This is a genomic window from Mucilaginibacter sp. GW822-FHT03E02 (assembly GCF_058801545.1).
In genome coordinates this window covers 692058-749728 of the sequence record NZ_JBXANJ010000002.1, presented here as the reverse complement: position 1 = coordinate 749728, position 57671 = coordinate 692058, and the positions used below count along the sequence as shown (strand labels likewise).

At 40.7% G+C, this 57671-nt stretch carries 52 protein-coding genes and 2 tRNA genes (1 of these 54 only partly in view); 28 read left to right on the top strand and 26 right to left on the bottom strand.

Annotated elements, in window-relative coordinates; translation table 11 throughout:
• The first annotated feature begins 64 nt into the window (after positions 1 to 64).
• On the top strand, positions 65 to 1093 hold the full coding sequence (fbp, locus tag AC1RM2_RS29910; RefSeq protein ID WP_492988809.1) for a class 1 fructose-bisphosphatase: 1029 nt from the start codon (positions 65 to 67) through the stop codon (positions 1091 to 1093).
• 320 nt (positions 1094 to 1413) lie between these two features.
• Here the strand turns inward: fbp and AC1RM2_RS29905 are convergent, their stop codons facing one another.
• The 6 genes from AC1RM2_RS29905 to AC1RM2_RS29880 form a co-directional block, all read right to left on the bottom strand.
• On the bottom strand, positions 1414 to 2763 hold the full coding sequence (locus AC1RM2_RS29905) for a sugar transferase (RefSeq protein WP_492988808.1): 1350 nt from the start codon (positions 2761 to 2763) through the stop codon (positions 1414 to 1416).
• Positions 2764 to 3168: 405 nt separating this feature from the next.
• Positions 3169 to 4155, bottom strand: a complete 987-nt coding sequence (locus AC1RM2_RS29900; RefSeq protein ID WP_492988807.1) for a WaaS/CpsH family glycosyltransferase — start codon at positions 4153 to 4155, stop codon at positions 3169 to 3171.
• Between the two features lie 319 nt (positions 4156 to 4474).
• A complete protein-coding gene (locus AC1RM2_RS29895) occupies positions 4475 to 4963 on the bottom strand; it encodes an acyltransferase (protein ID WP_492988806.1) in 489 nt (162 codons plus the stop codon).
• 55 nt (positions 4964 to 5018) lie between these two features.
• The gene (locus AC1RM2_RS29890) at positions 5019 to 6140 is read right to left on the bottom strand and encodes a glycosyltransferase family 4 protein (protein WP_492988805.1); all 1122 of its coding nucleotides are present in this window, start codon (positions 6138 to 6140) and stop codon (positions 5019 to 5021) included.
• Between the two features lie 113 nt (positions 6141 to 6253).
• The gene (locus AC1RM2_RS29885; RefSeq protein ID WP_492988804.1) at positions 6254 to 7144 is read right to left on the bottom strand and encodes a glycosyltransferase family 2 protein; all 891 of its coding nucleotides are present in this window, start codon (positions 7142 to 7144) and stop codon (positions 6254 to 6256) included.
• Positions 7145 to 7186: 42 nt separating this feature from the next.
• Positions 7187 to 8044, bottom strand: a complete 858-nt coding sequence (locus tag AC1RM2_RS29880; protein WP_492988803.1) for a hypothetical protein — start codon at positions 8042 to 8044, stop codon at positions 7187 to 7189.
• A 277-nt stretch (positions 8045 to 8321) separates the two neighbouring features.
• Between AC1RM2_RS29880 and AC1RM2_RS29875 the strand changes: the two genes are divergently transcribed.
• The gene (locus AC1RM2_RS29875; RefSeq protein WP_492988802.1) at positions 8322 to 8471 is read left to right on the top strand and encodes a hypothetical protein; all 150 of its coding nucleotides are present in this window, start codon (positions 8322 to 8324) and stop codon (positions 8469 to 8471) included.
• A 143-nt stretch (positions 8472 to 8614) separates the two neighbouring features.
• On the opposite strand, the gene AC1RM2_RS29870 is transcribed toward AC1RM2_RS29875, so the two are convergent.
• The 6 genes from AC1RM2_RS29870 to AC1RM2_RS29845 form a co-directional block, all read right to left on the bottom strand.
• On the bottom strand, positions 8615 to 9247 hold the full coding sequence (locus AC1RM2_RS29870) for an LbetaH domain-containing protein (protein WP_492988801.1): 633 nt from the start codon (positions 9245 to 9247) through the stop codon (positions 8615 to 8617).
• 24 nt (positions 9248 to 9271) lie between these two features.
• Positions 9272 to 9964 carry a CatB-related O-acetyltransferase gene (locus AC1RM2_RS29865; protein WP_492988800.1) on the bottom strand — a complete coding sequence of 231 codons (693 nt, stop codon included), beginning with the start codon at positions 9962 to 9964 and terminating at the stop codon, positions 9272 to 9274.
• A gap of 43 nt (positions 9965 to 10007) precedes the next feature.
• Positions 10008 to 11453 carry an oligosaccharide flippase family protein gene (locus AC1RM2_RS29860; RefSeq protein ID WP_492988799.1) on the bottom strand — a complete coding sequence of 482 codons (1446 nt, stop codon included), beginning with the start codon at positions 11451 to 11453 and terminating at the stop codon, positions 10008 to 10010.
• The gene (locus tag AC1RM2_RS29855; RefSeq protein ID WP_492988798.1) at positions 11453 to 12532 is read right to left on the bottom strand and encodes a lipopolysaccharide biosynthesis protein; all 1080 of its coding nucleotides are present in this window, start codon (positions 12530 to 12532) and stop codon (positions 11453 to 11455) included. Before AC1RM2_RS29855 ends, AC1RM2_RS29860 begins: the two co-directional genes overlap by 1 nt.
• 30 nt (positions 12533 to 12562) lie before the next feature.
• On the bottom strand, positions 12563 to 15043 hold the full coding sequence (locus tag AC1RM2_RS29850) for an SLBB domain-containing protein (RefSeq protein ID WP_492988797.1): 2481 nt from the start codon (positions 15041 to 15043) through the stop codon (positions 12563 to 12565).
• 153 nt (positions 15044 to 15196) lie between these two features.
• Complete coding sequence (locus tag AC1RM2_RS29845) at positions 15197 to 16891, bottom strand: capsule assembly Wzi family protein (protein ID WP_492988796.1); 1695 nt, start codon at positions 16889 to 16891, stop codon at positions 15197 to 15199.
• A gap of 681 nt (positions 16892 to 17572) precedes the next feature.
• Between AC1RM2_RS29845 and AC1RM2_RS29840 the strand changes: the two genes are divergently transcribed.
• On the top strand, positions 17573 to 18058 hold the full coding sequence (locus tag AC1RM2_RS29840) for an acyltransferase family protein (RefSeq protein WP_492988795.1): 486 nt from the start codon (positions 17573 to 17575) through the stop codon (positions 18056 to 18058).
• 343 nt (positions 18059 to 18401) lie between these two features.
• Here AC1RM2_RS29840 and AC1RM2_RS29835 read toward each other — a convergent pair whose 3' ends face one another.
• Complete coding sequence (locus tag AC1RM2_RS29835) at positions 18402 to 18983, bottom strand: RNA polymerase sigma factor (RefSeq protein WP_492988794.1); 582 nt, start codon at positions 18981 to 18983, stop codon at positions 18402 to 18404.
• Between the two features lie 120 nt (positions 18984 to 19103).
• On the opposite strand from AC1RM2_RS29835, the gene AC1RM2_RS29830 reads away from it, so the two are divergent.
• From AC1RM2_RS29830 to AC1RM2_RS29760, 15 genes are all read left to right on the top strand, one after another.
• Positions 19104 to 20300: a FecR family protein gene (locus AC1RM2_RS29830; protein ID WP_492988793.1), complete on the top strand. Its 1197-nt coding sequence runs from the start codon at positions 19104 to 19106 to the stop codon at positions 20298 to 20300.
• 194 nt (positions 20301 to 20494) lie between these two features.
• Positions 20495 to 23848, top strand: a complete 3354-nt coding sequence (locus AC1RM2_RS29825) for a TonB-dependent receptor (protein WP_492988792.1) — start codon at positions 20495 to 20497, stop codon at positions 23846 to 23848.
• A gap of 27 nt (positions 23849 to 23875) precedes the next feature.
• A complete protein-coding gene (locus tag AC1RM2_RS29820; RefSeq protein ID WP_492988791.1) occupies positions 23876 to 25423 on the top strand; it encodes a RagB/SusD family nutrient uptake outer membrane protein in 1548 nt (515 codons plus the stop codon).
• Positions 25424 to 25538: 115 nt separating this feature from the next.
• The gene (locus tag AC1RM2_RS29815) at positions 25539 to 27563 is read left to right on the top strand and encodes a kojibiose hydrolase (RefSeq protein ID WP_492988790.1); all 2025 of its coding nucleotides are present in this window, start codon (positions 25539 to 25541) and stop codon (positions 27561 to 27563) included.
• Positions 27564 to 27834: 271 nt separating this feature from the next.
• Positions 27835 to 29082 (top strand): cytochrome c3 family protein, encoded by a 1248-nt coding sequence (locus AC1RM2_RS29810; RefSeq protein WP_492988789.1) that lies wholly within the window; start codon positions 27835 to 27837, stop codon positions 29080 to 29082.
• A 37-nt stretch (positions 29083 to 29119) separates the two neighbouring features.
• A complete protein-coding gene (locus AC1RM2_RS29805; RefSeq protein ID WP_492988788.1) occupies positions 29120 to 29287 on the top strand; it encodes a hypothetical protein in 168 nt (55 codons plus the stop codon).
• A 262-nt stretch (positions 29288 to 29549) separates the two neighbouring features.
• Positions 29550 to 31424 carry an SGNH/GDSL hydrolase family protein gene (locus AC1RM2_RS29800; protein ID WP_492988787.1) on the top strand — a complete coding sequence of 625 codons (1875 nt, stop codon included), beginning with the start codon at positions 29550 to 29552 and terminating at the stop codon, positions 31422 to 31424.
• 4 nt (positions 31425 to 31428) lie between these two features.
• Positions 31429 to 31815 carry an SxtJ family membrane protein gene (locus tag AC1RM2_RS29795; protein ID WP_492988786.1) on the top strand — a complete coding sequence of 129 codons (387 nt, stop codon included), beginning with the start codon at positions 31429 to 31431 and terminating at the stop codon, positions 31813 to 31815.
• A 6-nt stretch (positions 31816 to 31821) separates the two neighbouring features.
• Complete coding sequence (locus AC1RM2_RS29790; protein WP_492988785.1) at positions 31822 to 31971, top strand: DUF5989 family protein; 150 nt, start codon at positions 31822 to 31824, stop codon at positions 31969 to 31971.
• Between the two features lie 9 nt (positions 31972 to 31980).
• Positions 31981 to 33771, top strand: coding sequence for a carbamoyltransferase family protein (locus AC1RM2_RS29785; RefSeq protein WP_492988784.1), 1791 nt, complete (start codon positions 31981 to 31983; stop codon positions 33769 to 33771).
• Between the two features lie 254 nt (positions 33772 to 34025).
• Entirely contained in the window at positions 34026 to 34772 is a 747-nt protein-coding gene (locus AC1RM2_RS29780; protein ID WP_492988783.1) for a hypothetical protein, read from the top strand.
• 267 nt (positions 34773 to 35039) lie between these two features.
• Positions 35040 to 35306 (top strand): helix-turn-helix domain-containing protein, encoded by a 267-nt coding sequence (locus AC1RM2_RS29775; protein WP_492988782.1) that lies wholly within the window; start codon positions 35040 to 35042, stop codon positions 35304 to 35306.
• Positions 35303 to 35620, top strand: a complete 318-nt coding sequence (locus AC1RM2_RS29770; RefSeq protein ID WP_492988781.1) for a hypothetical protein — start codon at positions 35303 to 35305, stop codon at positions 35618 to 35620. The genes AC1RM2_RS29775 and AC1RM2_RS29770 overlap by 4 nt, the downstream gene beginning before the upstream one ends.
• A 389-nt stretch (positions 35621 to 36009) precedes the next feature.
• Entirely contained in the window at positions 36010 to 36561 is a 552-nt protein-coding gene (locus AC1RM2_RS29765; RefSeq protein ID WP_492988780.1) for a BfmA/BtgA family mobilization protein, read from the top strand.
• A 40-nt stretch (positions 36562 to 36601) separates the two neighbouring features.
• The gene (locus AC1RM2_RS29760; RefSeq protein ID WP_492988779.1) at positions 36602 to 37576 is read left to right on the top strand and encodes a DUF5712 family protein; all 975 of its coding nucleotides are present in this window, start codon (positions 36602 to 36604) and stop codon (positions 37574 to 37576) included.
• Between the two features lie 377 nt (positions 37577 to 37953).
• Here the strand turns inward: AC1RM2_RS29760 and AC1RM2_RS29755 are convergent, their stop codons facing one another.
• The 11 genes from AC1RM2_RS29755 to AC1RM2_RS29705 form a co-directional block, all read right to left on the bottom strand.
• Positions 37954 to 38649 (bottom strand): zeta toxin family protein, encoded by a 696-nt coding sequence (locus AC1RM2_RS29755; protein WP_492988778.1) that lies wholly within the window; start codon positions 38647 to 38649, stop codon positions 37954 to 37956.
• The gene (locus AC1RM2_RS29750) at positions 38649 to 39032 is read right to left on the bottom strand and encodes a hypothetical protein (RefSeq protein WP_492988777.1); all 384 of its coding nucleotides are present in this window, start codon (positions 39030 to 39032) and stop codon (positions 38649 to 38651) included. The genes AC1RM2_RS29755 and AC1RM2_RS29750 overlap by 1 nt, the downstream gene beginning before the upstream one ends.
• An 11-nt stretch (positions 39033 to 39043) precedes the next feature.
• On the bottom strand, positions 39044 to 39556 hold the full coding sequence (locus tag AC1RM2_RS29745; protein WP_492988776.1) for a hypothetical protein: 513 nt from the start codon (positions 39554 to 39556) through the stop codon (positions 39044 to 39046).
• A 140-nt stretch (positions 39557 to 39696) separates the two neighbouring features.
• Complete coding sequence (locus AC1RM2_RS29740; RefSeq protein WP_492988775.1) at positions 39697 to 40905, bottom strand: site-specific integrase; 1209 nt, start codon at positions 40903 to 40905, stop codon at positions 39697 to 39699.
• Positions 40906 to 41154: 249 nt separating this feature from the next.
• Positions 41155 to 41241, bottom strand: a tRNA-Ser gene (locus AC1RM2_RS29735).
• Positions 41242 to 41290: 49 nt separating this feature from the next.
• Positions 41291 to 41377: transfer RNA gene (locus AC1RM2_RS29730), tRNA-Ser, on the bottom strand.
• 99 nt (positions 41378 to 41476) lie between these two features.
• A complete protein-coding gene (locus AC1RM2_RS29725; RefSeq protein ID WP_492988774.1) occupies positions 41477 to 42457 on the bottom strand; it encodes a YihY/virulence factor BrkB family protein in 981 nt (326 codons plus the stop codon).
• A gap of 10 nt (positions 42458 to 42467) precedes the next feature.
• Positions 42468 to 42875, bottom strand: coding sequence for an acyl-CoA thioesterase (locus AC1RM2_RS29720; protein ID WP_439697830.1), 408 nt, complete (start codon positions 42873 to 42875; stop codon positions 42468 to 42470).
• Positions 42875 to 43927: an endolytic transglycosylase MltG gene (gene mltG, locus AC1RM2_RS29715; protein ID WP_492988773.1), complete on the bottom strand. Its 1053-nt coding sequence runs from the start codon at positions 43925 to 43927 to the stop codon at positions 42875 to 42877. The genes AC1RM2_RS29720 and mltG overlap by 1 nt, the downstream gene beginning before the upstream one ends.
• 186 nt (positions 43928 to 44113) lie before the next feature.
• On the bottom strand, positions 44114 to 44422 hold the full coding sequence (locus AC1RM2_RS29710) for a rhodanese-like domain-containing protein (RefSeq protein WP_492988772.1): 309 nt from the start codon (positions 44420 to 44422) through the stop codon (positions 44114 to 44116).
• Positions 44403 to 45194: a PASTA domain-containing protein gene (locus tag AC1RM2_RS29705; protein ID WP_492988771.1), complete on the bottom strand. Its 792-nt coding sequence runs from the start codon at positions 45192 to 45194 to the stop codon at positions 44403 to 44405. The genes AC1RM2_RS29710 and AC1RM2_RS29705 overlap by 20 nt, the downstream gene beginning before the upstream one ends.
• 230 nt (positions 45195 to 45424) lie before the next feature.
• Here AC1RM2_RS29705 and AC1RM2_RS29700 point away from each other — a divergent pair, with 230 nt between their 5' ends.
• The 4 genes from AC1RM2_RS29700 (at position 45425) to AC1RM2_RS29685 (ending at position 48720) form a co-directional block, all read left to right on the top strand.
• Positions 45425 to 46402: a D-alanine--D-alanine ligase gene (locus tag AC1RM2_RS29700; protein WP_492988770.1), complete on the top strand. Its 978-nt coding sequence runs from the start codon at positions 45425 to 45427 to the stop codon at positions 46400 to 46402.
• Positions 46403 to 46459: 57 nt separating this feature from the next.
• Positions 46460 to 46864 (top strand): hypothetical protein, encoded by a 405-nt coding sequence (locus AC1RM2_RS29695; RefSeq protein ID WP_492988769.1) that lies wholly within the window; start codon positions 46460 to 46462, stop codon positions 46862 to 46864.
• A 108-nt stretch (positions 46865 to 46972) separates the two neighbouring features.
• Positions 46973 to 47608, top strand: coding sequence for an ABC transporter ATP-binding protein (locus tag AC1RM2_RS29690; protein WP_492988768.1), 636 nt, complete (start codon positions 46973 to 46975; stop codon positions 47606 to 47608).
• Positions 47608 to 48720, top strand: a complete 1113-nt coding sequence (locus AC1RM2_RS29685; protein ID WP_492988767.1) for a hypothetical protein — start codon at positions 47608 to 47610, stop codon at positions 48718 to 48720. Before AC1RM2_RS29690 ends, AC1RM2_RS29685 begins: the two co-directional genes overlap by 1 nt.
• On the opposite strand, the gene prmC is transcribed toward AC1RM2_RS29685, so the two are convergent.
• Complete coding sequence (gene prmC, locus AC1RM2_RS29680; protein WP_492988766.1) at positions 48707 to 49687, bottom strand: peptide chain release factor N(5)-glutamine methyltransferase; 981 nt, start codon at positions 49685 to 49687, stop codon at positions 48707 to 48709. The two genes, AC1RM2_RS29685 and prmC, sit on opposite strands and share 14 nt — an antisense overlap.
• Before the next feature lie 33 nt (positions 49688 to 49720).
• Here prmC and ribD point away from each other — a divergent pair, with 33 nt between their 5' ends.
• The 5 genes from ribD to bioB all read left to right on the top strand — a co-directional run bounded on the left by ribD (position 49721) and on the right by bioB (position 55024).
• Positions 49721 to 50767, top strand: coding sequence for a bifunctional diaminohydroxyphosphoribosylaminopyrimidine deaminase/5-amino-6-(5-phosphoribosylamino)uracil reductase RibD (gene ribD, locus AC1RM2_RS29675; RefSeq protein WP_492988765.1), 1047 nt, complete (start codon positions 49721 to 49723; stop codon positions 50765 to 50767).
• A gap of 157 nt (positions 50768 to 50924) precedes the next feature.
• Complete coding sequence (locus tag AC1RM2_RS29670) at positions 50925 to 51815, top strand: EamA/RhaT family transporter (RefSeq protein WP_492988764.1); 891 nt, start codon at positions 50925 to 50927, stop codon at positions 51813 to 51815.
• Positions 51816 to 51887: 72 nt separating this feature from the next.
• Complete coding sequence (locus AC1RM2_RS29665; RefSeq protein ID WP_492988763.1) at positions 51888 to 52502, top strand: IMPACT family protein; 615 nt, start codon at positions 51888 to 51890, stop codon at positions 52500 to 52502.
• A gap of 107 nt (positions 52503 to 52609) precedes the next feature.
• A complete protein-coding gene (gene mgtE / locus AC1RM2_RS29660; protein ID WP_492988762.1) occupies positions 52610 to 53965 on the top strand; it encodes a magnesium transporter in 1356 nt (451 codons plus the stop codon).
• Between the two features lie 57 nt (positions 53966 to 54022).
• The gene (gene bioB / locus AC1RM2_RS29655; RefSeq protein WP_090652680.1) at positions 54023 to 55024 is read left to right on the top strand and encodes a biotin synthase BioB; all 1002 of its coding nucleotides are present in this window, start codon (positions 54023 to 54025) and stop codon (positions 55022 to 55024) included.
• Between the two features lie 214 nt (positions 55025 to 55238).
• On the opposite strand, the gene AC1RM2_RS29650 is transcribed toward bioB, so the two are convergent.
• Positions 55239 to 55730, bottom strand: a complete 492-nt coding sequence (locus AC1RM2_RS29650; protein WP_492988761.1) for a YajQ family cyclic di-GMP-binding protein — start codon at positions 55728 to 55730, stop codon at positions 55239 to 55241.
• Between the two features lie 187 nt (positions 55731 to 55917).
• Between AC1RM2_RS29650 and ppk1 the strand changes: the two genes are divergently transcribed.
• On the top strand, positions 55918 to 57671 hold the 5' portion of the coding sequence (ppk1, locus tag AC1RM2_RS29645; protein ID WP_492988760.1) for a polyphosphate kinase 1. 292 nt of this gene lie beyond the right edge of the window; only the first 1754 of its 2046 coding nucleotides appear in the window; its start codon is at positions 55918 to 55920; its stop codon lies off the right edge, out of view.

The window sequence follows — 57671 nt, the reverse complement described above, 5'->3', positions numbered from 1 at the left end:
TTTTTACCTGCGACACAACTTTATACCGGGGCGTGTCTTTATTTTCAAACTAACAAAAAACCATATGAAGACAGTAAAAACATTAGGGCAATTTATTATAGAGAAGCAAGCCGATTTCCCGTACGCCAAAGGCGAACTTTCGAGGCTTTTGCGCGATTTAGGTATAGCGGCAAAAATTGTGAACCGCGAAATTAATAAAGCCGGGCTAATTGACATTATTGGCGAAACAGGTGAAACCAATTCGCACGGCGAGCAGCAGAAAAAAATGGATATCTATGCAAACGAACAATTTATTTCGGCATTGCAAAGCGGTGGCGAATGTTGTATTGTTGTTTCTGAGGAGAATGAGGAACATATTTATATCGACTCTGAGATATCAAAAAATGCCAAATATATTGTAGCTATTGATCCTTTGGATGGCTCATCTAATATTGATGTAAATGTGAGTGTCGGCACCATATTTTCTATATACCGCAGAAAATCAAGCGAAGGTAAGGCAACGCTTCAGGATGTTTTGCAGAATGGTACCGAACAGGTAGCGGCGGGATATGTAATATACGGCTCGTCTACCATGTTGGTATACACCACTGGTAAAGGCGTAAATGGCTTTACGCTTGATCCTTCAATCGGAGAGTTTTGCTTGTCGCACCCCGAAATGAGCATCCCTGCCGAAGGTAATACTTATTCGATAAATGAAGGATATTACACCCATTTGCCCGAAGGTGTCAAAAAATATATTAAATATTGCCAGGTAGAAGACAATATAACCAACCGGCCGTATACATCAAGATACACCGGATCAATGATTGCCGACATTCACCGGAATTTGATAAAAGGGGGCATTTTTATTTACCCAACCACGGCCCAATATAAAAACGGAAAACTTCGCCTGGTTTACGAATGTAACCCAATGGCGTTTATTGTGGAGCAGGCAGGAGGGTTAGCTACTAATGGATATGACCGGATTTTGGATATTGAAGTTGAGCAGCTCCATCAGCGTTCGGCTATATTTATAGGGTCGAAGTTAATGGTAAAAAAGGCGCAGGAGTTTATGAGTTCTTTTTCGCCCAAAAGCGCTGTTGCCTTGGTATAGCCTAAATTGCTTGTTTAGGCGCTGTATTAATGAGCTGTATCATTATAAAAATCATGTGGTCAAGCACTCGTCAGAATAAACTATTTTACCATAGTCAAAAAAGAGGCTGTATCATAAATCAAAATGACCGCCTGAGAATCGCCTGTACGAAAATTGCCTCCATCAGGTACCCGAATAAATCACACAAAAAAGAGGCTGATCATGATTTATGATACAGCCTCTTTTTTGCTTTCGGTTGCTTTAGTAGTCAAAGTTTATGGTGGGGGAGATCTTTCGATACCTGTTACAATGAATTCATCGGCGAAAAAAATCTTTCGAAACTACTTTCCCTTCAGTTGCACCATCACCTGTACTGTTTTTAAAATTATGTTTAAGTCGTTATTTAAGGAAACGTTTTTCAAATAAACTAAATCGTATCTAACTCGGTGACGCATTTGTTCCAGATTTTCTGCGTATCCGTAATTTACCTGCCCCATGGATGTAAGACCAGGTTTTAAGCTGAAAAGCTTCTTATAATTAGGGGATTTTTCTATAAGTTGCTCTATAAAAAATTGCCTTTCCGGCCTTGGGCCAACTATCGACATGTCCCCTTTTATTACATTCCAAAATTGCGGCAATTCGTCAAGCCTTGATTTTCTGATAATGCTTCCCCATCTGGTAATTCGCGGATCGCCATCACTTGACAATTGCGGCCCTAAAGCCTCGGAGTTTACAAACATACTCCTGAATTTATAAATGTAAAACGGTTTAAGATCCTTTCCCATCCTTTCCTGGCGATAAAAAACCGGGCCTTTTGAAGTCAATTTAGTTATAATCATCAACAGTATAAATACCGGGAACCCAATTATCATAACCAAGGCGGAAAATATGATATCAAAACTGCGTTTGAAAACTACAATTTTTAAAGCAAGCTCCGGTTTCGACGTAAGCTGAATAACGGGAAGGTTGTCGTAGTTTATAACGTTTGCAAAATTATTAGTAAGGAACAGGTCGGAAACAAACTTTACTTTAACTTTCTTTTCGTCACCTTTATCTACCAGTTTTTGTAACAAAGACGGCTGGATGCTCTTATAACAGACAAATATCTCGTCGGCCTGTTTTTCAAAAAAAATATCTAGCAATTTTTCTTCAGGAAGATCCTGAGTGGTTTCTTCCTGGATGAAATCTATAAAATGGTAACCATACTCAGGGTGGTTATAGAATGTTCTTTTTAATCTATCAGCTATGTTTTTGTCACCAATTAAAAGAATATGCCTTCTATTGTATCCTTTTTTTCTTATGTAATCAAGAATAAAAAAGATAGCGGCTCTTTGTAACAGTATCAACGAAAGAAACAAGCTATAGGTAAAAAGCATTTCCCAGCGGCTTACCTCAAAAAACTTAAAAAAGTACACAACGCCAAGCACTGCTAACGAATGGTAAATAAGAGAAGATAAAATTCGGTTAACACTATTGCTAAATATTAACGGCCGGTGGATAACGTAATTTTTAGTCAGTGAGGCAATGGAAATCCATGCCATATTAACCAGAAGTAAAAAAACAGAGGAGCTTATCTCGTTAGAAAAATAGTTAAATACCAATAAGTGAGCACATTGTATGCAAATATTTAATAATATTAGATCACTGATAAAGGTGATTATGGGTACGAGTTTTGAGTATCTTATATTCATAAGGTTAAGGATGCACAAATGTAATATTTTTTCATTTAAAACGCATTAATTATGCCAAAATGATAACAATTACTACTATTACGAATGCTAAACCTTAAACGCTACAATAAAGTTTTAATTATTTTTTATTAAAAGAAACGTTAAATTTATGATTTTATGTTGGTTATAAAGTTCGAACCTGTTTTTTGAACTTGTTAATTGAAAATCCATCAGCATATGTAACAGTTTCGTTGTAATTAAAATGAATTTGGAGGGGCAAATCATACCACAGATTTGATTGACGCAACTTATCGTTCGCCAAAAAATATGTCGATTTTATTTTCAAATACCTTTTTAACCTTTTTTTGAAGGCTATCACAGGTGTAACTCAAGCCTGGGGGCTGCCACAGGTGAAATACCGAACGCTTAAAAAAAGAACTCTTTTACCCAGTTATTTATATAACAATCATCCGTTTCATTAAAGACAGGATTACTTAGTGGAGGTAGCTGTTCAATTTTATCTTTAAAACCCAGCACTTCAACCTGGTTAAAATCGTCACAAACAATTATGTAAGATGGATTATAAAAATTTGCCTGTTTTATGTAGGCGTTAGTAGTTACAAGTATCGCTCCGGAGGCAAGCACTTCGAATGTCCTCATAGTTAAACCAGTTTGACCGGTGCGTTGTATATCTAAAACGCATTTAGAAGACTTAAAAATATTTGCGACGTCTTTCCTGGGAATCTTCTTAAAGCTGACCTCGGAAGAATTGATGTTTTTGTGATCTTTTTTTAATATTTTCTCCAAAATAAAAAACCATTTGGCCGGTGAATAAAAAAACACAAAGGTGTCTTCTATTTTGGCAAATAGCGTTTTTACTATCCTATACCTGGCAGAATGCAATGTTCCAACAAATGCGATTGAGTACTTTCGGGGATTGTTTGAGCGATTTAAAAACTCATCGGTAAAAAACAAGTGTTTTAATTTAAATATTGGGTTAAGTTTTACATCTTCAAAGTCAAAGCTGTAACATCGGTCAAAATGCTCAAGGATAAAAAGCGAATTTTGGTTGTTGTTATTAAACGAATCATAAGTGTAATAAATAAGCTTCGCGGCAGGGTTAAACTCCTTAAATGCCTTAATAAACCAAACAGGCACTACTTCACCCTTTATCAAAAAAAAATGGGTGTAACGCTTATACTTAATCTCTTTTAATATTTCTCGGTAGTATCTATTAATTGCGTACAACAGTAAATCTTTCTTGACTCTGAACACACCTTTCATGAATGAATTGTTTGAAGTTCGTTCGTCAAAAAAGTCAACATTGTAGCCATTTTTCTCTATCGCAATGCAGATAGAAATCTCGTACCCAAAAAAAGCCGGTGAAATAAATAAAACAGATCCTTTTTGCATTACTATTAATTAAATATTCTTTTTTCTTTTTATTCAGTTAATGATAAACTTGCTTTTTAATTTACCAAATGAGGGAACTTCGAAAATCTCTCTCAAAGCCTAAAACAAAGACGATGTTATACAGATATCCATAAAGTTGTGTCTTATACTTCTCGGGCGATAATTTCCTGGAATTCTGAACAAAATTTCAGCAGTTTTTTTGACCTCAGTTCGCGATATGCCCCATTCAATTAACTCCAAAACTAAGTCGGATTCTGTAAATGCAGCCCACTTGTTCATGAACATTGTTGCTTCATTAATTCTTACCAAAATATTTGCTTCAATCTACTCTCTCCCATTTCTGAGTTACTTCGTTATACCTTTTAACAATCCGCGCCGGAGCTCCAACAATGACGGAATAATCTGGAAAGACGCCGCGCACTACAGCATTTGCACCCACTATACATTGCTTACCTAATATTGTTCCGGCCTGAATTACGACACCATAACCAATAAAGCAATTTTCGCCAATGTTAGTAGTATTAACAATATACTCCTGCCTCAGAATGTGGACGCCTATGTCTTCGTAATTATGATCTGTATTGGTAATAAAAACATTACCTGATATGGTAGTACGTTTGCCAATTGTTAAACATTCGTTTGAGCTTATCAAGTGAAAGTTTTGCCCAACTGATACATCATCATTAATGAAGATGCTGCCATTGTTGTGTGTTTCCAATCGGGCGTTAGGAAATATCCTTACCTTGTTACCAATACTAATGTTTCGCCCACCATATATAAAAAGCGGGCCACCTACGTATGATAACAACCCGATTTTTTTGACCTGAAGTCTAACAAGAATTGTGGTAAAAAACCACTTTATTTTATAAATCATTATGCTGGTGAAATTTTTGATTGTAGATAATCTTGTAAAATTCAACGGTTTCGCGAAAACATCTATCCCAGCTAAATTTTTCACTTTGTATTATTCCTTTTTTTATCAGCGAGGAACGAAATTCGTGCTGTTTCAATGAATTGAGGCTTTCAAGGATTGCATCGCCCGAAATTTCCGAGATCTTCAGAACAGCATCGCCTCCAACTTCGGGTATTGAAGAAAAATCAGTTGCAATAACCGGACAGCCGGCCCTCATAGCCTCAACCACAGGAAAGCCGAACCCTTCATATATAGACGGATAGATCAATGCGAATGCATAATTATACAGGACATTAAGATCGGCATTACTTAAGCCATCAAACTTTATAAACCTGTTTTGCAAGTTTAAATTTAAATAGCTGATTTCGGCTGCCGTAAGTGGTCCTCCTCCCACAATAACAAGTGTCAAATTTTTATCTTTTGCAATAGCATCGGCTACAATATCAAACTTCTTATAACCATCCCGTTTACCAACAAAAATAACAAAAGGTGTATCCAATGTTAGGCTATCCTCAAACCTGGAGTCGGGCGTTTTAACAATCGGAAAAAATGCCTCATTGACGCCGTGATATATTACCTTTATTTTGTTTGGAGGGATGTTTGGGAAATAATGAACGAGATCTTTCCTTGTATTTTCTGAGATGCAAATAATACCATCAGCATTCCTGAGTCCAAGTGCTGTTAAAGAAATGTGCACCATTTTCCTTGGGAATTTTGATGCAAGCCCCTTTTTATGGGTAAAATCATGGATTGTAAATATGTTTACAACATCTTTCTGCAAACAAGTACGATAATAACTTGCGTGATACAGTGATTTAGCCGCTATGCGTTTTGTTAAAGGCAAATACCGGGTTATCGATGGGGGAAAAAGCGCCTCTATTATATATTTAACACCTTTATTGAAATCACCATTCTGTTTTTTTTGAACCTCTTCCTGCTCCTCACTTTGGACAATTATATTAACATTATCATGCTTTATAAAGCGTATTTGAAGTTCGTTCCAGTAGCTTGAAGCTCCTCCAAATTTTTGAATATTGAAAACTATGTTATCTAAAAATATCTGAAAATCCATTCTACAACTTAATTATCTGCCCGGCTTGGCAACGCCTGTCTTGTTTAAGATAACAGGGCATAAAGTTAACCAAATACGAACGCTGTTCTTTATCAATATTTTTTCAATTAATATTAATTGCGCGCTACAAGTGCAAAACCGTCTTTAACCCCTTTTAACATTGATGCCTTTTGTTCTTTTTTATACAGCAGATATCTGATAACTCTTGTTATTATTGTGTGGCTTAAAGCAATTTGCCTTACTACAAAGGGATAATTTTTCCTGATAAAGTAAATTCTATTCCGGTTAAGGTAATAAATGGAAAACAGTGATTCACCTCCTCCAGTACTAAATGACACCTTATGGAAAACCTCAAGTGAGGGTAGATAGCCAATTTTGAACCCCCCGTGAACAGCGCGGGCAATGTAGTCGGTGTCGTCATAGTACACAAAATATTTTTCATCCATCAGTCCAATTTTGCCTAAAACATCTTTGCTCATAAGCATAAAACACGTGGGGGCGTATTCAAAATGCCTTATGGTATTAAATTTTTCATTGTCATCTTCATTGTAACCCACATGGCTGGCGAAGCCCATATATTTATGGATTTTTCCCCCAGCAAGCCATATTTTTCTTGTTCCGTGGTAAAATATTTTAGGGATCAATAAGTGCTCGTTATTATTAACGGCATAATTGATCATTTCTTCAAACAGGTAAGTTTGAGTGAATTCAATATCATTGTTCAACAATAAAACAAAGTCGCAATCGTCCTTAATACTTAACTCCATACCTTGGTTATTGCCTTTTGCAACACCATTATTGGATTCGTTTTTAAGATGCGTATAATCTGTTAACGGGTACTTTTTTACCAGTGTCTCAATAATTTCATCAGTTTTTGCTGAGGATGAGTTATCCACCAGGTATAAATGGTAGTTTTTAAAAGATTGCTGCGATATACTTTTGAAAAAATCCTCTAAAACATCGTCACTTTTATATAAAACCGTTACTAATCCTACTTTTTTCATAAATACGTCTGCGGTAGCAATATATTGTCTATTTAATATTAGCTATTTGGTTTCGATGATCGCTCTATTTGATAGGGTATTAAAATAGGTAATGCCCAAGTATAAAGAATAAAGCAAAATTATATATAATTCTATGCCGTTAAAAAATAAAAAAACGATCAAAAAAGCGTAATACTTGTTTTCAAATGGCGAGATAACCGATGGGGCGAATTTCCTGGTAAAGTAAAATAGCCAGATTAAAAATATGATCAACCCAAATTCGCAGGTAAAATAAAACCACCGCAAATCTATATTATAAGTTAGGGAGCCTACTTGCTTAAAGTCGTCGTCGTTAAAAATATAGTATTTTGGCGATACGAAGCCTCCATTTTTAAGCCCATAACCTGTTAAATATAGTAAAGGGCGAGTGGCAAAAAAGAGAGCCATCGGCAAATCGGAGTCTTTTTGCAGTGGAATGCCTAAAAAATCTAATGAAACGTTTTCATCCTCATTAGCGCTATATCTATCAACGGCTCTTGATAATAACGTATTCACTATGTAATTATCGCTGTGAGCGGCGTAAAAATCAATGAAAACAGTTTTAAGTAACGAAATTGAATAAAATGATAAGGTGATCAGCAATATTCCCAATACTACATTTAGCCTCAGGTGCTTTATTTTTTTGAGCAGGAAAAAAATAACCCCTGTTATCAAAATACCAACTGTAAATGTTTGCGATGCCGTGAGTATTCCTACTATCAATACCAGGAGGAGCGGAAGAATCTTTTTTTCTTTTAAAAACAAGGGTATTGAAATTACTAAAAAAGCTGCCAGAAATTTAGGTTCAATAAAAAATGCCGAAACCCTGGCGTTGGCCGCATCTTGTCCACCAGCAACGTACGACAGATACACAGGTCGCATCCCGAGCACCCTTAAGATCGTTTCGTCCTTAATCACAAATGATATTACGAGTTGGAATAGGCCTATGTAACAGGAGTAGATGGCTACTTTTCTTATTGTCGAAAAAAAGTAATCGACACCAAATAACCGGCCCTCTTTGTAAATTCTTGTACCTAAAAAAACTAAGGGCAAAAAGTATTTGCCGTAAAAAAACAACCCGTTGTATAAAACCCGGCCAACCGGTGGGTTATTTCCATCGAAAATATCATAGCCCAGTATAATTAAAATTGATATAATTATGGACGATAAAGCTGGTAAAAACAAAACTATCAGGAGCGATAATTTTAGCTTTAGCTTATTTTTAAAAAGTGCAGCACATTCTGAAATAAAAAAGTATGTTGAAATAAAAAATAATGGAGTAGCAGTAATGCTGATAAAAGGAATGTAAAAAGTAGAGCAAGCTGTACCAAACACGATGAATTCGATGGCATTTATTTTTTTTGAATAGTATAGCCAAAATAGTAAAACCGTTAGGCTTACACACTCAACGGAAATCAAAATATCTGATATTATGGAGCTTGTGCCCATGTTTTAACTGTTAGGAGGTACCTGTTTAAATTTGCCAATCCCATCTACTTTTTCCCACCGGCCTGTTATTGCATTGTACTGTTTTAATATACGGGCAGGTGCACCGGCAATAACACAGTAATCGGGGAAAACACCGGAAACTACGGCATTGGCGCCAACAATATTATGGTTACCTAAAATGGTGCCCGGTAAAATAACAGCGTTGTTGTATATTTTGCATGCCGCACCAATCAATACTTTACTAACTTGCAAAGGCTGCTTTTCAGGTGAAAGGTTTATATCTGCGTATGGATGATTAATATCTGTTATCGTGACGTTTGCCGCAATAGCTGTATCACGGCCTATAGTTATACTATTTGCACAAGTTAAATGCAGGTTTTGCTCAATGGTCACGCATTCATCAATAATAATTCGGGGATTGTAAATAGCGCCCATGTGTTCTGAAACTGCCTCGATACGGCAATTATCCCGAATGAGAATATTGCTTTTAAGAAAAATGAATTTAGGCGTTAATAAGATGGGTTTAATAATGGAATTATTTTTTCCGCATTCGCTTAAAAAAATGCCATACCAATACTTGGTTTTTATCTTATAAAATGCCCGGTAACATTTTTGGATTAAGTTATATATCAACATAGCATTTAAATTAGCACCGTTAGGTTAATTGTCGATTAACTTAACGTAATCTTCAATATCCCACAAATAAGGAGCATTGGTCTCCAACCAAAGCAAATCTTTTTCCCACCACTTGCTTTTCATTAAAAAGTCAATTTCATCTTTTTCAAATCTGAATCTCACATGGCTGGCCGGCACCCCGCTTACTATTGAGTACGGCTGAACATCTTTGGTAACAACAGAATTAGCAGCAATAATGGCACCGTCACCAACTGTTACGCCATCTGCAACAACAACATTAGCACATATCCAAACATCATTCCCGATTTTTACTTTACGGTTTGGATTGTGACGGTCAATAATAGAAAAGTTTTTAAGGCAATAAGATGGGTTTGAATAAATTGCCGGATGCGTACTCACAATCTTATGTGTAGGGTGCTTACCTGGCGCTATCCTGACGTTTGGACCTATTGAGCAAAACTTTCCAATCTCGGCTTCCAGAATTACAGAATTATTTGAAACGTACGTAAAATCTCCTAAAGTAGAGTTTTGTATAATTACATCATGTGTCAGCCAGTTATATTTACCGAAGCGGGTATTCGAAGCAATACTTTTATACCCAATGCGCAGATGTTTGCCCCAATATTTGATCTGATAAATAGCTTTTTTAACAAACCATTTAAAATATGCAGTCAAGGGGTTAGCAAAAAAACTTGTATCAATGTAGGCTCTGAACATTTGCTTTAAATTATTGCTTTATAGTGGTTTTTTGGGGTGATAGTTAATTTCTTATTTCGTTTATCTTAAATTTAAAAAAATAAAATGTTCCTATCGATAAAATAACCAACAAAACTATCGGATCGACTATTTTAAAATTCACATTTGAAACAAAGGCATCAAATAAAACAATGAAAACAAGTGCTATAAAATAATAACAATCTGCTCGCTTGCTTACGGCTTTTAAAGATATAGAATGGTCTTTGTGAAAATAAACGATCAAATATAGAGAAGAGACTATAACTGCAAAAAACCAACCGTAAACTACTCCAAAGCCTTTCCATAAATATCCAAACAAGGCCCCCGATAATATATTTGTAAAGCTTAATAATAAATGAGTTTTTATCAGAACATTTAAATTTGCTTTAGCAACATAATAAAAGTAAGAAGCCGAAGTAAGTAAATTTATAAATGTACTAAAAGCCAATAACATCAATGTGTAGTAAAAGACAGTTTGATAATGACCTATCCAATAAACTGAAATTAACCTGCCCGATGGGATGATAAGACAGGTTGCTGTTAAGGAAAAGAAAAACAAGTTGGAAAATATCTTCTTGTAAAACAAACTCATTTCATCTTTAGATACGTTAACCAGCACTGGAACAAGGCTTTGGGTGGCATTTACAATAACCCCCCTGGCTTGCGAAATTAAACGGCTGGCCATTTCATAATATCCGGCAAAAGCCATTCCACCGAATTTACCTAAGAGTATTTTTATTACAGGCTCGTTAAGCATGGTTGCTAAAGAAATAAATTGGAATTTTATCCCGTAACTAAATATCTGTTTAAAAATACTTTTATCCCAGCCCCATTTTAGTGGGTTATATTTTAAACGGATAATGATAACGATTAAGCATGTAATTAATGTAAATATCGACTGGGCTACCTGGGCGAAAGCAACTCCTTTTAAATTATATACAGGTACTAAAACATAAGTGCCTAAAAGCAACAAGATGGACGAAATACTAAAAATTATATTCCGTAAATAGTTTCTTTGCATTCCGTCAAGTACAGATGCGTATATGCCGTTAACTGCATTTATTATCAAACAAGCTAAGGAGAATGGCAAAATAACCAGTGCGTCTTTTATATATTTAGCCGGTAATATCTGAGTTAATATAAAGTTGGCAAAAGGATATATTATTGCTGCTATCAAAATAAACAGCACACTTAGAAATACTGTGGCGGTAAAAATCAACCGCCTTATTTTTTGGTCATTTTTTTCGGCTACAAACAGTGCCACAAACCTTATCACCGAATCCGTAATGCCAAAGTTTGCCAAGTTTGCAAGCGACGATGTAGATAACACTACGGACCAAACTCCCAAAAGTTCAATTCCCAGTTTTGACAGCAGGTATCGGTAAAGTAAAAAATAAGCCAATCCCACAAAAACCACCTGCGCACCCGACGTAATAACATTTAATACAACGAGTTTTTTACTTACCGTCATCAACCTTTCTTGAATAATCTGAAGAGCAATAAACTAAAAACACCAACTATACTGCCGAGTACTAACCCAATTAAAGTCCCCTTAACTTTACCAACTTTGGTGACAAGCAAGGGTAAAACCGGGCTATCGATAATTTGAATAAGCGGTTTTTCCTGTCGTAAAGTAATTTTTGATATTTCAAGGTTCTTTACAATTTCGCTGTAAACGGCTGTGCTTGCCTGAACATCAATCTGTTTTTTTTGAGATGGAACCCGCAAACTGAGCAATTGGGGGTTGGCGTTAGGCGATGCGTCAATCGCTGACGCAACTCCACTGATTGATGTGTTCAATACCTGCCTAACGCTGTCAGCTTGCCGCTGCAATACACGAACATTTTGCTCACTTTTTTTTGTTTTGGTTATTGTGTAAAAATCATTAACATTTTCTACAAGTTTATTGTTAAACTCTTTCGCAAACAGCTCATCCTCAGTAGTAAATATCACTTGTATAATAGCTAACTTTTTGTCAGGCTTTAAAACACTTAAGTACTTTTGATTGAAAATTAGCGCAAGATCAGTTATTATACTATCCTGATGCCTGTTAAATGCTGCCGGATTTCCGTTAAAATTGATACTGTCAATATCATCATCCTTTTTCCATTTTTTCCGTAGCTTTTTAAAATCAATATACCTGTCTATCAATAAAACTTCATGATTATTAAACTTAGCCTTACTTAACAGTGTTTTTTCAATCATTAAGCGCGATTTATACAGCTCTATGATATTATCGCCCTGAAATATTCCCCCGCCTGCTCCACTACCAATATCAATGCCTGCCAATGAAGCCAGACCGGCATATTGGCCTAACCCGCCACTTTTACCGGAATCTTCTAAAACAAAAGTTGATATAGCCGAATAGTTTGCTCTTTTTAATATTGAATAAGCTAAGCCAGCCAATCCTGCTAAAAAAGAAATTAAAACAACAGTTAGCCATTTGGTTTTTACGTAGGAAAGTGCTCTTTTTACCGAAATATAAATGTCACCTATTGATAATTCATCTGCATTATCCACATTACCCTTTCCTGAATTAGCTATATTCATAAACTCAACTTAATGCCCCCTGTTCAGTATTTATTTTTTTAAACTCAAAATCCCCAAAATTATAGCCCCTAAAGAAGCCAATCCTGTGGTATATCCCAAGATCAACTGACCAGTATTGCCTTTACCTTCTGCCTTTTTCGGTACATAAATTTCACTTCCTGGTTTAACAGAAGGATGATTGTTAAAAAACAAAAACTTCCGGGTGCCCTTTACCGTGCCGTTTGGATATACCACATATGCCCCTCGCCTGAGCGCCTCCGGGCCGTAGCCTCCGGCGTTAGATACAAAGTCGTTAAACGATTTTGAACTATCATAAACTACCGCACTTGGATAAAGCACCTGGCCATTAACACGGACGATTTGCTGCTGTTTAGGTACCCGTAAAATGTCGCCATCTTCCAGCAATAAGTCACTTTTTGAGCCTGGAGTTTTTAAAATTGCACCAAGATCAATCCCTACGTAGTTATTGCGTTGCTGCGTATCGGCATTTGTTGTCGAATCTTTATAAGTTCTTTTAAGCCTGTTTGCCATTGCTGCCCGTTCCAGTGTAAGGGCAGCGGTGTCTGCTTTGTTTTTATCAATACCTAATATGGCAATGTTTTCTCTTTTCAATGACCCCCCTTCAACATCTGCCGATGCGGTAAGCCCCCCCGCACGTGCTATCAAATCTGAAATTTTTTCGTTTTTGCTTTTAATGGTGTATGATCCCGGATACAATATCTCACCCTCAATTTTAACTGTTTTCTGTTTTTCGTAACCAGGCAAGCTATATATCGATACAATATCAAACGGTGTTAAAACAAAATTTGCATCATTCGGCTTTAACGGGCCATCAATGTTAACGCTAAAAACCTGGGCTACAGCGCTGCTTTTAGATGATGGATCGGCATTAGATATTCTCCTTGCCACTTCAATTCGCCTGGTGCTGGCGCCCTCGGCAAAGCCCCCCGCTTTTAAAATAAGGTCCTCTACTTTCATGTTTTCAGAGAAGGCAAACTTTCCCGGCTTTCGTACGCTACCGTTAACAGTAACTACATATTTATCATGCAAATCAAAAATTGATGATATGTTAATAATGTCTTCGCGCTGTAACGGAATATTCACTATTTTATTGATTACATCTTTTACACTAAAACCTATCATCTCGGTACTGTTATCAGCCTTTAGCCGTGTAATTGTACCCCTGTCTGTAAATGCATCCTCTTTTAATCCTGCTGCTTTCTCAATTAACTGATATAAAGTTAACCCGTTTTGCAACTCATATTCGCCAGGCTTAAAAACGGCTCCGTAAATAGCAACCCTGTTTTCGAAACGGTTGATAACCGATTCGATAGTGTATTTGTCGCCTCTCAGTGGCACATAGTTTTTATAATCGGCCTCTATAACATCCGTTATTTTCCTCTGCTGGTCACTTATCTGCGAAACCTTTATGCGTGCAGTATAAGCACTGTCGGTAAAACCGCCGGCATAGTTTATAATGTCATCCAGACTTTCGCCCGGTAAAACCTCAAACAATGCCGGAATTTTTACCTGCCCGGTCAGTTCAACCCTGGTTCTGTATGTAGGCACACGCACAATATCCTGATCCTGCAACGCGATGTTGTTTTTTTGATCTCCTTTCACCAGGAAATCATAAACATCAAGATGCCTTATGATGCGGTTGTTTCTGATTATTTCAATTTGCCTTAAAGTACCATTATCAGTTGGGCCACCGGCCATGTAAAGCGCATTGAAAACCGTTGCGAGCGACGACAGCGTGTAAGTACCTGGCTTAACCACCTGCCCAATAATTATTACCTTTATGCTCCTGATGTTTCCCAGGGTAACCTGAACGTTCGTACCACGGCCAACTGCATAATTATTAGCCGCAAGCCTGCTTTTTATGGCTGTTGTAGCTTGCTCAATAGTTTTGCCGCCAATGTTTAAAACACCTACACCGGGTATATTGATATTGCCTTCAGGAGATACCTCAAGTTTCCAGTTTACTAATGAGCTGCCGTAAACATTTATGTTAAGCTGGTCATTAGGGCCAACAATGTAATTTACCGGCGTAGCCAACCTGAGGTTGGGCTCAAATGAATTGTTTTTGTTTTTAAAAATATCTGCCCCAAAAATCTTCGGTTTAAGGTTTTCAAATATATCCCTTTGCGTTGATGATGTATCAACGCTATCGGGTTTGTAGTTTAGTTGCCTTCCTCCCTGTGTAGCGATACTATCTGTAGCACTTGCTTGTGATGCACTTGATTTACTGCGAATATTTTTTATCCTCAACTGTAATTTTTGTGCCTGGCTGGCCGACATGCCTCTGTTTTGCGCCTGCTGTATTAAATCAGCATCGCTTAACCCGGCATTTTGGGCTTGTTGCAGCACCTGGGTCAACTGTTGATCTGAAACATCGTCAATGTTAATTGATGATATATTTTGCAGATTAGTTTGAGCAGAAACATATTTGGCTGAACAACAAAAAATGGTGAAAATAATTAAAAACAGATGAAGACGAAATTTATTCATAAGTAACCATTAAAGGCAATTAATATAATATTGGAATAGGTGATATTATTTTGCAAAAGTAAACTAAATTGAGATTATTAAGAGCGATGATGTTTTTTTTAGTTAAAAGTTAATTCTGTCTCCGAAAACGACAAATAACAACAACTATATCAATCAGTTGAAGTAGTAAGTAGCATTAAGTCTTGCATGTAAATTGAAACTATCGCCATTTTTATATTCGTAGTTCAAGGAGTAAACCGGTGAAATTTCCGCTGAAAACAGGTATCTTTTTAATTTAACATTGCTATAAAAGGTGCTTGACAGATCAACCCAATGCAAGTTATAAATACCGGTTCCGGCGAACGCGCTGTAATACAAATCATCATTATGTAATTGTCTTTCGAGCATAACGCCAAAAGAATTTAGTTTTTTTAAATAACTAATATCCAGTACAAAACTATTTCCTCCGGGGCCAATGCCGGCGCCAACGTATCGTCCGTTGTTTGTATATCCATCCCTCGGACTTAGGGAATGCTCATACCAGATTGGTTCGTCTCTTACCAAAAAGCTTGGTGACCTTTGAAGTGAAGTTATTTCGGTTTTCAATTGCAAATAAGCCTCATTTCCTAACTCAAATAGCTTTCTGCCGCCAAGTGTATATGCAGATGAATGACCCGGGTCCTGAATGAAATCATTGGCATTGGCCGATCTGTCATTTCGTGCCCATTCAAAATAAATCTCGGCCTGGTACAGTGGTAAAAGTTGCCTGATGTTAAAAGCATAAGCAAAGTCTTGTCCATCTCCCTTTGTAGCGTTGTTAATATCATTTGCTGCCATAGACGAGCCTGTAATTACCGGGAATAATTTTCTAACTATGCTTTTTTTATTATACATAGAATCCTTATCCATATAGGTATAGCTGCTTACTCCTAAATACAGTCCCTTTAACCATTTGGGTTGCCAGTTAATGTTATAGGCAGAAACGTATCTGGTAGCTTTAGGTTTTGGAATATATAGGTTGCCGCCATAAATTAACTTGCTTACGTCATCAGGCGCAAAGCCCGATTGTTTTAAGTTTCCACCTATCACTTGCCATTCAAATGACCCTATTATTGTTTTAAGGGGTTTTGCCGAACTGAATGTCCAGTGCAAAAAGCCCGGCGCCGAGTTACTCATCATGATGGAGTTTTTTATACCAGGCCCCCACCATAAATTTTCTGTTGAAACTCCTGCTTCAACGCCTTTATAATTTAGTGTTATTTTAGATTGCCCGGGGTACAAATGTTTTATAGCATTATTCCCAAATCTTTCAGGAGCATCAATGCTGTTTATCGTACCAAAATAAGCACTCATGAGTGCGGGGGAATTATTGGTAGCCTGTTCATCTGCAAATGTGTCAAACCTTTTGTTTTGGGCGTACACTAACTCTGGTTTAACCTGTATGTTTAGGATGCCAGCCTTAAGTAAAAAACCTCCGCTGAGCATACTTTGATACCCGGTGTTGGGATACAACGAGCCATTGTTATATCCATATGGTCTTTTAACATTATATTCATTGAGCCAATTAAAAGGGAGCACCTGTATTCCTGACGGAACACCCATAAAATTGAATTTTGCATATTGAGTACTTCCTGCCAGTTTCTGCACTACGGAGTCTGACCCATCGCTGTTCCATTGACTGTTTACAGGGCGAATAGTGAAAGAAAACGGATTGTCGCTCTTTCCCAAAATTTGCTCCCTGCGTGCAACATCCTCGGTATAAGTACCAACGGAAACGGTTTGCGAGTAACTTCGCAGTGCAGTAATGCAGTATAGGGAAATTATTAATAGTGTTTTTTTTAAAGATAAGGTGTAGGTAGTAAGCGGCATAATATTTATAAATTATTATTTTTTTTCGACGGATCGCAAAGTTCCTTCAATTAACATTATAACATTTTTTTTGATTTAATATTTCATTATCTATTAAAAAAAGATTCTATTGCTAACAGTTTAATATTTAATTGGGCTAAAGTAAACGATATTTTAAATATAACGAACGAATATTGATGTTTAACACGTAATAATTAATACAGGCCCGATACCTGTACGTTTACAGGCAGTATTTTGAAACAAGTGGTTGGTTAAATAAATCCCGAAAATAAAAGGTAAGGCATACACAAAGTCCGTTTTGAAGCGGTTTACCTTGAGGAAGCCATAATCTTTAGGTAGATTTTCAATAACTCACTTAAGCAATATCGTTGCTTGCAGGTGTTTATCATTAGGGCGGTACAAATGATAGCATTAGGAAGGATCAACCTGATCGCAAGGGATCAGCCCTGGAGTTTGGCAGCGAAAAATCTACGCAAAGATATTAGTGAGCCTGTAGCATGCTTAAACCTCTTGATGTGGCGCGCGGGTCTTAATATTGCCGGTGACCGCTTAGGCTGAAACATTGGTGCACCAATGCATTCTTTTTTATAATTTACGCTTGTTATAGTTTATAGCCTGTATATCCTGTTTTGCTAATGAATAATAATGAACTGGCCACCAAGCCGCACTATCCCATATTAGATGGCCTTCGGGGTGTTGCAGCTATTCATGTATCCTTTCTTTGCCGGGCTGTTACTTTCACGTGTAGTGAAACCGACACAGATTAAAAATGCCTTTTTGTGGTGCAGCCTTTTAGTAGCTATCGTACTTTATATGCCAGGCATTGGCGGCGCCGGGCACCTTTGGATGAACGGGATATATGAATCTGTTTGTATTATTATCGTTTTTCCGCTTATCGTATACCTTGGCGCCAGCGGCGTGATACAAACTAAAACTGAGAACAAAATATGCAAATTCTTAAGTGATATATCCTATCCGCTTTACATGGTGCATTATCCGCTTGTCTATTTTTACGTCGCCTGGATCAGTAACCATAAAGGCGTTACAATTGTACAGGCGTGGCCTTATGCCCTGCTTATTTTAACAAGTGCAATAGTTTTGGCCTATGCCGCATTAAAATGGTATGATGAGCCGGTTAGGAAATGGCTACGGAAAAAGCTTGGGTAAGGGCGGAATATTGTACTTATAATGGCCAAAAGTAACTGTTGGCAAATTCGGGAGCTTTGCATGAAAAACTTTTAACCAATCCAGAAGGAGCTAACCTTTGTGGAAATAAAAAAGCCCGCAAAGCTAATATTTACAGGCGTTTTGATGTGTTTGGTTTGCGGAGAGGGAGGGATTTGTACGCATCTCAAACCGAATTGATATTCAATGTGTTATGTGGGTTTTATTTCTTACTCACCGAAATACTCACCACTTTTTTAATACAGATTAATTGCAAATCTTGTAATGTAAAAATAGCAAAAGGAATCTTATTTCAAATACAAAAACATCCTTTATAAGTTTAATTCTACTTCAAAATGTTAATCACGCACAGAATCGCTATTTCTTTAAAGTGTGAGCGTAAAAATTTCAGCGCAGCGGTTATTTGATTCTCAACTGTGCGCCTTGATATATTAAAATGAGCGGCGATTTCATCGTTTGTCATATGCTGCATCCTGCTCAGAATAAAAATCTCGCGACACCGTTTCGGAAGCTGGAGTAAATAATCCTGAATTGAGTTTTCCAGATAAATAGCGTTTAATTTTCCTTCACCCTCATTTTCTTGCTGTACACAAATCTCATCATTGTAGTTTTCAACATATACAATGGATGATGCTTTGCGCTCCTTTAAACATTTATAAACATGGTATCTTGTAGAACTTGTAAGATAATTCTTTAAGGAAATGATTTGAAAGTCTTTTCTTTTTTGCCAGATGTTTAAAAAAACATCGTGTACGATTTCGGCACTTAATTCTGAATCCCGTAAATAATTATATGCACTGGTGTACATGGCAGACCAATACCTTTCAAAAAGCATATCAAAAGCTTTTTTGTCATCCAGCTTTATTGCCTGCCAGAGTTCATTATCTGAAAGTACCGGTTTAATCATTTATAATTGGTTAGTACATAGATACATTTTTAAATGCATTTTTTACTGTAAAAGTGCGACAAAGTGAGCATATAGAAACTGATTTTTTTTATCCTCAAAAAAATAATTTTTTATTTATGTGTGTTACCACTAAAAAATTGCTCTATCACAATAACAACCAATTATAATTTCATGACTACTCAAGAATACATTTCGTTGTACGAGAAATGCAAGTCCGGTGATTGTACCCCTGTCGAAGAGCAATTACTGGAGGAGTATAAGGACAGCTTTGAGCTTACTGAAGGCCCATGGAATGCTGATATGGGTGATAAGGAACAGGTAAGATTAGTTATTTATAACAGATTACAGAAAAACATCAGCGTTGCGCCGGTTAAAAAACTTATCGCAATCAGATATTTGGCGGCAGCAGCCGTGTTGATTCTGGCCATTTCTGTAAGCCTCCTATTATTGACTAACAAAAAGACCGGTGAAAACCTGGTAAAAAACAATCGGGAACATAACCAAAACCCTATCCTGCCGGGCAGTAACAAGGCTATTTTGACACTTTCTAACGGGAGTAAAATCAACCTGGATAATTCTGCTAAGGGCAAATTAACGCAGCAAGGATCGGCAACAATTAATAAATTGAAAAATGGACAACTGGTTTATAGTGTAAATAATAGTTCATCCCCAAGCCCATTATTATATAATACCGCAACCACGCCAAAGGGAGGTCAATATGAAGTTGTGCTATCTGATGGTACAAGGGTATGGCTAAACGCGGCTTCTTCACTTAAATATCCTGTTATGTTTTCGGGTAAAGAGCGGCATGTTGAATTAACGGGAGAAGCTTATTTCGAAGTCGCAAAAAATAAGAACATGCCTTTTTCGGTAGCGGTAAAAGGAACCAGCATAGAGGTTTTGGGAACCCATTTTAATGTAACGGCCTATGATGATGAAAATAGCCTCGTGACTACCTTGCTTGAAGGGTCAGTGAAATTAAAAAATAATGGCGCGGAAGCCTTGTTAATGCCTGGACAAAAAGCTGTGTTGGGCACTGGATGGACGAACTATAAAGTATCAGAAGCCAATACAGATGAAGCAGTAGCCTGGAAAAACGGGCATTTTATGTTTGATAATGAAAATATCCAGAGCATTATGAAAAAAGTTGCGCGCTGGTATGATGTTGACGTAAGCTATACCGGTACAACAAGGGAAATGAATTTTGGTGGAACTGTTTCTCGTTTTTCAGATATCACCGAATTATTGAAAACATTGGAAATAACCGGAACAATTCACTTTAAGATTGAAGGGAGGAAGATTACAGTAATGCCTTAAACCATCAACCCAAGCCCAAAAAAGCCAGGAGCGTTGTCGCGCCCCTGACTTAATACTGCCAGGCAGTATAGGGTAAATACACTAATTGCTATCAACAACCAATTGTAATTTAATCCTTTTAACAAATGTATAAACTTTACACTGCATTCATATGCGGTAATGCACCGCGTGTGAAAAATAAATTATTGCTCATTATGAAGCTCGTTGTAGTTTTATTGATATCGGGCATTCTACAAGTGAGTGCCACTACCAAAGCTCAAAATGTTACCTTATCTGTAAAAGAAACCTCGTTGAAAAAGGTTTTTAAAGTATTAAGGCAGCAAACCGGGTATAATTTTTTGTACAATTCAGGAATGATGGACAAAACCATGCCGGTTAGTTTGTCAGTTAATAACATGCCATTTAATGAGGTGCTTGAAAAGTGTTTTAGAAACCAGCCGGTAACGTACGCAATTGACCACAATACCGTAGTTATTAAAGCAAAACCAATGGTTGTGTCTGTATCGGCCGTGCCGCCTATCCAGATAAAGGGGACTATAACCGACGACAAGGGTGCGCCATTGCCCGGTGCATCAGTTACTATAAAAGGTACATCGAAAGGCGTCATTACCAATAACGACGGAGGATTTTCGATTAATACCCAATCCGGAGACGTATTGGTCGTGTCTTTCATAGGCTTTCAAACCCAGGAGATTAAAATTGGCTCTCAAACAAATATTGTAATCAGGATGACCGCGCTCAACAGCGGATTAAATGAGGTCGTTGTTATAGGATACGGCACGCAAAAGAAAGCTACTCTAACCGGCGCCATTTCGAGTGTTAGCTCAGATGATCTAAAAGGCCAACAGGTCACCCGCGTTGACGATGCGCTGGGAGGCCGTGCAGCGGGCGTTGTGGTTACGCAAAGTTCAGGTGCCCCTGGTTCTGCTCCAAGCATTGTCATAAGAGGTGTTAACTCATTAACCAATAGCAATCCTTTATACGTAGTTGACGGACAGATATGGGATAATGGCGGTTATGACTCTATTAATCCCAATGATATTGAATCGATCCAGGTATTAAAAGATGCTTCGGCGGGTATTTACGGTTCGCGCTCAGCAAATGGCGTTATATTGATCACCACAAAAAAAGGTAAAGCAGGTGAACCAAAGCTTAACTATAATTTTTATTACGGTTCGCAAACAGTTGCTAATAAGCTCAAATTAGCTAATGCTACCCAGTATGCCCAACTAAGAAACCAAGCTGTTACTAATGATGGCGGTACTGCACCATTTGCAAACCCCTCGCAATATGGTACAGGTACAAACTGGGAGAATGAAATATTCGGCACAGCACCTATCATGAGTCAAAACTTGTCAGTAAGCGGCGGTACCGATAAATCAAGTTATTTTACCTCAGTAGCTTATCTTGACCAGAAAGGTATAGTTATGCCAGACTATTCTGATTACAAAAGGGTGAACTTCAGGGTAAACACCAGTTTCCAACCTAAAAAGTATATTAAGTTTGGTGAAAACTTTAACTACAACTATACAAGGACCACAACATTCTTTAATACAAACTACTGGGGCGGCGGCCCGCTGATCGAGGCGATCAACCTCGACCCGATCACCCCTGCAGTTGTTACTGATATAAATTCACAGCCTAACGCTGCACTATATAACAACAACGCAGCCTACCTTGAAAGAAATGCGCAAGGCCTGCCTTACGGTATATCAAACTATGTGGCCCAGCTTAACCCATTGGCAGATGTTCAAACAGTGAAAGGTGATTACGGCTGGTCGCATAACTTATTCGGCGATGCATATTTCGAAATTGACCCGATAAAAGGTTTGTCAATTAAAACAGAAATTGCTGCCAAGCAAGCGTTTTATGGCGTAGAGGCGTTCACACCGCTTTATTATTTAAACTCGACCAACAGCAACCTGGCACAAACCATCCAGTCGCGCACATCGAACCAGAACCTCGAATGGAACTGGGACAATACAGCAACCTATACCCGTTTAGTAGGTAAACATAACTTTACCGTTTTGGTTGGTACAAGCGCTGAACAGGAAAGCGGTACCCAGGTGGGCGCTACCAACTATGGCGAGCCTATTTCTACTTATCAACAGGCTTCATTCAATTTTAACTTGCCCCAGTCACAACGATTTGGTTCTGGCGGCGATAGCCAACCAATTACGCATTCTTCATATTTCGGTCGTGTTACCTATGATTATGATCAGAAATACCTGATCCAGGGTAGTATTCGCCGTGATGGTTCTTCAAAATTCGGCCCCGATAACGTCTATGGTACTTTCCCTTCTGTGTCGGCAGGGTGGGTTGTCACAAAAGAAGACTGGTTCCCTAAAAATACCTTTATTGATTATTTGAAAGTTCGTGCTTCTTATGGTGTGTTAGGTAATGAGCTGGCGTTAGCCCCTTTCCAATACTCCCCAGTAGTAAGCGGTATCGGTAGCTATATTTTTGGCCCCGCAGGCAGCCAGACATTAGTTACCGGTTACGGCCCGCAAACATTGGCTAATCCGAATTTGCAGTGGGAGCGGGACAAATCAACTGATTTAGCAATTGACATTACTATGTTTCATGATCTTACAGCAACGCTTGATTTTTATAAAAAAGTTAGCGATCATTTGTTGATGCAGGTACCACTTCCGGCATACGTAGGTGTTAACAGCGCCCCATATTCAAATGCCGGCGGTATAACTAACAAAGGCGTTGAATTGCAGTTAGGCTACAACCATAATTTTGGTGACCTTACTGTAAAATTAAACGGAAACATCTCCTACAATAAAAACACAGTTACAAACCTGAACGTGCTTCCATTTATCAATACGGGCTACTGGCAAGCAGCTAACCCATCCAACATCCAGCGTATTTCAGTTGGCGAGCCGATCAACTATTTCTACGGTTACAAAGTAACGGGCATATTCCAGTCACAGGCTCAGGTAAACGCGTATAAAGATGCCAGCGGCAACCTGTTCCAGCCTAATGCTAAACCAGGGGACCTGATATATGCTAACACCACAGGCGTAGGCCCGATTGGCCCAAGCGATCGTCAAAACCTGGGCAGCCCGATTCCAACCTGGTATTATGGCTTTAATTTTGCGGTAAATTACAAACAGTTTGACCTTAACGTATTTGGCCAGGGTGTTTGGGGCAACAAAATATTTCAACAATATCGTCGTCTGGATGTAACACCTGCTAACTACCCGGTAGCTGCGCTAAATGCCTGGACACCAAGTAATACCAATACAAGCTATCCAAGGCTGACAGACGCCGATCCGAACGGCAACTTCCATACACCGTCAAGCTTCGACCTGCAAAGCGGTGCTTATCTGCGCATAAAAACATTACAGCTTGGTTATACATTACCAAAATCTCTTACCAGCAAATGGGATGTTAGCCGTATACATGTTTACGTGGGCGGTGATAACCTGTTCACTATAACAAAATATAACGGTTACGATCCTGAAATATCTGGTGGTGTTGACCAGGGCGTGTACCCTAAAGCTAAAATTATTCGCGTTGGTTTAGATGTATCATTATAATTATTGAACCATTAAAAATATTATATCATGAAAAAAATTGATCTTAAATATATGGCTATTTTTTTGCTGGGGTTATTTACATTAGTATCCTGCAAAAAATCTTTCCTGGAAACAACCCCCAAGGGGGAGTTTCTTCAGGCGAACTATTACTCTACGCCCGACGAGGCGTTTGCTGGCCTGACAGCGGCTTATGACCCGCTGGTTACTGAAACAGGTGGTTTGGATGGCACTTATACCGATCCGCGCGGACCATTAAACTCGGCTTCGGATGATTGCTACGCTGGCGGTGGTGGTTCAGGCGACGTTCCAGACTGGCAGTTGTTCAATAATTACCAGTTTACCTCGGGTTCAGGGCCACAGCAGGGTTTCTGGCCAATCAATTTCTTAGGTGTGAGCAGGGCCAACACTATTCTTAACGTACTGCAAACTACTTCTATTGCAGGGTTGAGCGACGCTACTAAAAACAGGTACATTGCCGAAGCTACATTTCTGCGTGCGCACTACAATTTCGATCTGCTAAGGTTATTCAAAAATATTCCGTTGATAACGAAACCGGTGGCTGCTACTGATATTTACACACTAACTCAAGCGGCGCCTGACGCTGTTTTCGCTTCAATTGAGGCTGATTTGCAGGCTGCTATCCCTAACCTGCCGGCAACTGTTAGTGGCAGTGAACTGGGCCGTGTTACACAAGGTGCTGCAATTGCATTGCTTGGTAAAGTTTATTTGTACGATAAAAAATACGCCCAGGCAGCAACTGAACTGGCAAAAGTAAATGGTGCACCAGGTAGTACAACCGCTATTTATGGCTATCATTTACAGGCAAATTTTGGCCAGATATTCAACCCGGATAATAAGTTCAACAGTGAATCGATCTTTGAATGGAATTTTTCACCAAACCAGGCTTATACCTGGAATAACTGGAATACATTCAAAGGCGACATTTACACACAAATGATCGGCCCGAGGGATTATGCCGACGCAGTGTATGCAGGTGGCTGGGGTTTTAATCCCGTTACCAAACTATTGGTAAGCGCATTCACTGCTCCCTATGACGGCAGTGGTGTTAAAGATCCAAGGTATGGTTACACCATACTGAATATGGATAGCCTTGCTGCAGCACGAAGCACAACCTACACACCAAGCTACCAGAACACAGGTTATTTCACTTTAAAATATGCTCCGTTAACCAAATACATTCCAACACAAGGTACTTCTACGCTAAACTTTCCAAACAACTATATTGAAATACGTTTGGCCGATACTTACCTGATGGAAGCTGAGGCTTTATTACAAGGCGGCGGTGATGCTGCAAGGGCCGCTGCTTTATTAAACGCAGTGCGTGCTCGTGTTGGCTTAGCACCAGTAGCAGCAACAATGGCTAACATTAAAGCCGAGCGCCGTTTGGAACTTGCGACCGAAGGCCACCGTTGGTTTGACCTTGTAAGGTGGGGCGATGCAGCGTCGACACTTGCATTTAAAGGTTTTACAGCAAATAAAAATGAACTTTTGCCTATCCCGCTCACTGATCTTGCCAATACCAAGCTTGTTCAGAACCCTGGATATGCTAAGTAGTGATTAATAGACGATTTGTAAATAAAACTACCGGGTAATACCGGTAGTTTTTATGAAGAACTATCGATCACGCAGCTTAATGAGGCTTTAAAAATACGCGCTTTAAAATTTTGTTATGATTTATAGAATTATTACGTCCGGATTTTTTATATTTTTTTTCATAATCATTTCTCTAACGGCACAGGCACAAGACCCCTGGATACTTAAGGCTGATAACGTTAATGGTCGTTATTATGGGGAAACCGTTGCCAATGGCGCAGTAGGCATAGTGACTTCAAATACGCCCTTTAAAATTCAGGATGTGGTACTGGCCGGCGCATACGACTTGTACGGCAGAGGCCGGGTCAGTAATTTCCTGAAAGACTTTAACCTGTTAAATATGCGTTTTCAAATTGACGGGGCATTAAATGTTTCAGGAATGACGCAACAGCTCAACATGCGTAACGGTTCCTTCATTACCACGTTCAATGATACCGATAAGGCAACGGTTACTTATACGTATTATGCCCTAAGACAATTACCCTATACGGTCATGATGGACGTTTCCGTTACCGCAAAAAAAGATATTACCATTGATGTGGCAAATATATTGTCATCACCGGATGCTATGAAGGATGTTCAGAATTATTTCCATCAAATCGACGACCGTCCGCACGCTATGATCAGCTTACTTACCTCTACTGGTAAGAGTCCTACCGGTAAACTGACTATGGTTGCCTCCAACACTTTTTTATTACCTGAACCTGATGGTGAAGGGCCCAGGCTGGTTAATGAAGAATTTGACAGTAACGAGAACATACTGAAGTTTTCAAAAAGAATAAAAGCCGGGGAAACTTATACATTCGCACTGGTAGGCTCCACACTTACATCAGCGCAGCACGACGACCCCTTGAACGAAGCCGAGCGTCTGACCATCTTTGCAAAACTGGAAGGAAGAGAGCGCTTGTTGAAACTCCATAACCAGGCATGGGATGAATTATGGAAAAGCGATATCCAGATTGAAGGGGATCCGCAATCTCAGCAGGATGTTCACGCTATGTTATATCATTTGTATGCTTTTACACGTGAAGGTTCCTCCTCTTCTCCATCTCCTATGGGGCTAAGTGGTCTCGGGTATAATGGCCATGTGTTCTGGGACACCGAATTATGGATGTACCCCGGATTACTGTTGCTGCATCCTGAATTGGGTAAATCACTTTTGGAATACAGGTATCAAAGACTGGAAGCCGCTAAGCGAAACGCGTTTGACAAAGGCTATAAAGGTGCTATGTATCCCTGGGAAAGTGCAGCAAGCGGTGTTGAAGAAACACCGGTATGGGCGCTCACCGGCCCGTTCGAACACCATATAACCGCAGATGTTGCCATAGCTGCCTGGAATTATTATTGTGTAACAAAGGACAAAAACTGGCTGAAAGAAAAAGGTTGGCCCATACTATCGGCAACAGCGGATTTTTGGGCAAGCCGTGTTGAAAGAAACAGGCCGGGAAATTATGAAATCAAGAATGTGGTCGCTGCCGACGAGTGGGCGGAAAATGTAAACAACAACGCGTTTACCAATGCCGCCGCCAAGACAAATTTAAAATACGCCACCGAAGCTGCAAAAATAATTGGTGTTACCCCCGATCCGGACTGGATGGCCGTCGCCAACAATATTCCTATCCCGAAATTCGAAAATGGAGTAACCAGAGAGTATGATAGCTATAATGGCCAAAATATCAAACAGGTTGATGTCAACCTGCTGGCTTATCCACTCCACGAAGTGACCGACCCTGAAGCTATCAAAAAAGACCTTGAGTATTATGAAACCAGGGTGGGTAATGGACCTGCGATGACGCATGCCATCTTTTCAATTTTATATTCGAGGCTTGGCGATGGAGAAAAAGCATTCCAGGTATTTAAAAACGGATACAAACCTAATGAGCTGCCGCCATTTGGCGTGCTTGCTGAATCAGCTGGAGGAACCAATCCATATTTTGCCACTGGAGCCGGTGGACTGATACAGGCGATGCTCAATGGATTTGGAGGGCTTGAGATTACTTCCAACGGTATTATCCAAGTAAAATCGAAATTGCCTGCTCAATGGAAGTCATTAAAACTGATTGGAATAGGTGTTGATAAGAAAATATATTTAGTAAAGTAAACAGCAAATAATATAATGGAACGTTGCTGCATTCTTGGAAGAACATTAATTGTTAGCGAATGGGCTATAGTGCTTGCCGCGATTGTGGGTGGGGAGAGATTCGGGAACATGCCAACAGCGAGTTTGGTAGATTTAAGACTTCCATTTTTGAGAGGTATGGCTGCCAATACAATCAGTTTGCTACATTCTGTTACACGCTTATTGTTCAATAATAGCCTATATACCAATGAGGCTATATAACCGATCATAAATTGATATTTGTAAAACTTGGATGAAGAATAGTAGAAAATTATTTTTAACACTGGTATTTATCATCCCGTTGGTGGCCATTTTTTCGCAATGCCTTACCATCAACAGAGATAAGCCTGACCCCCGCGGAGATATTTTTGCCGGTTCATCAACTTGTATAAAATGCCATAGGGATGTTTATGACAATTACCTGCAAACCGCCCATTTTTCGACCACGCGACTTGCCGATATTCATAGCATAGGCGGCAGTTTTGATCATGGTAAAAACGAATACTATTTTAGTAAAGACGAAAAAGTTGTGATGGAAAAACGCAAGGATGGGTTATACCAGGTTGCGTATGTTAAAGGAAAAGAGATCGCTGCCCAACGCTTTGATATTACCTTCGGTAGTGTAAAAGCCGAAAGCTATTTATCATGGAAAGGGAACCAAACATTTCAGTTGCCATTATCATACTTCAAAGCTTTAGGATGGACAAACAGCCCCGGTTTTGATTCAACCTATGTTGATTATGGCAGGGTGATAGGCAGGCGCTGTTTTGAATGTCATGCTTCGTACATTAAAGATCTGCCAATGCAGAATCAAAGCCTTAGACAAACCGAAAGCTATGATAAAAGCTCGGTCATATTAGGTATTGATTGCGAACGCTGCCACGGCCCATTAGCTAACCATGTTAACTACCAAACAGACTACCCTAATGAAAAGAATCCGAAGTACGTGGCAACTTATCTCTCATTATCGAGGGCGCAACGGGTAGATATGTGTGCAGTCTGTCACTCAGGCAATAAAAGCCGCATTTTAAGGTCTGTTTTTGCTTTTAAGCCGGGCGATACGCTTGCTCACTTTAAGGAAATGCCACTGTTTCCCGAAGCCATTGATTCAACAAAACTGGATGTGCATGGTAACCAGGCTCAGTTGCTCGCCAGTAGCAAATGCTTTATATACAGCAAAATGGATTGCGCCAGCTGCCATAATGTGCATAAGAACGATAGGGGCAACCTGGCTTTATACTCACAAAAATGTATGACCTGCCACAATACCGTCAACCATAACTTTTGCCCAATGGCATCGTCATTAGGTGCGGCAATAAAAAGTAATTGTATTGATTGCCACATGCCTGCACGGTCATCAAACGTAATTACTGTTGAAACTGCCGGAAAAGGAAGGGAAGTGCCCTACCTGGTACGTACCCATCACATAGCTATATATGCCGATGCTTCGCAAAAAGTAATTAACTATTTAAAAGCACATAATAAGTTAACATCAAAATAGAATAAGTACAATTTTTAATATTTAACCTGTTTACACCATGAATATCAACATCAAAAAATACCCGTATGCATTAATGGCTGTAGGGTTCATCATTACACCGTTTGCAGTTAAGACCCAACTGGGCTTCACAGCGGCATGCGGTATAGAAGTTGTGGGGTCCGATGTCAAACCATTTTTAATGCGTGGCACTAATTTAGGAAACTGACTTATACCCGAGGGTTATATGTTTTTGCATAAGGGCGATACCAACTCAATTGCAGTGGAAGCTCTAAAATATTTAATATAAAACCCAACTCAAAAAAAGTATATTAACTAACTGATTTGTTGCTGCTTACGCCTAATAATGTCAAATATCATTTAACTACTATAGAAATTGAACAAATGAAAAAAGCGACCTCAATTCTATCTACTAGCAAATATTTTATTATGGGTAGAGCACAAAAGCAACCATACCAATACCCGAAGCAATGGTGAGCAAGCAAATTCAAACATCTGCCAACAAGGGATTTTGGCAGGATACAAGTAAATCGCCAAAAGGTAAAAAACTACTGCTATTTAAGGCGCTGGCTATTTTGTTCCCGTTTGCGCTTTTGGTAATATTAGAGTTTGCGCTACGCCTTGGGAACTACGGCCACAATACCAACCTGTTTGTTAAATACGCGAAAGACGACCGCTTTATGCAGTTGAATTATTATGCATCGGACAAGTTTTTTTCGGATACTTTAAATGCTACTAAAGGCAATAACGAGCTTTTTACTGTTGATAAAGCACCAAATACCGTCAGGATATTTGTTTTGGGCGAATCGACTACTATCGGGTATCCTTATTTCCATAACGGCTCGTTCCATCGCTGGCTGCAATACCGGCTGATGCAGATGTACCCTGATAAGAATTTTGAGATCATCAACCTGAGTTTAACGGCTGTAAACTCGTACACAGTGCTTGATTTTGGCAGTCAGCTTGCCAAATACCAGCCCGATGCCATAATGATATATACCGGGCATAACGAATATTACGGTGCTTTGGGCATAGGCTCGACCAGTTATGTGGGGAGCAACCGCTTTTTGGTTGAAACCCTGCTTAAGCTGCGCGGGTTAAAACTGGTGCAGTTGCTGAATAATACCATGAAAAAGGTGGCGGGCGTGTTTTCGGGCAAAAAGGTAGACGACCGCGAAACCCTGATGAAACGCATGGCAGCCCGGCAGGAGATAGCCTATGGATCGAAAGATTACCAGGCTGGTATTGACCAGTTTGATAAAAATATGACCGGACTGTGCAGTCTGTTTAATGATGAAAAGATACCTGTATTTTTAAGCACGGTAGTAAGCAATGAAAGAGATCTGCCGCCTTTTATAAGCAATGGTAGCGGGCCGGGTTCGGCAAGTTATATTTATAAAGCGGGGCAGCAGGCTTACGCACAGGGCAACTTTGTCCTTGCCAAGCAGGATTTTGATAAGGCGAAAGAACTGGATGAGCTACGTTTCCGTGCACCGGAGGCTATAAACACCATTATTAAAAAAATAGCCACTGAATATCCTGAAGTCTATTTGGTTGATACAAAAAAGCTGTTCGAGCAATATTCGCCGCATGGCATTATCGGCAGCGAAACTATTTTGGAGCATGTACACCCCAACCTGTATGGGTATGCGATTATGTCGGAGGCATTTTACCAGGCCTTTCAGCAACAACACCTGATAACAGCTACGCCGCAAAAGGTAATGACCTTTGATGAACTGCGGAAGGATATGCCTATAACCCGCCTCGACTCGTTGAACGGGCAGTACCAGATAGCGTCATTAAAAACCGGCTGGCCGTTCAATCAGCCTATGTCCGCTGTATCAGGCACCCCGGATCTGGAAAATACACTGGCCGAAAAGGTAGCAATGGGCCAAATGCAATGGCGCGACGCGATGAACATGATATTTGAGCACGACAAGCAAACTGACAACAAGCAAGGTGCATTAAGGGTTCTTGAGGCTTCATCGTTGGAATACCCCCAGAACGAGCAGTTCTGCGGCTACGCGGCTAATTTGAACGCGATATTAAATAATTACGATAAGGCAATTTTTTACTATAAAAAGCTATATAACCTAAGTCCCGGCGACCAGATACCCCAAAGTATTATTAAACTGTATATTAAAGCCGGTGAACCCCAAAAGGCGCTGGCTTTTGTACCGAATCTGCCGCAGGCACAACAGGCTCCGGTTGAAAATATACTGGGGCAAATTTTGATGGATGAGCGAGCCCTTAAAGCCCAGCCGGATAACAAGCAAGCCGCCGACCGGATGGCAACTAATTATAGATTATTGGGTATTAGTGAAAACCCCGTTAAAGCGCAATAAGTAAATGACAACAAACGAAACCATAAAGCAAAACCGGAAATTTGGATACACAGTAGGCATAGCTTTGTTGGTATTGGCCGTATTACGCGTATTGGTAAAGCATAAATACGGTTGGGTGCTGCCGGGAATTGGGATACTACTGATATTGTTTGCAATCATAATTCCACTATGGCTCAACCCGCTGCGTTTAGTATGGGATAAAATAGGGCATGTGCTGGGCATTATCAACACCTATGTTTTGCTGACAATTTTTTACTTCGTGATACTAACCCCGTTAAGCCTTATCATGCGTTTATTTGGTAAGGATATATTAAAACTGAAACGCAATAGGCACGATACCTATTGGGAAACCACGGTTGAAAAAGCTGGCGGAATGGAAAACCAATTTTAAAATGATATGGAAGTACTGGTAGAATTTTTCAGGTTTTTGAAGCAGCGCAAGCGGTACTGGCTTTGGCCCTTGTGTATTGTACTGCTGCTGCTGGCTACCTTTTTGGCTATAGCCCAGAGCTCGGCGTTGGCACCGTTAATTTACTCATTATTTTAACCCTTGTCGATGTGTATTTTGGGGATATCGGCTTACTACCACGACAGTGCCGCCTGCCTTATTAAAGACGGCGTTATACTGGCGGCGGTGCAGGAAGAGCGTTTCACTCGTGTGAAGAATGACGCGGCTTTCCCTCAAAATAGTATAAAATATTGTTTGGAATATGCCAATATGACCCTAAAAGATGTTCAGTATATTGTTTATTACGAAAAGCCTTTTTTGAAATTCGAGCGTTTGCTGGAAACACATTTGGCATTTGCACCAATGGGCATCAGGTCGTTTTTAAAGGCGATGCCTTTGTGGCTGAAGGAGAAGCTATACTTTAAGCGCATGCTGATAAAGGGCCTACAGCTTATCGACCCAAGTTGGAAATACCAGGATAACAACCTGCTTTTTACCGAGCACCACCAGTCGCACGCGGCATCGGCGTTTTATGCCTCACCGTTTGATAAGGCCGTTATTTTAACGGTTGATGGGGTCGGCGAATGGGCCACGACGTCGGTTGGCAAGGGCGATGGGAATAGCATTGAGGCCATCAGTCATATCAATTTCCCACATTCTATTGGCTTGTTGTATTCTGCATTTACGTATTATTTGGGGTTTAAGGTGAATTGCGACGAGTACAAGGTGATGGGCCTGGCGCCCTATGGTAAGCCTATTTATACCGACCTGATATTACAGGAACTGATAGATGTAAAACCCGATGGCTCCTTCCGCCTGAATTTGAAATACTTTAACTATGCTACGGGATTGACCATGACGGGCAGCAAGTTCAACCGCCTGTTCAAAAATCCGGTTCGTGCGGCCGGGAGCGAGCTTACCTCCTTCCACATGGATATAGCGGCATCGATACAAAAGGCTACGGAATATGTAATGCTGAAACTGGCTACCGGTCTGCATCAAAAATATGGAGAAGATAACCTGTGCCTTGCCGGTGGCGTGGCGCTTAATTGCGTGGTTAATGGCAAGATACTGAAGCAATCGGGCTTTAAAAATATATGGATACAGCCCGCTGCTGGCGATGCAGGCGGCGCTTTGGGTGCGGCATTGGCGGTGTATTATGAGCATTTAAAGCAAAAGCGGATAATTATTCCCAACAATGATGCTATGCAAAATGCCCTGCTTGGCCCGGCATTTGGTGAAGCGGAGATAAAGCAAGCCTTAACCGCCCATAACCTGCAATACGAGCAACTGGCTGATGATGTACTTTACCCAACCATTGCTGCCGATATCGCCGCCGGGAAAGTAATAGGCTACATTAAAGGCAGGATGGAGTTTGGGCCGCGGGCGTTGGGTGCCCGCAGCATTATTGCCGACCCACGCAATAGTGATATGCAGTCCGTGTTGAATAGGAAGATAAAGTTTAGGGAATCGTTCAGGCCATTTGCGCCTGCGGTGATGGAGGAACATGCCGATGAGTATTTCGATTTGGGAACCGCCAGTCCGTACATGCTGTTGGTGGGGCAGGTGCGGAACGAGAAGCGCATCAATACTGAACTAAATACCGAAGAAACCAACGCCTTTGCCCGCATAAACCACGAGCGTTCGGTGATACCTGCTGTAACCCACCTCGACTACTCGGCCCGGTTGCAAACCGTTAACCGCGGGCAGCATCCCGACTTCTACAATCTTATCAACGCGTTTTACCAACTCACAAGCTGCCCCATGGTTATCAATACCTCTTTTAATCGTATGGATGAGCCGATAGTTTGCTCGCCTATGGATGCGGTATTGTGTTTTTTGAATACGGGAATTGACCTGTTAGTTGTGGAGGGATTTGTGGTTAGAAAGAACGTTTAGTGCCAACATCTGCAGAGGAGATTAAAAAATCAGCCAATAGCAAGTTTGGCAGATTTAAGGCCTTCCATCCTTGAGAAAGATGGTAAACAAAAGATCAATAAAACTTAGGTTGATCTGGATTTAGTTGATGGCGTTCCGGGGTGAGATACGGAACGCCTTTTTTGTGCCGTGCTCGAACCACTTATTTATGAAGGGAACGTCTGAATCTTTAAACTAAAGCTATGATAAGTCGTTTATCAAGAAATTTCATTGTTATGACTTCAGACACTTATTTCAAATTTCGCGGCCGCTTTGAGTTAAATCCTCACCAATATGATATCGGCTGGCTGATATTTACAGACAGAATTTTCGGTTTAAATTTCTTTGTCAATAAGATTTATAAGATCAAAAAAGATGAGTACGCTACGTTTTACAATTACCAGTTAAGTCATTACCTTGAGGGAAACGCCGGACAGGAAGAGGCTTTTTTCGATCATGTTTATGATATTGTAAATACCAGGATTAAATTCTACAAAGGGCTTAAGCCGTCTGCCCGGGGATTGAAATTTACCGCCAAACTGGAAGCGTTTCTGGCATACCTGGAAAGTATTGATCAGTGGCACAAAACACAGCCTTTGGAATTAGTTATCGTTGATAAAAATAAACAGATTGACCAGTTAGAAGCAGAAATCAAAGAACTGGAGAGCCAGGTTAAAGAAGCCGCTAAATATGAAGCTGGCGAAAAGATTGTCATTAGCAAGGATGGCCTGTCGGTGTTCATTGACCTGATTGACCAAATAAGGGATTTGAAGTTGCCGAATGGCAATAAGCTGGTGAACAGCCAAACAGCAAGCCCCTGGTATAAATTGATCGCCAAGAATTTTTTGAACGGCGATAAACCCATAGCCATCGGCACCGCCCAGAATTATTTCCCTGCCGACAAGGATAACCCACCGCCGAAATACACGATCATCGCCGAAAAAGACAAACTCTTCAAAATTATTCAAAAGCCTAAGAAATAGGCTTTTGTCTTTTTATTCGTGACCAAACGCCTCCAATGGTCATTCGTTTTGTTGTTTTAGCCCTCACTTTTGAACCATGGTATTCAGTGGCTGGTATTTTATTTTTCCGCTGAACGGGTTTAATAAAGAAAGGAGGGTATCACCGTGCGAAACTAAACAAGATGTAATAAACAAACATTTGGGGTCACCCTATTAAAGTCCCCAATTAATATAATAGGGCTTGCCCAAATTTGGGCAAGAATTATTCACGATAAAAATATATTGACTATGACAGCAATTGAATTGATCACTAAGGAGGATTTAAGGGAGTTTAAAGGGGAGTTATTGAAGGAGATCAAACAACTGATGCAGCCGGGACAGGGGCAATCTAAGAAATGGCTGAAGAGCGTTGAAGTACGGAAGCTATTGTGCATCTCGCCCGGCACACTTCAAAACCTTCGAATTAATGGAACACTGCGTTTTACCAAAGTAGGCAGTATCATGTACTACAAACTGGAAGACATCAACAAGATCCTGGATGGTGAGGGCAAATGAAGTTGCAGAAGGAAATTGTTAAAGAACTGGCTGGCTATGCCAGCCTGCTTAGGCGCATGGAAAAAGATAACCGGCTGCTGCCAACCCATCTTAGTCTGTTCACAGGCCTGTTTGTTTGCTGGCAGCGGAATGGTTTTGTAAGCCCGTTCTGTGTGACCCGGAAAACGCTCATGGCGTTTTCCAAGGTCGCATCTATTGCAACGTATCACAAGTGTATCAAGGAACTCGATGAATATGGTTACATCCGCTATCAGCCGTCATACCATCCCAAACTTGGCAGCCAGGTTTACTGGCCTGCCGGTTGGCAAGTGTAGCCCGATACTTTATATCGGTATAGCTGTATATCGGGCTATACAGATAACCGCATATCGGAATAACTTATTATTCCGATATATGGATAGACAGATATCCAGCTATATAAATCCGGTGCAGCCAATGGCTGCACCGGTAATGATTTGCTTCGCAAATCAGGAAGAAGAGCGGCGGTCGCTTCGCGAAAGCGGAGGGAGCAAGCGGAAGTTGGGCAGAGCCCTACTTTGCTTGCCCTACGCTTCGCTACGGGGGTTTTACGTATCCTCCGGGGATACTTTAGAGCGTTTTCGCCTATGAAATAAAAGAATACAGGATACTCGGCGGTATCCTGCATATAGGAATAAAGGCATAACTGTATAAACAGCTATGCCGTCAATACTAAAAGGTTAACATGGAAGATATCAATGTGAGATCAGTGAGATACCCGGTTACGGTAGATCAGAAGTTTGAAAAGATCGCCCTTAAGCTGGGCCGGACGAAGCGGCAGGTGTTTATCCAGATGGTCGATTACTTTTATAAAAGCAAGAAAGACCCCCTGGACCTGAATGATGAGTTGTTAAAAAATGCGCTGATGAAGAATCACCAGCAGTACATCGGTTTTATCAAAAGCCAGGAGAATATGCTGCTCATTCCGATAAAAACAGAAATGGACAGGGTATCTGTATCACAAGCCAAGATCATCGAACGCTTTAATACGCAAATTCTCAAGGCGAATACGGATTTGTTAAATAACCAGTATGCCCTGGCGCAAAAGTTAACTGGAATAGATGCGCTGATGGAAACGATTTCGAAAAACCAAAAAAGTAAGGAACATCTCAAAAAACAGTTCCTGTTCATCCTTGACGGCTATATCAAATCAAGGGAAGCTTTTGGTATGATGACATCTGGCCGGGAAAAAGATGAGCTGATCGCTGTTACCAGATCACAGGTCAGTTTACTTTAATCAAATATTTAATTTCCCCTTTAGGGGGTTAGGGGGCAATATGTTTATTAATATAACAGACAACAAAGAAGCGGCGAACAAAGGCAGCAGCGCGGGGCTTGTAAATTACCTGGAAAAAGAAAACCGGATTGATCATAAGCAGGAACCTGAATACTGGTTCAATGGGCAGCAGATCAGGATCGAGCCTTATGAGGTCATGCGTAGTATAGATGGTAATGTCGCCAAGTTGGGTAAAGACGATGCTAAGTTTTTCCTGGTCAATATCAGCCCGAGCCAGAAAGAGGTCAGGTTTTTAAAAGAGCAATATGGGGAAGAGAGTGCTAAAGAACAGATGAAAGGCTTTGCGGTCAGGGTGATGGATGCCTACGCAAAAAACTTTAACCGGGATGGTGTGAACGGTGGTGCAGATCTGTTATGGTTCGCTAAGCTGGAAAACTACCGTTATTACAGCTATAATGACCCGGAAGTAAAACAAGGCATGAAACAGCGGGGCGAACGTAAAGAGGGTGAGCAGATGCATGTGCAGATTATTGTGAGCCGTAAGGATATAACCAATAAGATCAAGCTAAGCCCGATGAATACCTCAAGAGGTAAAAATGCAGCGCATTCTAAAAAGATGGGCCAGTTTGACCGGGTAGTATTCAAACAAAGTGGGGAATCTCTTTTTGACAGCTTGTTTGGATTTGACAGGCAGCTTAAAGATACAATGGCATATGCCAATGTGCAGAAGAACGGCGAGCTATCACAGCGGGAGCAGCTGGGCATGTTAGCTGAAGGCGCTTCACAGAATTATGAAAGCAGGTCGGTGGCTAATGAACTTGCCCGGGGAGTTGCGGATGCCCTGTTTACGACAACGGCCGGGATGCTGTCCGCAGCAGGTAAGACGGCGTCAAGCTTTTTGGAAGTGATGCTGGAACCGATGTATACAGGAGGTGCTAATATTGTCCCAGAAAGCGAAGCCGAGGCAAAGAAAAGACGAAAGAAAAAATACCAGGGCCAACAGGTGTCGCGTTGAACAACGATGCTGATGCTATAAATATTTTTTGATAGAGGAAAGCGGCCTTGCGGTTGCGGCAGGCGGTTTCATTTCACCACGCGCTTCGCTCCGGGTTTCATTCCGCCGCCAGCCTCGCCGCCGCACGTGCAGGAGTGTATTCGTGCCTCATACACACCTGCCTTACCCACCCGCGGGTTATCGGTTAGTCACAGCACCGCAGTCACAAAATTAGCTCACGCAGGAAAACCGTCAAGGGTATATAAACCGGCTATCGCCGGCCCTTGACAGTTTTCCTGCTAACAGCTCCGGTTGTTTAAGCGGTGATATGACTGGGTGTGCGCAGATGAATATGGGGTACATAGTGCATATTCCGGTTTCCCAATTAGCCTCGCAAATTACCGCTTCATGCCACCGCTACCCAATGAACGCCCAAAATTCTGATCCTGTTCGGGTTTTATTATACGTTGTTGCTCTTGCGTTTTCTCCATGGATGTTCCCATTTCTTGAGCGATGCGGTCAACCCATTGCGGTAAATTAAGAGCCTGTTCGACAAGTTTGTCGTCCGCATATTTCAGATATACTGAAATATTTTGTCCCTTTTCCTTAAATGCGGCTTTCATCAAGATAACCTGGTCAAAAGCACGGTAATATTTTTGCATGTTAACTAAAGACTGCTCATAATTGGCTTTGATATTATCTGCCGATACATCATGCCCTCCTTTCGCTACTCTTAAACGTACACGCTCAAAAGACATAGCAATTTCATCCAGGCCAAAGAAAAATAATCTGGTACTGTAGCCCTTAAGCTTAAATTCATTGACTGATTTCATGACATCTTCTGTTCGAAAGTTAGTTTCGAAAGCACAGGTTGCATTTTTGGCTTGCATGGTTTCTTTCCAGTCGGAAAATACATGACCGTTAACTGCGTCATATAGATTGCCACTTTCTAAACCTGGAAATTGCCTTTTAAGCAGCACAAATTCTTTATCGCCATCAAATATAGGGGTACCAGGTGGCACCATATAGGATGACAGCGTGCTTTTACCCGCTCCGTTCGGCCCGGCGAAAACAAAAAGTTCCGGCTGTTCCATTAAAATCTACTGCTGACTATCTGGCTGTCACCTGTGGTGGTATTTACTTTAACCAACTCGCGATGATCGGCATATTCACGTATAACGTGATTGTTATGCTCTTGACTACCAGTAGATTCGTAAAGGTTATAAAGACCCAAATGAGTGTTTTCGGCTTCTACGTTTTGGATTTCAGGACGCAACCGTTCTTCCAGTTCTTTTAAAGAACATTCAAAAACTGGTATGTACGTTAGTTGCTCCATTAGAATTTGTAGTTCTGCTGCCTTTGCTGGGTGCCATTGGCTCACAGGAATAAGAACAGCGGTTGCTTTTTGTTGTTCGTCGTAAACAATATTAAATGTATCCTGACTGACGAAGTCCTTCAAATTTAGTGTTTTATACATGATTTTACAAATTATTGTTTAACAATAGCGTGATGCTGACGCGCTTTTTTGTGCTGAATTGCCCCATGGGGAAACCTCATATTATTGGATTGAGATTGGACAGGCGTTGGTTTACTTATGTTGCCTGGTTGTTCTTTTAGTAACCCTGCCAACGCATTGATCTGTATTTTTAAAGCCAATGCAAATCCGAAAGAAATTGCCGCTGTGATAACCAAGCTGAAATAAACAAGTAGCATTTTCAGTGTTATTTGTCTCGGAGCGGATTTAAGCGCTTTATCAAGTTTGTTCTCCAAACGGTCTATGGCAAGCTCTAATTTGTTATCCGGTTGACTGTTAACCAGCTTATCCAGTTTCACGTCGATCTGTTCAAGTTGTGAAGCATGATCCGGCAAATAAACTTTTGGATAGTTCTTAATGTTCTTCTCCGTGTTGGCTATTCGGTCATTATACGTTTTGCTGTGTTCGGTTGACCTGTCGGTAACTTCCTCCAGTGTATCATTTATATCCTTGTTTTGATGGCTCATTTTCGTTAAGTGCTTAATTCTGTGAGATGCTATCGGCCTAGCGAACAAGATTGAACTTGTTTTTTCCTTTTGTGTTAGTTAGAATGTAGTGAATAACCATGAGGCCGCTTGAGACTTCACGGTTACTGAGTAGGTGGCTTTTAATAAAGCTGCCTTAGTTTTGACATATCCTGGCCGACTTTAAGGTATAGAATCTTTGCATAATGCTGGGTCGTTTTGATATTAGTATGCCCCAGCATTTTACTTACGCTTTCGATAGGTACGCCATTGGAAAGTGTCACTGTTGTTGCAAAGGTGTGCCGTGCAATATGGAAGGTTAACTTTTTAGTAATGGCACAGATGTCGGCGATTTCTTTTAAGTAAGCGTTCATCTTTTGGTTGGTGGATACAGGAAGTGCTTTCCCTGAATTTTCGCAAATCGGAGAATCCCTATATTTATTCAGGATAGCAATTGCCGATGGTAAAAGGGGAATACGCGTGGGTGTAGCTGTTTTCTGCCGTTTCGTATTGATCCATTTCTCACCGTCAGGACCTGGGACGACCTCAAACGCTTTAAGCTTATATACGTCAGCGTAAGATAGTCCAGTATAGCAGCTGAAAAGAAAAATGTCCCTGATCTGTCCTAAACGTTCGGTTACGAATTGTTTAACGGCCATCCGCTGCAACTCTTCATCATTCAAAAACACTCTGTCTACTACTTTTACTTTCGCTTTGTAATTCACAAAAGGATCGCTGTTTAACCAACCGCTTGCAATACAGATACGAACGATTTTTTTAAAGTTTTTAAGGTATTTAACAGCTGAATTATTCCCGCATCTTCTTACGGAGCGAAGGTAGAAATCATAGCTTACTATAAAATCATGATCAATGTCCCGGATGTCGATATCGGCGGCGTTATACTTCCATTTGATAAATTCGGAAGTATGCTTTAAAGAGGTTTGATAACGCTCTAATGTCCCTTTTGCAAAATCGGCACCGATCAAAGCTGCCACCTGCCTATTGTGATCCTTAAATATATCAAGGATCATCCTAACGGATTCCGCTTTACCGGTGAGTTTACTTTTCAGGCGCGCAGCTGTAATGGCTGCTTTTTGCTCCGTAAGGCTTTGATGCGCGTCATACACCATAGCTTGTAACTGGTCAAGGTAAGCGTTAAAGGTTCTGGAAGCTTCCTTGGTTCCTTTTAACCGTCCCGCCTTGCTATTCCATTGCAAAGGATCGCAACTTCGTGCTGTGGTAGTTTCGGACCGTTTACCGGCAACGGTAATACGAAGATAGATCGGCACGGGGCCGTCTGTGTAGTTTTTTGGTTTCTTCAAATAGAAGAGTAAGCTGAAATTAGTTTTCATGTTAAATAACATTAAAAAGTGAAACAAAACTAAGCTTGCAGCTGATCATAATCAAGATGTTTGAATATTGAACATCTTGATAGTTAAAAAGATATGACTAATTCGGTGAGTTTAAATATCTCAAAATTTACTCACCTCATTACGCACTGTTTTTATGCGATTCGGTGGATATTTTGAATATTGATATAAAAACAAAAGCCCGCAATCATATGATTTGCAGGCTTTTAGATAATTTGATATCAAATTCAGCGGAGAGGGAGGGATTCAAACCCCCGGTACCTGTAACAGTACACCTGATTTCGAATCAGGCACATTCGATCACTCTGACACCTCTCCGGAGTTATAAAAGCAAAAATCCCGCTTGGGCGGGACTGCTTTTATTAAGCGGAGAGCTAGGGATTCGAACCCCAGGAACCTTTCACAGTTCAACAGTTTTCAAGACTGCCGCAATCGACCACTCTGCCAGCTCTCCGGGGACAAAAGTACAAATCCGGGGCGAATTGGCAAGCCGGGATAACGATTTTTTTTTAATTTCTTAATATATGGAATTAAGCATTTGATTGTCAATAGCTTAATTTTGAAAATCGTCTATTTTTTTCTGCCGGAAGCTGTTGTAACGGGGTTTTACTACCCGTAAACTTCGTTTTGAAAGCTCTACGGACGCGTTTAATTCGAATCCGATGAGCAAAATTAACGAGTTTATGTACATCCAAAGCATCGCGACTATCACAGTTCCTAATGATCCGTACACCTTATTGTATGATGCAAAATTGTTAATATAGTAAGAAAAACCCAACGAGGTTAATACAGCCAGACCAGTGGCTAAAACGGAACCCGGGTTTATAAACTTCCAGCGTTTCTTATGGGCAGGGGCGTAGCGATAAAGGCATGCTATGGTAACAAAAAATATAACGATGATCATTATCCAGCGGAATAACATGATTGGATAGATCCAGAAATGACTCTCACTGTCTACACGTGATCGTATCCAACTTATAACTGCCTGCCCGGCTATCATGATAGCTATGGAAATTAAAAAAGCCATGGAGATAGCCATGGTGATGCCAAGGGCTACAATGCGTCTTTTTAGCCAGCGTCGTCTATCTGTAATTAGCGATGCCTTGTTAAATGCCTTCATTAAATTGATAACGCCATTTGTGGCAAAATAAATAGTCAGCAAAAAACCAAAAGAAAGCAATTTGCCATTCTGGTTCTTGATGATATCTATAATAGTCTCCCTAAAGGCCAGATACGCCTCAGTGGGCATTATCGATGCCAATACACTTAGCAAATTGCCCTGGAAATGATTTATTGGGATATAAGGTATTAATGTGCATAAAAAGATGGTTGCCGGAAAAATAGCCATCATAAAACTATAGGCAAGCGAATATGCCCTGTTTATGAGCGAACTTTTAGAGATTTCTTTAATAAAAAAATCAATAACAGTATACAACGGCAGCGGACGAAAACCTGGCAAAATGATATATTTTGTCCACTCTATAGTATACTGATAAAATTTAAAGCGCAGCAAAAAGTGGTGAAGCCATCTCATCTAACCAAATTTACTCAAAAAAAGGCAATAATTTATCTATAAAATCCTGCGGCGGCAGGCAGGGACGGTTTGTTTTCATGTTGATGAAAACCAGTAAAGTTTCGCCGGTATTAATCAACTCTCCTTTTTCATTACTTAGGTCGTACCGGAAATGGATACGGATGCCGGGCATTTTATCCATAATCACTTTTACGCTTATTTCCTCATCGTACAAAGCCGGCTTCAAGTACTTGCATTTAAGCTCCAGCACAGGCATCATAATGCCCGATTGCTCCATGCCGCTATAAGTTAATCCAAGGCTGCGCAGCATTTCTACGCGTCCAACCTCATAAAATTCGGCATAATTGCCGTAGTACATATAACCCATTTGGTCGGTTTCGCCGTACCGCACCCGTATTTTGGTGGTATGCTCAAACATTACCTTTTGATGTTGCGTTCGTTAAGCGCTTTCTGAAAAGCATGGGCATTCACCAAATGATCGGCCATGTTGTTGGCGAAGGCATGATAGCCCGAAAAATCGGCTTTGGCACACATGTATATATAATCGTTATTTTGATGGTCAAGCACGGCGTTGACAGCATTAACCGATGGCATCATGATAGGGCCAGGGGGCAAACCTGTATGCAGGTAGGTGTTATAAGGCGAATTGTACGACAGGTACCTGTTTAATACCCTTTTAATGGTAAAATCATTTAAAGCGAATATCACGGTTGGATCTGCCTCCAGTTTCATGCCCTTTTTAAGGCGATTAAGGTATAAACCTGCAATAACCGGCATCTCATCGTCATGTAAAGCCTCGGCATCAACTATTGATGCTAACACAGATACCTCCTGTTGCGACAGGTTAAGGGCGGTAGCTTTCTGCTTACGCTCCGGTGTCCAGAACTTTTCGTAGTTGGCATACATCTTTTTAAAGAATTTATCGGGCGATGTATTCCAGTACATTTGGTAGGAGTTGGGCATAAACATGGTATACACATTATCGGTAGTAAAACCATATTTGGCCACGTAGCTTGATGAATCCAGCAGGTTGATGATGGATGCAGAATCTGGTTCGATTTTTTTAGACACAAAACCTGCAAATTGTTCCTTTTGCCTTAAACCATGAAACTCCAGTTGTACAGGCTCCTGTGTGCCGGATGCCAGCATGTTGATGAACTTACGGTTGCTCATGCCTTCGTGCAGGTGGTACCTTCCTGGTTTAACCCGGTGTGTATAGTTCATGTTAACAGCCGCCCAGTTAAAGGTAACAGTATCTTTAACCATACCTTCATTCTGTACGGTTTTAATTACGTCGGCATAGGTTGCGCCGGTATGTATATATAAGTACTCCTGTTTGGCGGTTACATTGGGGCCAAAATATTTATAGTAATAGTTTACACCAACGCCTGCCAGTATGATAATAATCACAATTACAAATGCGATAATAAATTTTTTTAATGGTCCTGATTTTGACTTTTTCTCAGTCATGATAAATTAGCTATAAATGGTAATTATTTAGTTTTTATCACACTAATTTCACTAATGTTGTCAAATTAAATGAATTAGAAAATTAAGGTGATAATTTATTTGATTTTTAAGGGGCAGATTATAACCCATCAGATCTGTATTTTTTTCATTAATTCAATTCGTGCAATTCGCTTTAATTAGTGTCAATTAGTGTTTGATTTTTTGAATGGCAATCAATCCGCCCGTTAAGTTTTTAACGTTGTGATAACCGTTTTGCAGTAATAGTGTTTGAGCGGTTTCGCTGCGTAAGCCAACTTTGCAGATAACGATTAATTCATCGGTTTTGTTGTAACCCAGGTTATTTAGCTTACCTGCAAGAGCGCCCAGCGGAATATTAATCCCACCGATGTTATAGGTGAGATATTCAATAGGTTCGCGTACATCTATTAAATGGAGCTGTTCGCCCTGGTTTATCCGGGCAAGTAATTCGGCTGCATTAATTTGTTGGGGCTGCATTTGTTTTTGCACCTTGTGAAACAGTAATGTTCATGCGTGTACCTATGCTGGTTTTACTCAACGAGTCGGTTCTCATGGGGTATTGCGCGGTTACAACCACATTGGTCGAGTCGGTGATGGACCCCTGGTAAGTTATTGTGCCCATTGTTAATCCTGCGCCTTTAATGGCAAAACGTGCCGCATCCAAATCAAGGTTAATCAGTTCGGGTATGGCTACCTCGCTTGCTCCTGCGCCATCGCCCAAAACCAGGTCTACTTTCGATCCTTTAGGCAGCTTATAGCCCGTTTTAATAATTACGCCACCAAAGCGCACTTCCAGTATACGGTCGCGGGCAATATCCGACCGGTATGTGGTATCGCCAATTTTTAAGCCATAGTTGGATAGGGTAGCCGTTGCTTCGCGGTAACTGGCCTGTTCCAGGTCGGGCAGGGCCACCGGCGGTGCCTGTAATGTAACCATGGTTAAATAAATAACGCGGCCTTCTTTCACATTGGTTCCGGCGTCGGGGTCCTGTTCTACAATGGTTCCCGGCTCAACATCCTCAACATAAACCGAATCTATTTTATAGCCAAAGCCCTGCTCTTTTAATAATGACATAGCGCGATCAATTTTCTCGCCTTTAAGCTTTGGTACAGGTATCCCGGAGCCATGGTTAGTGTAATATCCCAGGCTGTAAAAGGCAATTAAAACAACTACAACTACTGTAACAATTGCACCTAAAAGGTTATAACGGAATGATTTTGTTTTTAAATAAAGACCAAATTTGCTCATTGGTATGCGTAGGGATAATTACCGTCAAATAAGTATCAAACATAGTGATAATTTTGGATTTGAGAGTCGGAAAGTCAGAAAAGTCCGAAAGTCGGGAAGCCGGAGTTTGTTGCAACGATGCGCATTTTAGTCGTTGACAAAGACTAATTAAATTACAGACGCATCATATAATTATTAAATTTGAGCCTTACTTCCGGACTTTACCGACTTCCGGACTTTCTGACTCAAATATGAAAAACATAGCCCTTTTGGCCGGTGGTTTTACCGGTGAGTATGAAGTATCTGTAAACAGCGCCAAAAATATTGCCGCCAGCCTTGATGCCTCAAAATATAAAGTTTATACCATTTATGTAAACCGCGACCGATGGATTCATGAAGCCGGCCACGGTGTGGTTGATGTTGATAAAAACGATTTCAGCATTACCCTGGATGGCGGGAAAATTAAATTTGATTTTGCTTTTATTACAATACACGGCACTCCCGGCGAAGACGGCAAAATACAAGGATACCTGGATATGCTGGGCATACCATATAACACGTGTGATGCCACCACATCGGCTATTACCATGAACAAGGCTTACACTAAAACCATTGTAAATGGCATACATGGCCTGCATACCGCACATTCTATGCGCCTGTTTGAAAAGGATATGCATGACGTGGCTATTATAGCGGCTACGCTTAAGTTTCCGTTGTTTATTAAACCTAACAACGGTGGCAGCAGCGTAGGCATGAGCAAGGTTTATAATGTCGCCGGCTTGCCCGATGCGCTTAAAAAGGCTTTCCACGAAGATGAGCAGATCCTGGTAGAGGAATTTATTAAAGGCCGTGAGTTTAGCATAGGTATAGCCCGGCTAAACGGGAAAATTACCGTACTGCCCGCAACAGAAATATTAACCACTAAAGATTTTTTTGATTACGAAGCCAAATACACATCTGGCGTAACCAAAGAGGTAACCCCGGCTGATTTGCCGCCCGCGCAGGTTGAACTGATAGCCGATATTGTAACCGAAGTTTATATCCGCCTTAATTGCAAAGGCATGGTAAGGGTTGATTTTATTTTGCTGGAAGGAACCAACGACTTCTATTTTATCGAAATAAATACCACGCCAGGCCAGTCGGCAGCCAGCCTTATCCCGCAACAGGTAAGAGCAGCAGGTATGGATCTGGGTAAGTTTTATGGAATGCTGATAAATGAAGTTCTTTAACTATTAAATAACTAAGCGTTCTTTTATTTCAATTATTTTATAGCACCGGACACAATTATGAATAGACTTTTCCTATTAGCAGTTACTATGATTTTTTTTGCCAGTTGCAGTAGTTTTCCGGTTTCCAATGAACAGAAAGCTCATGAGCTTGTTGAAGAATACATGAAACATAACTTAAATGATCCTGATTCGTATGAATCAGTAGATTATACTCAATTGGATTCTCTATTTATAAATCCTGGCGTTAAAAAGATGGCCGATGAGTTACTTGAAATCTCTAACGATCATGACCAATACAATAAAATAATTAGAGCTGAAAAACATAAGTTTTCAGGTTTTAGCCTTATTCACACTTTTAGGGTAAAAAACGGAACTGGCGGTATCGAAACTTACACGTGGCAATTCAATTTCAATAGTACATTGGAAAATATTTATAATATTGAAAAATCGGGTTACCATTAATTTGTAGTTTAAGTGATTAGGGGATCATGATCACAAAAAAAGATGCATCACATGCGTCTTTTTTATTGAGCATGTAACAAAGCCGACCTTTTTTCCATCAAACCAACAATGCTGCAATTCATAAAATTCAAGAAACTCTACGGTGGTTTCCCGGCGCTTAAAATAGATGGGCTTACCATCAACTCCGGCGTTTACTGGATAAAAGGAGTTAACGGATCCGGTAAAAGCACACTGCTAAAGTCCATCGCTGGTATTTTATCTTTTGATGGTGATATTTTGTTGGATAACGCCATCAGCATAAAAAAACAACCGGTAGCTTACCGCAAACTGGTAAACTTTGCCGAAGCTGAGCCCGTTTTCCCCGAATTTTTAACCGGCACAGAAATGATTGCCCTTTTTGCGCAGGCAAAAGATGCCCCGGCAGGGCAGGAGCAGCATTATATAGATACCATGCAGATGCAAAGCTACATTGGCCAACCCGTGGGGACTTACTCCAGCGGTATGCTCAAAAAATTGTCGCTGGTGTTGGCGTTCCTGGGCAATCCTAAACTGATCTTGTTAGACGAGCCGCTTATTACCATTGATACCGCATCCTTGAAAATCTTAAACAACTGGATTGCCAAACGGCATCTTCAGCAAGGTACCAGCTTCCTGCTTTCATCACACCAAACGCTTGAACTTGATGAGTTGCCCAAAGCGGGAGAGTTACTGGTTGAAGAGCAAACCTTAAAGTTCATAGCGTAATGAAGCAGCCGCTAACCAATGTGCTGGTAAAGGTATTTGCTTTTGGTTTCTACCAGGTGCACGCGCCCATATTGTTTTTTACATTTTTTATATTAGTTGGCTGTGTGCCCGGCAATATGCTCATCAGCTATCATGAATCGTTAATGTTAGCTATGTGCAGCAGCCCTGTTATGCTCCTGGTGGTTATTGGCGGCTGGCTGTTATACGTTTTCAAAAGCTGGCATTACGTTTCTGTACAATTGCTTGCACCCGAAAAGCAGTTTTTGTTTTACAGCAGCAACGCGCTAAGTCGCAACCATCAATTAAAAAGCTGGGCCTGTACACAAGCAATCATTTTAAGCCCTATTATCATTTACGCTGTAATGGCTGTTTGCGTAGGTGTGGCGCATCACTACTATCTGTTGCCTGCGGTGATGGTTTTGTTTTTAGCGGCCATAGTTTGGTGTAGCACGCTGATATATACACGGATATTAAACCGGCTGGTTGACGGCAGCAGCCAATCCTTTTTGTTAAAGCTGAGCAGCAAGTGGCGTAAGCCCTACTTCAGCCTTTATATCTATCATGTTTTTGATAAGCTGAAAGTGCAGTGCTTTGTTACCAAAGCATTGTCGTGGTTAATTATAACCGGTGTTTTTTATTTATTTGCCGATGTGAAGAATGATTCACGGCTGGCGGGTATAGCCATCCTGGCCGTGATAACTGCCCACGTGGTATTGATATTTGAGACGCACAGATTTGAAGAAACGAGGCTAAGTTTTTCGCGTAACCTGCCCTATAGCAGGTTCAGGCTGTTCCTGAATTTTGCGGGTGTTTATTTCTTTATGCTGATACCCGAAAGCGTTTGGCTTTTTAGCCGGTTTAGCCCTTTGATGGCTGTGGAATTATTACTGGCAGGGCTAAGTACAGCCATGCTTTTCCATTGCCTGCTTTACTGGTTTGGCTTAAACATGGATAAATATATTCAATGGATACTGGCCTTATTTATTGTGTTGTTTTGGGTAATTATGTTTCACCTGCTTTGGATATTGATACCGCTTAACCTGGTTGTGGCCTACCTGTTTTTTTACTTTAATTACTACAATTACCAGGGCATGGTAGTTAAGGATAAGTAACATGCCATCTGCAACCAATCATCCTGTCGCGGCCGCTCATGTCTTGTCGCAACTCAATATCGGTAAAATGTTTGTCGCTTAATAATTCAACGGTTTCATTACCTAAACTCTCATTAATCTCAAAAAATAAATATCCCCCGGCGGTTAAGTTACCCGAAGCAAAATCTGCAATAGCCCTGTAAAACAACAGCGGATCATCCTGGGGTACAAACAACGCAGTATGGGGCTCAAAATCGGTTACGTTGGTGTGCATTTGTTTTTTGTCATCCAGCGTTACGTAGGGTGGGTTACTAACGATAATTTGGTGGGTGGTGAGCGGTGGCGAGTGGTGAGTAGTGAGTGGTGAGTGGTGAGTGGTTGCCGCGTCTAAAATATCGGTCTGGATAAATTGCACATGAACATCATTTAAGTCAGCATTTTCTTTGGCGGTCTGCAACGCACCTTCAGATATATCAATTGCCGACACCTGTGCCTGTGGTAAATTCTTTTTCAGGCTGATAGCAATACAGCCGCTCCCCGTACCAATATCCAATATACTACCTGCAAACTGCCCATTGCCAATTGCCGACTGGGAACTGCCATCTGCAAACTGCCCACTGCCCACTGCCCACTGAGAACTGCCCACTGAGAACTGCCCACTGCAAACTGCCAATATCCACTCTACCAGTTCTTCTGTTTCCGGGCGGGGGATAAGCACATTGGGATTTACTTTAAACGGTAGTCCATAAAACTCGGTAACTCCTAAAATATATTGAATGGGTTTGCCCGTTTTCAATTCGGTCACAATGCTCTTTAGTTTTTGGGCTTGTTCATCGTTTAGCTCCCGTTCCGGGAACGCTTTAATAGATGCTTTTGATAGGCCGGTTACCTGGCTGATAGTTAATAAAGTAAGGGCCTCCACCTCGTTAGCATCATATACTTTGTTCAGCTGTTTGTAATCTTCAAAAACATCCTTAATGGTAATCATGCAACAAAGTAACATAAAAGCTACTTTTGCAGCATGGTTCAACATGAAAAATTTATGCAGCGTTGCCTTGAGCTTGCCGGGCTTGGCGCGGGGCAAGTGAGCCCGAACCCAATGGTAGGCGCGGTAGTTGTTCATGAAGGCAAAATAATAGGCGAGGGCTATCATCAAAAGTATGGCGAAGCCCATGCGGAAGTAAACGCGATTACGCAGGTATTAACTAAGTTTGATAATGCCGCCGAACTGCTTAAACAAGCAATCATATACGTTTCATTAGAACCATGCGCGCATTATGGTAAAACACCACCCTGTGCCGATTTGATCATCAAGCATCAAATTCCGCTGGTTGTAGTTGGCACCCGCGATCCCTTTGCCCAGGTTGATGGCAAAGGCATCGAAAAATTGAAAGCTGCCGGTATTGAAGTGATAACCGGCGTGTTGGAAAAAGAATGCCAATGGCTTAACCGCAGGTTTTTTACCAAAGTACAAAAGCACCGGCCATACATTATTTTAAAATGGGCGCAAACCAATGACGGATTTTTTGCGCCGGATGATGGTAGCCAGCTTTGGATAACCGGCACCCAATCGCGTAAACTGGTACACAAATGGCGTAGCGAGGAGGATGCTATTTTGGTTGGAAAAAACACCGTTGCTATTGATAACCCACAATTAAACGTACGGTATTGGGAGGGGAGACCGCCCAAACGGGTGGTGATAGACAGGAGGCTGGAACTCAGTAAGGGGGCCAACGTATTTGATCAATCTGTTGAAACACTGATTTTTAATGAAATAGAATTTAATTCCGAAGGAAAAAACAAGTATATTGCATTAGAGGATTTTGACCGCTATGTGCCTCAATACATTTTGTACCAATTATATTTACAAGACATTCAATCAGTGATCATTGAAGGAGGTACGTATACCCTGCAGGTGTTTATTGATGCCGGGCTTTGGGATGAGGCCCGCATTTTTACCGGGAAAACTGTTTTATCAAAAGGGATAAAATCACCACAAATAACAGGTATACTTGCCGGGGAATCATTTATAGAAGAAGACCGTTTACAAACGTTATACAACCAATAAGAATTAAAAATAAGAGTCAAGAATCAAAAGTCAAGAATCAAGACAGAAGAAAATATGGGTGGTTAATAATCAGATTATTGCATCATATTAACATAACATCCGACAAAAAGTCTTAATTCTTGATTCTTAACTCTTGATTCTTCCACCACCACCAATTATGCTATTTGTTTTTTTAAGTATCTGTTGTAGTGTTATTGTGTCGGTTATGCTTAAGCTGGCCAAAAGGTACCACATTGATGTTTACCAGGCGGTAACCTGGAATTATTCGACGGCTATTCTGCTTACCTGGTTTTTTTACAGGCCTTCACTTGCAGGCCTGCAAAATACACCTGTATTTAATTACCTGGCACTTGGAATTTTATTTCCCTCTGTGTTTTTGGCTATGGCTGCATCGGTGCGCAGGGCTGGTATTGTACGTACAGATGTTGCGCAGCGTTTATCTCTGTTTATTCCTATTATAGCTGCATTTTTGATATTTGGCGAGGCTTCAAATACAATAAAGATCATTGGTATCGCACTGGCTTTTATTGCCATATTTTGTTCAATTCCATGGCAAAAAACAACAGGCAGGCCTAATCATAAAAATACTGAAAAAGGTTCGTGGATCTATCTGCTTATTGTTTTCCTGGGGTTTGGAATTATAGATGTATTGCTGAAGCAGATCACCAAGGTTAACAACGTGCCTTTTACTACAGCCATTTTTATTGTCTTTATTCTTGCGTTTACGTTGTCGTTTATCGGCTTGTTATACCAGGTATTCACAAAAAAAATGCGCTTCTCATGGCCGCATATCCTCATTGGCTGGGTATTGGGTTTGTTTAATTTTGGTAATATTCTTTTTTATCTGAAGGCGCACAAAGCATTGGCAAATAATCCCTCATCGGTGTTTTCGTCTATGAACATTGGGGTTATTGTAGTAGGGGCCCTGGTGGGTATGCTGATATTTAAGGAAAAATTAAGCACCCTTAATAAAATAGGATTATTGGTAGCGATATTGGCTATTGTGATTATTTATTTCCCCCAAACATTAGGCTTTTTGCATTTGTAATTTAATATTGTACTCATGAATGGCTTTTCAAGGCTTTCCGCTTTTAAGCCTTCAGTTTTTAGCTCCTAAATAATGCTTTTTGACGATACCTATCAAACCATCGAAAAACCAACCGAAAGTATATTCCGTGATAGGGGCAGCAAGTTTCTGGGTTTTGCTTATCCTATCAGCTCCGATAATGATATCAAAGGTATCGTAGCCAAATTAAAAGCCGAACACCCTAAAGCCAATCACCATTGCTGGGCCATGCGCCTCGGTACCGATAGATCTGTTTACCGGGTGAATGACGACGGAGAACCATCGGGCACTGCCGGCCGGCCAATATTAAATATCCTGTTATCAAAAGATGTTACCAATATCCTGGTGGTTGTGGTGCGGTATTTTGGTGGTACACTGCTTGGTGTACCAGGGTTAATTAACGCTTACAAGGTAGCTACAGAAGAAGCCTTGAAGCTGGCTGTTATCATTCAAAAAACAGTGAATGATATTTACACCATTAAGTTTGATTACCTGCAGATGAATGATGTGATGCGGATTATTAAAGATGAAAATTTGCCGGTGCTTGAACAGCAGTTTGATAATGATTGCAGCATGCAGCTGTCTATCCGCAAAATGCAGGTGGAGCAGGTTTTGGGTAAATTGGGAAAGGTAAGCGGGGTAAAAGTGAGGTATGATTATAGTTTGTAAGGCCTGACGTATTTATGAAACAAGCATCACTTTCAGCTTAATGTTAACCTCGATTTAACCCCATTTTAATTGCTGAATTGCGGCATAAATGTTTATTTTCGTCGGATATGCAATCTTTTGACTTAGATAAAACCGATCTCCTCCGCATCAAAACGGCCCTTGAGGCCGATGATGCTGAATTAGAGAAAGTTCTGAAGGAATATCACGCCTCGGAGATTGCTTTATTGTTTGAACAGCTTGAGCAGGAGGATAAGGAAAGGATCATCAATATCCTGCCGACTGACGTTGCATCTGAAGTTTTATCCGAAATGGATGAGGAGCACAGCCCCGGCGAGCTGCTCCTGAACCTCCACCCTGAAAAAAGAAGCGAGATAGTTGAAGAGCTGGATTATGACGATGCAACCGACATCATATCCCAGCTTGATGAAGATGAGCAGCAGGAAATATTAGAAGATATTGATGCCGATGATGCCAGCAGCATCCGCGCGCTTTTGAACTATGCCGAAGATACTGCCGGCGGTTTGATGAACTCCGAACTCATCAAAGTAAACATCAGGCTGGATAAAAAAGAGGCACTGGACGAGATCATTCGCCAATCGGAAGAGATGGAGGAGTTTTACACCATTTACGTGGTTGACGATGCCGATACCTTGCAAGGCATCCTCTCGATAAAAGATGTTATAAAAGCCCATGCGGATGCCAAAGTGAGCGACCTGGTAAAACGCGACCCTGTATATGTAAGGGCCGAGCTTGACCAGGAAGAGGTTGCCCGCCTGATATCGCAATACAATTTAACAACCATCCCGGTTGTTGATGACCATATGAAGCTGCTTGGCCGGGTTACCGTTGATGATATCATCGACGTAATGGAGCAGGAAAATACGGAAGATATATTAAAGATTTCGGGTGTATCTGAAGACGAGGAATTGAGCGGTAACTGGAAAGATGCCGTAAAAAGTCGTTTGCCATGGCTGGTTATTAACCTGGCCACTGCTTACCTGGCCGCATCGGTGATCAGGCACTTTGATGATACCGTTTCCCAGGTGAAAGGCATAGCCGCTTACATGACCATTATAGCAGGTATGGGCGGCAATGCAGCCACGCAGGCCCTTGCGGTAACAGTCAGGCGTATATCGTTAAGTAACCTTACCGATAGCCAGGCATATAATACAGTATTAAAAGAATTTTTAGTAGGCATGCTTAACGGGGCCGCCAACGGACTGGTTGTTTTTTGCATTGCACTGTTTTATGATGCCAACCCTATGCTTGGCCTGGTTTTGTTTTTAGCCATGACAGGTAACCTCATCATCGCGGGTATTACCGGTGCATCTATACCACTGGTATTAAAAAGGGTAGGGATAGATCCGGCGGTGGCATCGTCTATCATTATTACCACCTTTACCGATTGCGCCGGATTTTTATTGCCTTTATATCTGGCTACCAAGCTGTTGTTGAAGCATTGAGCGTAACTGGCGTTTTATGCGATATTATTATAAATTTGAACCATCAAAATTTGAGATATGACTGAAGTAAGATACGACTGGACAAAAGAAGAAATAGCTGAAATATACCATACCCCATTACTCGACCTGGTTTACCGCGCGGCAACCGTACACCGCGAAAATAAGGATTACGCCGAAGTACAGATCAGTTCGCTGATTTCTATTAAAACCGGCGGCTGTTCTGAAGATTGCGCTTACTGCCCACAGGCTGCCCGTTATAATACCGGGGTAGATGTACATGCCATGATGCCTAAAGATGAAGTTATAGCTGCTGCCGAAAAAGCAAAAGCTGGTGGTGCATCACGTTTATGCATGGGGGCGGCCTGGCGCGAAGTGCGTGATAACCGCGATTTTGATAAAGTGATTGATATGGTAAAGGCTGTTAATAGCCTTGATATGGAAGTATGCTGTACACTGGGTATGCTTACCGAGAGCCAGGCGCAACGATTGGCAGATGCGGGCCTGTATGCCTATAACCATAATCTGGATACATCTGAAGAAGATTATAAACGTATTATCACCACCCGTACTTATGACGACAGGTTAAATACTCTTAAAAACGTTCGTAAAGCAAAAATTACAGTTTGCAGCGGTGGTATAGTTGGTTTAGGCGAAACTGTTGAAGACAGAATCTCGATGCTGAAAACATTGTCAAACCTGCCCAAACACCCCGAATCGGTGCCTATCAATGCTTTGGTGCCCATAGCCGGTACACCACTGGCCGATCAGCCCCGCGTACCTATCTGGGATATGGTAAGGATGATAGCTACCGCCCGTATTATTATGCCACGTTCGGTTGTCCGTCTATCTGCCGGCCGTACCGAAATGAGTACTGTTGAGCAAGCCTTTTGTTTTATGGCAGGTGCCAGTTCTATTTTTGCAGGCGAAAAGCTTTTAACTACACCAAACCCATCCTTTGATACCGATATGGCTATGTTTGAGTTGCTTGGCCTTACACCACGCAAAGCCTTCAAAAACGGCCGCCCAAATGAAGTTAAAGAAATGGAAGCAGCAGGGTAATTAACTTTATATTATAGAACACAAAAGGCGCAGGTACTGCGCTTTTTGTGTTTTATTGAAATTGTTTTATCGTGCATGCTGAATAGTAATGATACCAGCAATAAATACTGTCATCCTGAGGAACGAAGGATCTATTCTACGCCAGGTATAACACTTGCAAAGTTCACGAATAGATGCTTCGTTCCTCAGCATGACAGGGGCGATCCCCCTTAACCTAATCCCTCATATTAATAAATTGCAGCGGCTGACCAAAGTTTTCGCCGCGGCAGAGGCTGATCACCGCTTGCAGGTCGTCAATTTTTTTGCCTTGTACACGTACCTGGTCGTCCATGATAGAGGCTTGTACCTTAAGGCCGCTGTCTTTTATCTTTTTAACCAGCTTTTTGGATGTTTCTTTGTCGATACCTTCTTTAACCTTTATCTCTTTGCGGATCATGTTGCCCGATGCATATTGCTCTTTACCAAAATCAAGCGCGCTTGAATCCAGGTGTTGTTTCACCATGCGGCCGATGATGGAATCCTGGATGGCTTTAAGGCGCATCTCGTTTTCGGTTACAATGGTTATTTCATTGGTTTTTTTATCCAGGTCGATAGTGCTTTTTGAATCGTTAAAATCGTAACGGTTAAGTATTTCTTTTTTAGCGGTATTGATGGCGTTATCAAGCGTTTGCCCATCTATTTTGCTTACTATATCAAATGTTGGCATAAGTAAAAGAGTTTATAATGTTTACAAAACTAATGTATTGTAAACATTTACACAGCTCCATTATCAATTTGTTTACATAGCACACTAAATAATAATCATTAAAAACAGGTTTTATGTAGATGAGTTAATATTAAATTAACAAATAAATAAGCAGTTTTGTACACGTGGCCTAAGGGGCACAAATTTTATGGATAAACAACCACCATTAATTAACAGGGAAATAAGCTGGTTATATTTTAACGACAGGGTTTTGCAGGAAGCTGCCGATCCGACTGTGCCTTTAATAGAGCGGGTGCGCTTTTTGGCTATATTTTCGTCAAACCTTGATGAGTTTTACAGGGTGAGGGTGGCTACGATGACACGGCTTGCCGCTTTAAACGAAAAATCGAAAGAAATATTAGGCTATAATCCTAAAAAGCTTCTTAACCAAATCAAGAACCTTGTTGTAAAGCAGGAGCGTAAGTTTAATAACCTGTATGAAAACATCATTGTAAAGCAGCTTGCCGAAGAAAAGATATTCATCCTGAATGATAAGCAGCTTAACGTAAGTCGGGGCGCGTTCGTTAAAAATTATTTCAGGGAAAAACTGCTGGCCACATTGGTGCCCATCATGCTTGATGACAGCTTGCCGCTACCCGAATTGCGCGACCGGGCGATTTATTTTTTTGTAAAGCTTACTCAAAATAAAAAAACACGCTTCGCACTTATTGAGTTTCCGGATAGCCTCTCGAGGTTTATTGTACTGCCCGAAACCAACAACCTGAAATTTATTATCCTGCTGGATGATATCATCAGGTACAGCCTGGAAGATATATTTTTCATTTTTGAGCATGACAGCATCGAAGCCTACTCGCTGCAGCTTACCCGCGACGCCGAACTTGACCTGGATAAGGAAGTGAGCGGCAAATTCATAGATGCGTTATCAAAAAGCCTTCAAAAACGCAAGAAAGGTACCCCAATGCGCCTGCTTTATGATACCGAGATGCCTATGGATATGTTAAAATACCTGGTAACCAAAATGGGGTTGCATGGCGAAAGTCTTATCCCTGGTAACAGGTATCATAACTTCAAAAATTTTATTTCGTTCCCCAATGTAGGCAGCCCCGATCTGGAGTTTGTTAAATATGCGGCTTTACCGGTAGAAGATCTTTCGTTTGGTAAAAGCCTGCTGGGCCTTATTGCAAAAAAAGATTATATGGTAAGCACGCCATATCAATCATATGATTACATCATCCACTTTTTGCGCGAAGCGGCTATCGATCCAAAAGTTAAAGAGATCAGCATAGCGGTTTACCGGCTTGCCGAAAATTCAAGAATTGTACACGCGTTGGTAAATGCAGCCAAAAATGGCAAAAAGGTAAATTGTTTGGTTGAACTGCGGGCAAGGTTTGATGAGCAAAATAATATATTTTGGAGCAACAGGCTGGAAGAAGAGGGCGTGAACGTTTTGTATGGTATAGCAGGCTACAAAGTACACTCGAAGATATGCCTGGTTAGCCGCCTTGAAAAACAAAAGATTGTGCACTATGCCTGTTTATCAACCGGGAACTTTAACGAGAAGACAGCCAGGATATATGCCGATCATACTTTGTTTACAGTAAACAAGAAAATAACCGACGATTTGGATGTTGTATTTAAATCACTGAAGAGAAATGTATTGCCAAAAGGATTAAAAACCCTGATTGTATCACCTGTTGATTCCAGACCGGCTATTTATAAACTGATAGATAGCGAGATAAAAAACGCGAAGGCAGGTAAAAAGGCTTACATGATTCTGAAGATGAATAGCCTTGCCGATGAAGGACTTATCAGTAAACTTTACCAGGCAAGTAACGCGGGTGTTAAAATAAAAATGATCATCAGGGGTATGTGTTGCCTTGTACCGGGAGTGAAAGGTTTTAGCGAAAATATTGAAGTGATAAGTATCGTGGATAAATACCT

Coding starts and splice junctions, on each gene's coding strand:
- AC1RM2_RS29880 (WP_492988803.1), bottom strand. CDS start 8,044: ATGCGACCTGTGTATCTGTCGTACGTTGCTGGTGGACAAGATGCGGCC.
- AC1RM2_RS29870 (WP_492988801.1), bottom strand. CDS start 9,247: ATGTTGATATATAACTTAATCCAAAAATGTTACCGGGCATTTTATAAG.
- AC1RM2_RS29750 (WP_492988777.1), bottom strand. CDS start 39,032: ATGTATAAAACACTAAATTTGAAGGACTTCGTCAGTCAGGATACATTT.
- AC1RM2_RS29745 (WP_492988776.1), bottom strand. CDS start 39,556: ATGAGCCATCAAAACAAGGATATAAATGATACACTGGAGGAAGTTACC.
- AC1RM2_RS29900 (WP_492988807.1), bottom strand. CDS start 4,155: ATGCAAAAAGGATCTGTTTTATTTATTTCACCGGCTTTTTTTGGGTAC.
- AC1RM2_RS29665 (WP_492988763.1), top strand. CDS start 51,888: ATGCTTTTTGACGATACCTATCAAACCATCGAAAAACCAACCGAAAGT.
- AC1RM2_RS29810 (WP_492988789.1), top strand. CDS start 27,835: ATGAAGAATAGTAGAAAATTATTTTTAACACTGGTATTTATCATCCCG.
- AC1RM2_RS29840 (WP_492988795.1), top strand. CDS start 17,573: ATGGCCTTCGGGGTGTTGCAGCTATTCATGTATCCTTTCTTTGCCGGG.
- AC1RM2_RS29835 (WP_492988794.1), bottom strand. CDS start 18,983: ATGATTAAACCGGTACTTTCAGATAATGAACTCTGGCAGGCAATAAAG.
- fbp (WP_492988809.1), top strand. CDS start 65: ATGAAGACAGTAAAAACATTAGGGCAATTTATTATAGAGAAGCAAGCC.
- AC1RM2_RS29885 (WP_492988804.1), bottom strand. CDS start 7,144: ATGAAAAAAGTAGGATTAGTAACGGTTTTATATAAAAGTGACGATGTT.
- AC1RM2_RS29850 (WP_492988797.1), bottom strand. CDS start 15,043: ATGAATAAATTTCGTCTTCATCTGTTTTTAATTATTTTCACCATTTTT.
- AC1RM2_RS29720 (WP_439697830.1), bottom strand. CDS start 42,875: ATGTTTGAGCATACCACCAAAATACGGGTGCGGTACGGCGAAACCGAC.
- AC1RM2_RS29725 (WP_492988774.1), bottom strand. CDS start 42,457: ATGAGATGGCTTCACCACTTTTTGCTGCGCTTTAAATTTTATCAGTAT.
- AC1RM2_RS29825 (WP_492988792.1), top strand. CDS start 20,495: ATGAAGCTCGTTGTAGTTTTATTGATATCGGGCATTCTACAAGTGAGT.
- AC1RM2_RS29705 (WP_492988771.1), bottom strand. CDS start 45,194: ATGAGCAAATTTGGTCTTTATTTAAAAACAAAATCATTCCGTTATAAC.
- AC1RM2_RS29700 (WP_492988770.1), top strand. CDS start 45,425: ATGAAAAACATAGCCCTTTTGGCCGGTGGTTTTACCGGTGAGTATGAA.
- AC1RM2_RS29845 (WP_492988796.1), bottom strand. CDS start 16,891: ATGCCGCTTACTACCTACACCTTATCTTTAAAAAAAACACTATTAATA.
- AC1RM2_RS29820 (WP_492988791.1), top strand. CDS start 23,876: ATGAAAAAAATTGATCTTAAATATATGGCTATTTTTTTGCTGGGGTTA.
- AC1RM2_RS29890 (WP_492988805.1), bottom strand. CDS start 6,140: ATGGATTTTCAGATATTTTTAGATAACATAGTTTTCAATATTCAAAAA.
- AC1RM2_RS29755 (WP_492988778.1), bottom strand. CDS start 38,649: ATGGAACAGCCGGAACTTTTTGTTTTCGCCGGGCCGAACGGAGCGGGT.
- AC1RM2_RS29775 (WP_492988782.1), top strand. CDS start 35,040: ATGACAGCAATTGAATTGATCACTAAGGAGGATTTAAGGGAGTTTAAA.
- AC1RM2_RS29805 (WP_492988788.1), top strand. CDS start 29,120: ATGAATATCAACATCAAAAAATACCCGTATGCATTAATGGCTGTAGGG.
- AC1RM2_RS29650 (WP_492988761.1), bottom strand. CDS start 55,730: ATGCCAACATTTGATATAGTAAGCAAAATAGATGGGCAAACGCTTGAT.
- AC1RM2_RS29695 (WP_492988769.1), top strand. CDS start 46,460: ATGAATAGACTTTTCCTATTAGCAGTTACTATGATTTTTTTTGCCAGT.
- AC1RM2_RS29905 (WP_492988808.1), bottom strand. CDS start 2,763: ATGAATATAAGATACTCAAAACTCGTACCCATAATCACCTTTATCAGT.
- ribD (WP_492988765.1), top strand. CDS start 49,721: ATGGTTCAACATGAAAAATTTATGCAGCGTTGCCTTGAGCTTGCCGGG.
- AC1RM2_RS29670 (WP_492988764.1), top strand. CDS start 50,925: ATGCTATTTGTTTTTTTAAGTATCTGTTGTAGTGTTATTGTGTCGGTT.
- AC1RM2_RS29770 (WP_492988781.1), top strand. CDS start 35,303: ATGAAGTTGCAGAAGGAAATTGTTAAAGAACTGGCTGGCTATGCCAGC.
- AC1RM2_RS29740 (WP_492988775.1), bottom strand. CDS start 40,905: ATGAAAACTAATTTCAGCTTACTCTTCTATTTGAAGAAACCAAAAAAC.
- AC1RM2_RS29795 (WP_492988786.1), top strand. CDS start 31,429: ATGACAACAAACGAAACCATAAAGCAAAACCGGAAATTTGGATACACA.
- AC1RM2_RS29765 (WP_492988780.1), top strand. CDS start 36,010: ATGGAAGATATCAATGTGAGATCAGTGAGATACCCGGTTACGGTAGAT.
- mltG (WP_492988773.1), bottom strand. CDS start 43,927: ATGACTGAGAAAAAGTCAAAATCAGGACCATTAAAAAAATTTATTATC.
- AC1RM2_RS29860 (WP_492988799.1), bottom strand. CDS start 11,453: ATGACGGTAAGTAAAAAACTCGTTGTATTAAATGTTATTACGTCGGGT.
- AC1RM2_RS29815 (WP_492988790.1), top strand. CDS start 25,539: ATGATTTATAGAATTATTACGTCCGGATTTTTTATATTTTTTTTCATA.
- AC1RM2_RS29685 (WP_492988767.1), top strand. CDS start 47,608: ATGAAGCAGCCGCTAACCAATGTGCTGGTAAAGGTATTTGCTTTTGGT.
- mgtE (WP_492988762.1), top strand. CDS start 52,610: ATGCAATCTTTTGACTTAGATAAAACCGATCTCCTCCGCATCAAAACG.
- bioB (WP_090652680.1), top strand. CDS start 54,023: ATGACTGAAGTAAGATACGACTGGACAAAAGAAGAAATAGCTGAAATA.
- AC1RM2_RS29865 (WP_492988800.1), bottom strand. CDS start 9,964: ATGTTCAGAGCCTACATTGATACAAGTTTTTTTGCTAACCCCTTGACT.
- AC1RM2_RS29790 (WP_492988785.1), top strand. CDS start 31,822: ATGGAAGTACTGGTAGAATTTTTCAGGTTTTTGAAGCAGCGCAAGCGG.
- AC1RM2_RS29875 (WP_492988802.1), top strand. CDS start 8,322: ATGGACGATAAAGCTGGTAAAAACAAAACTATCAGGAGCGATAATTTT.
- AC1RM2_RS29760 (WP_492988779.1), top strand. CDS start 36,602: ATGTTTATTAATATAACAGACAACAAAGAAGCGGCGAACAAAGGCAGC.
- AC1RM2_RS29780 (WP_492988783.1), top strand. CDS start 34,026: ATGACTTCAGACACTTATTTCAAATTTCGCGGCCGCTTTGAGTTAAAT.
- AC1RM2_RS29785 (WP_492988784.1), top strand. CDS start 31,981: ATGTGTATTTTGGGGATATCGGCTTACTACCACGACAGTGCCGCCTGC.
- AC1RM2_RS29690 (WP_492988768.1), top strand. CDS start 46,973: ATGCTGCAATTCATAAAATTCAAGAAACTCTACGGTGGTTTCCCGGCG.
- AC1RM2_RS29710 (WP_492988772.1), bottom strand. CDS start 44,422: ATGCAGCCCCAACAAATTAATGCAGCCGAATTACTTGCCCGGATAAAC.
- AC1RM2_RS29800 (WP_492988787.1), top strand. CDS start 29,550: ATGGTGAGCAAGCAAATTCAAACATCTGCCAACAAGGGATTTTGGCAG.
- prmC (WP_492988766.1), bottom strand. CDS start 49,687: ATGATTACCATTAAGGATGTTTTTGAAGATTACAAACAGCTGAACAAA.
- AC1RM2_RS29855 (WP_492988798.1), bottom strand. CDS start 12,532: ATGAATATAGCTAATTCAGGAAAGGGTAATGTGGATAATGCAGATGAA.